44 protein-coding genes and 8 pseudogenes are annotated in these 56,240 nt (G+C 59.2%); 43 read left to right on the forward strand and 9 right to left on the reverse strand.

Features of this window, described 5'->3' with window-relative positions; translation table 11 throughout:
* The 20 genes and pseudogenes from NKI72_RS23025 to NKI72_RS23120 all read left to right on the forward strand — a co-directional run.
* Window positions 1–186 (forward strand): annotated as a pseudogene (locus NKI72_RS23025) (FAD-dependent oxidoreductase); the annotation flags it as partial.
* A 97-nt stretch (window positions 187–283) separates the two neighbouring features.
* A pseudogene (locus NKI72_RS23030) lies at window positions 284–694 on the forward strand (transposase); the annotation flags it as partial.
* A gap of 339 nt (window positions 695–1,033) precedes the next feature.
* Window positions 1,034–1,360 carry a helix-turn-helix domain-containing protein gene (locus NKI72_RS23035; protein ID WP_352753969.1) on the forward strand — a complete coding sequence of 109 codons (327 nt, stop codon included), beginning with the start codon at window positions 1,034–1,036 and terminating at the stop codon, window positions 1,358–1,360.
* Window positions 1,335–2,591 (forward strand): type II toxin-antitoxin system HipA family toxin, encoded by a 1,257-nt coding sequence (locus tag NKI72_RS23040; protein ID WP_352850960.1) that lies wholly within the window; start codon window positions 1,335–1,337, stop codon window positions 2,589–2,591. Before NKI72_RS23035 ends, NKI72_RS23040 begins: the two co-directional genes overlap by 26 nt.
* Window positions 2,592–3,075: 484 nt before the next feature.
* Window positions 3,076–3,969: a nitrogenase iron protein gene (gene nifH, locus NKI72_RS23045; protein WP_352850962.1), complete on the forward strand. Its 894-nt coding sequence runs from the start codon at window positions 3,076–3,078 to the stop codon at window positions 3,967–3,969.
* 98 nt (window positions 3,970–4,067) lie between these two features.
* Window positions 4,068–5,570, forward strand: a complete 1,503-nt coding sequence (gene nifD, locus NKI72_RS23050) for a nitrogenase molybdenum-iron protein alpha chain (RefSeq protein WP_352753973.1) — start codon at window positions 4,068–4,070, stop codon at window positions 5,568–5,570.
* 126 nt (window positions 5,571–5,696) lie between these two features.
* Window positions 5,697–7,238 carry a nitrogenase molybdenum-iron protein subunit beta gene (nifK, locus tag NKI72_RS23055; RefSeq protein WP_352850963.1) on the forward strand — a complete coding sequence of 514 codons (1,542 nt, stop codon included), beginning with the start codon at window positions 5,697–5,699 and terminating at the stop codon, window positions 7,236–7,238.
* Between the two features lie 63 nt (window positions 7,239–7,301).
* Complete coding sequence (nifE, locus tag NKI72_RS23060) at window positions 7,302–8,792, forward strand: nitrogenase iron-molybdenum cofactor biosynthesis protein NifE (RefSeq protein ID WP_352753977.1); 1,491 nt, start codon at window positions 7,302–7,304, stop codon at window positions 8,790–8,792.
* A gap of 8 nt (window positions 8,793–8,800) precedes the next feature.
* On the forward strand, window positions 8,801–10,183 hold the full coding sequence (nifN, locus tag NKI72_RS23065) for a nitrogenase iron-molybdenum cofactor biosynthesis protein NifN (protein WP_352850965.1): 1,383 nt from the start codon (window positions 8,801–8,803) through the stop codon (window positions 10,181–10,183).
* Window positions 10,149–10,646, forward strand: coding sequence for a nitrogen fixation protein NifX (nifX, locus tag NKI72_RS23070; RefSeq protein ID WP_352753981.1), 498 nt, complete (start codon window positions 10,149–10,151; stop codon window positions 10,644–10,646). The genes nifN and nifX overlap by 35 nt, the downstream gene beginning before the upstream one ends.
* Window positions 10,647–10,663: 17 nt before the next feature.
* Complete coding sequence (locus tag NKI72_RS23075) at window positions 10,664–11,143, forward strand: NifX-associated nitrogen fixation protein (protein ID WP_352495003.1); 480 nt, start codon at window positions 10,664–10,666, stop codon at window positions 11,141–11,143.
* Between the two features lie 109 nt (window positions 11,144–11,252).
* Window positions 11,253–11,957 carry a winged helix-turn-helix transcriptional regulator gene (locus NKI72_RS23080; protein WP_352753985.1) on the forward strand — a complete coding sequence of 235 codons (705 nt, stop codon included), beginning with the start codon at window positions 11,253–11,255 and terminating at the stop codon, window positions 11,955–11,957.
* A 107-nt stretch (window positions 11,958–12,064) separates the two neighbouring features.
* Window positions 12,065–12,952, forward strand: coding sequence for a universal stress protein (locus NKI72_RS23085; RefSeq protein ID WP_352850966.1), 888 nt, complete (start codon window positions 12,065–12,067; stop codon window positions 12,950–12,952).
* 546 nt (window positions 12,953–13,498) lie between these two features.
* Window positions 13,499–13,870, forward strand: coding sequence for a hypothetical protein (locus NKI72_RS23090; protein ID WP_352753989.1), 372 nt, complete (start codon window positions 13,499–13,501; stop codon window positions 13,868–13,870).
* Between the two features lie 208 nt (window positions 13,871–14,078).
* A complete protein-coding gene (locus NKI72_RS23095; RefSeq protein WP_352753991.1) occupies window positions 14,079–15,248 on the forward strand; it encodes a TlpA disulfide reductase family protein in 1,170 nt (389 codons plus the stop codon).
* 327 nt (window positions 15,249–15,575) lie between these two features.
* On the forward strand, window positions 15,576–16,025 hold the full coding sequence (locus NKI72_RS23100; protein WP_352754049.1) for a NifX-associated nitrogen fixation protein: 450 nt from the start codon (window positions 15,576–15,578) through the stop codon (window positions 16,023–16,025).
* A 25-nt stretch (window positions 16,026–16,050) separates the two neighbouring features.
* Window positions 16,051–16,254, forward strand: coding sequence for a CCE_0567 family metalloprotein (locus NKI72_RS23105; RefSeq protein ID WP_352753993.1), 204 nt, complete (start codon window positions 16,051–16,053; stop codon window positions 16,252–16,254).
* A complete protein-coding gene (gene fdxB / locus NKI72_RS23110) occupies window positions 16,251–16,568 on the forward strand; it encodes a ferredoxin III, nif-specific (RefSeq protein WP_023722647.1) in 318 nt (105 codons plus the stop codon). Before NKI72_RS23105 ends, fdxB begins: the two co-directional genes overlap by 4 nt.
* A gap of 28 nt (window positions 16,569–16,596) precedes the next feature.
* On the forward strand, window positions 16,597–16,920 hold the full coding sequence (locus tag NKI72_RS23115) for an exopolysaccharide production repressor protein (protein ID WP_352753998.1): 324 nt from the start codon (window positions 16,597–16,599) through the stop codon (window positions 16,918–16,920).
* Window positions 16,921–17,253: 333 nt separating this feature from the next.
* Window positions 17,254–18,273 (forward strand): annotated as a pseudogene (locus NKI72_RS23120) (1-aminocyclopropane-1-carboxylate deaminase).
* A 456-nt stretch (window positions 18,274–18,729) separates the two neighbouring features.
* On the opposite strand, the gene NKI72_RS23125 reads toward NKI72_RS23120, so the two are convergent.
* Window positions 18,730–19,044, reverse strand: a complete 315-nt coding sequence (locus NKI72_RS23125) for a hypothetical protein (RefSeq protein ID WP_352754000.1) — start codon at window positions 19,042–19,044, stop codon at window positions 18,730–18,732.
* Window positions 19,045–19,480: 436 nt separating this feature from the next.
* On the opposite strand from NKI72_RS23125, the gene ectB reads away from it, so the two are divergent.
* The 5 genes from ectB (at window position 19,481) to NKI72_RS23150 (ending at window position 25,022) form a co-directional block, all read left to right on the forward strand.
* The gene (gene ectB, locus NKI72_RS23130; RefSeq protein ID WP_352850967.1) at window positions 19,481–20,740 is read left to right on the forward strand and encodes a diaminobutyrate--2-oxoglutarate transaminase; all 1,260 of its coding nucleotides are present in this window, start codon (window positions 19,481–19,483) and stop codon (window positions 20,738–20,740) included.
* Window positions 20,730–21,572, forward strand: coding sequence for a 2OG-Fe(II)-dependent halogenase WelO5 family protein (locus tag NKI72_RS23135; protein WP_352754004.1), 843 nt, complete (start codon window positions 20,730–20,732; stop codon window positions 21,570–21,572). The genes ectB and NKI72_RS23135 overlap by 11 nt, the downstream gene beginning before the upstream one ends.
* A complete protein-coding gene (locus NKI72_RS23140) occupies window positions 21,563–21,826 on the forward strand; it encodes a hypothetical protein (RefSeq protein WP_352754006.1) in 264 nt (87 codons plus the stop codon). The genes NKI72_RS23135 and NKI72_RS23140 overlap by 10 nt, the downstream gene beginning before the upstream one ends.
* A gap of 625 nt (window positions 21,827–22,451) precedes the next feature.
* The gene (locus tag NKI72_RS23145) at window positions 22,452–22,823 is read left to right on the forward strand and encodes a hypothetical protein (RefSeq protein ID WP_352754008.1); all 372 of its coding nucleotides are present in this window, start codon (window positions 22,452–22,454) and stop codon (window positions 22,821–22,823) included.
* 558 nt (window positions 22,824–23,381) lie between these two features.
* Complete coding sequence (locus NKI72_RS23150) at window positions 23,382–25,022, forward strand: acetolactate synthase large subunit (protein ID WP_352754010.1); 1,641 nt, start codon at window positions 23,382–23,384, stop codon at window positions 25,020–25,022.
* A gap of 1,060 nt (window positions 25,023–26,082) precedes the next feature.
* Here the strand turns inward: NKI72_RS23150 and NKI72_RS23155 are convergent.
* Window positions 26,083–26,305: pseudogene (locus NKI72_RS23155) on the reverse strand (chloride channel protein); the annotation flags it as partial.
* Window positions 26,306–27,084: 779 nt separating this feature from the next.
* The gene (dctP, locus tag NKI72_RS23160; protein WP_352850968.1) at window positions 27,085–28,272 is read right to left on the reverse strand and encodes a TRAP transporter substrate-binding protein DctP; all 1,188 of its coding nucleotides are present in this window, start codon (window positions 28,270–28,272) and stop codon (window positions 27,085–27,087) included.
* A 370-nt stretch (window positions 28,273–28,642) separates the two neighbouring features.
* Between dctP and NKI72_RS23165 the strand changes: the two genes are divergently transcribed.
* Window positions 28,643–28,849, forward strand: coding sequence for a hypothetical protein (locus NKI72_RS23165; RefSeq protein ID WP_352754014.1), 207 nt, complete (start codon window positions 28,643–28,645; stop codon window positions 28,847–28,849).
* A 63-nt stretch (window positions 28,850–28,912) separates the two neighbouring features.
* Here the strand turns inward: NKI72_RS23165 and NKI72_RS35490 are convergent.
* Window positions 28,913–29,209, reverse strand: a pseudogene (locus tag NKI72_RS35490) (transposase); the annotation flags it as partial.
* A gap of 503 nt (window positions 29,210–29,712) precedes the next feature.
* Window positions 29,713–30,042 (reverse strand): serine hydrolase domain-containing protein, encoded by a 330-nt coding sequence (locus NKI72_RS23175; protein ID WP_352754018.1) that lies wholly within the window; start codon window positions 30,040–30,042, stop codon window positions 29,713–29,715.
* A gap of 598 nt (window positions 30,043–30,640) precedes the next feature.
* On the opposite strand from NKI72_RS23175, the gene NKI72_RS23180 reads away from it, so the two are divergent.
* The 10 genes and pseudogenes from NKI72_RS23180 to NKI72_RS23230 all read left to right on the forward strand — a co-directional run bounded on the left by NKI72_RS23180 (window position 30,641) and on the right by NKI72_RS23230 (window position 43,879).
* A complete protein-coding gene (locus tag NKI72_RS23180) occupies window positions 30,641–31,750 on the forward strand; it encodes an ABC transporter substrate-binding protein (RefSeq protein ID WP_352754020.1) in 1,110 nt (369 codons plus the stop codon).
* A gap of 90 nt (window positions 31,751–31,840) precedes the next feature.
* On the forward strand, window positions 31,841–32,926 hold the full coding sequence (locus tag NKI72_RS23185) for an ABC transporter ATP-binding protein (RefSeq protein WP_352754022.1): 1,086 nt from the start codon (window positions 31,841–31,843) through the stop codon (window positions 32,924–32,926).
* Window positions 32,923–33,816: an ABC transporter permease gene (locus NKI72_RS23190; protein WP_352754024.1), complete on the forward strand. Its 894-nt coding sequence runs from the start codon at window positions 32,923–32,925 to the stop codon at window positions 33,814–33,816. The genes NKI72_RS23185 and NKI72_RS23190 overlap by 4 nt, the downstream gene beginning before the upstream one ends.
* 74 nt (window positions 33,817–33,890) lie before the next feature.
* Window positions 33,891–34,658 (forward strand): ABC transporter permease, encoded by a 768-nt coding sequence (locus tag NKI72_RS23195; RefSeq protein WP_352754026.1) that lies wholly within the window; start codon window positions 33,891–33,893, stop codon window positions 34,656–34,658.
* Between the two features lie 344 nt (window positions 34,659–35,002).
* Window positions 35,003–36,040, forward strand: a complete 1,038-nt coding sequence (locus tag NKI72_RS23200; RefSeq protein ID WP_352754028.1) for an IS110 family RNA-guided transposase — start codon at window positions 35,003–35,005, stop codon at window positions 36,038–36,040.
* Window positions 36,041–36,277: 237 nt separating this feature from the next.
* Window positions 36,278–37,498 (forward strand): annotated as a pseudogene (locus NKI72_RS23205) (ISNCY family transposase).
* Between the two features lie 781 nt (window positions 37,499–38,279).
* A complete protein-coding gene (locus NKI72_RS23210; RefSeq protein ID WP_352757037.1) occupies window positions 38,280–39,464 on the forward strand; it encodes a M24 family metallopeptidase in 1,185 nt (394 codons plus the stop codon).
* A gap of 1,161 nt (window positions 39,465–40,625) precedes the next feature.
* Window positions 40,626–40,913, forward strand: a complete 288-nt coding sequence (locus tag NKI72_RS23220; RefSeq protein WP_352850972.1) for a 2Fe-2S iron-sulfur cluster-binding protein — start codon at window positions 40,626–40,628, stop codon at window positions 40,911–40,913.
* 296 nt (window positions 40,914–41,209) lie between these two features.
* Entirely contained in the window at window positions 41,210–42,337 is a 1,128-nt protein-coding gene (locus NKI72_RS23225; protein WP_352757015.1) for a C45 family autoproteolytic acyltransferase/hydrolase, read from the forward strand.
* 189 nt (window positions 42,338–42,526) lie between these two features.
* Window positions 42,527–43,879, forward strand: a pseudogene (locus NKI72_RS23230) (IS1380 family transposase).
* Window positions 43,880–44,300: 421 nt separating this feature from the next.
* Here the strand turns inward: NKI72_RS23230 and NKI72_RS23235 are convergent.
* The 3 genes from NKI72_RS23235 to NKI72_RS23245 all read right to left on the reverse strand — a co-directional run bounded on the left by NKI72_RS23235 (window position 44,301) and on the right by NKI72_RS23245 (window position 46,353).
* A complete protein-coding gene (locus NKI72_RS23235; RefSeq protein WP_352757017.1) occupies window positions 44,301–44,624 on the reverse strand; it encodes an Ldh family oxidoreductase in 324 nt (107 codons plus the stop codon).
* The gene (locus NKI72_RS23240; protein ID WP_352757019.1) at window positions 44,599–44,859 is read right to left on the reverse strand and encodes an Ldh family oxidoreductase; all 261 of its coding nucleotides are present in this window, start codon (window positions 44,857–44,859) and stop codon (window positions 44,599–44,601) included. The genes NKI72_RS23235 and NKI72_RS23240 overlap by 26 nt, the downstream gene beginning before the upstream one ends.
* Window positions 44,860–45,441: 582 nt before the next feature.
* A complete protein-coding gene (locus NKI72_RS23245; protein WP_352757021.1) occupies window positions 45,442–46,353 on the reverse strand; it encodes a LysR family transcriptional regulator in 912 nt (303 codons plus the stop codon).
* Between the two features lie 162 nt (window positions 46,354–46,515).
* Here NKI72_RS23245 and NKI72_RS23250 point away from each other — a divergent pair, with 162 nt between their 5' ends.
* From NKI72_RS23250 to NKI72_RS23285, 7 genes are all read left to right on the forward strand, one after another.
* Window positions 46,516–48,537 (forward strand): hydantoinase/oxoprolinase family protein, encoded by a 2,022-nt coding sequence (locus NKI72_RS23250; protein ID WP_352850969.1) that lies wholly within the window; start codon window positions 46,516–46,518, stop codon window positions 48,535–48,537.
* Between the two features lie 6 nt (window positions 48,538–48,543).
* Window positions 48,544–50,253 carry a hydantoinase B/oxoprolinase family protein gene (locus NKI72_RS23255; protein ID WP_352757025.1) on the forward strand — a complete coding sequence of 570 codons (1,710 nt, stop codon included), beginning with the start codon at window positions 48,544–48,546 and terminating at the stop codon, window positions 50,251–50,253.
* Between the two features lie 26 nt (window positions 50,254–50,279).
* A complete protein-coding gene (locus NKI72_RS23260; RefSeq protein ID WP_352757027.1) occupies window positions 50,280–51,536 on the forward strand; it encodes an NAD(P)/FAD-dependent oxidoreductase in 1,257 nt (418 codons plus the stop codon).
* Between the two features lie 469 nt (window positions 51,537–52,005).
* Window positions 52,006–52,380, forward strand: a complete 375-nt coding sequence (locus NKI72_RS23265; RefSeq protein ID WP_352757029.1) for a RidA family protein — start codon at window positions 52,006–52,008, stop codon at window positions 52,378–52,380.
* Between the two features lie 721 nt (window positions 52,381–53,101).
* A complete protein-coding gene (locus NKI72_RS23275) occupies window positions 53,102–54,184 on the forward strand; it encodes a M24 family metallopeptidase (protein WP_352757031.1) in 1,083 nt (360 codons plus the stop codon).
* A 148-nt stretch (window positions 54,185–54,332) separates the two neighbouring features.
* Window positions 54,333–55,040, forward strand: a complete 708-nt coding sequence (locus NKI72_RS23280) for an aspartate/glutamate racemase family protein (protein WP_352757033.1) — start codon at window positions 54,333–54,335, stop codon at window positions 55,038–55,040.
* A gap of 90 nt (window positions 55,041–55,130) precedes the next feature.
* Window positions 55,131–55,385: a hypothetical protein gene (locus NKI72_RS23285; protein WP_352757035.1), complete on the forward strand. Its 255-nt coding sequence runs from the start codon at window positions 55,131–55,133 to the stop codon at window positions 55,383–55,385.
* Between the two features lie 167 nt (window positions 55,386–55,552).
* On the opposite strand, the pseudogene NKI72_RS23290 reads toward NKI72_RS23285, so the two are convergent.
* A pseudogene (locus NKI72_RS23290) lies at window positions 55,553–56,072 on the reverse strand (ATP-binding protein); the annotation flags it as partial.
* Between the last annotated feature and the right edge of the window lie 168 nt (window positions 56,073–56,240).

Genomic DNA, 56,240 nt, shown 5'->3' on the forward strand with positions numbered 1-56,240 from the left:
CCGGAGGTCGGCAATTTCCTCTTCGCCAACGGGTTTTCCGGTCACGGCTTGCAGCAGGCTCCGGCGGTCGGCAAGGCGCTGGCCGAACTGATAGTGCATGGCGGCTATCGCACGGTGGATTGCTCGACGTTCGGGTACAGCCGGATCGCCGACGGGCGAGCGTTCAGGGAATTGAATGTGATTTGAGCAGGAAGGGCGGGTGCGCCGCGACGGTCCTTTTGATGCTGGAGGGACAGAGGGGGGCGAAGGAACGCAACAGGCGGTCGATGGCCAAAGCTGGCGAAAACAGCCGGCCAGGGCCTGCTGCGAACGGAATGATTTTGTGATGATCGTGGCGCTCGATCCGCCGCATTTCCGGACGATCAGCGACTTCCGCAAGCGGCATTTGAAGGCGCTCGAGGCGCTGTTCGTGCAGGTTCTGAAGCTGTGTGAGACGGCAGGATTGGTCAAACTCGGCCATGTCGCGCTGGATGGCACGAAGATCAAGGCGAACGCGTCGAAACACAAGGCGATGAGTTATGAGCGCATGAAGGAGCGCGAGCTGGAATTGAAAGCCGAGGTCGCTCGCATGCTGACGACGGCCGAGCCGCGGATGCCGAGGAGGACGTGACTTTCGGCAAGGACAAGCGCGGCGACGAGATGCCGGATTGGGCCCGCGACAAGCAGAACCGGCTGGCCACGATCCAGCAGGCCGATGGCGTCGCTGGAAGCCAAGGCCAAGCTGGCGGCGCAAGAAGAGCGCCGGATCGAGGCCGAAAAAGAAGAGCAACACCAGGCCGCAGGCCGCAAGAAGCCTGGCAAACCGGCGGCGGCGCCATCAGAGGAGCCCGGTGGCCATAGCAGCTGTTCTCGGAGGAACGCCGTTCGCTGTGCGGCGCTAAAGACTGAGAGATCCTCGAAGAAGGATTGATCCCTTTGCATATCATTATTTTTATATATGATACCCTAACAGATCTAAAAAGTTTTGACTTGCTCGCTGGATAGGTACCTTTGCGTATCATCGCGCATTGGAATAGATCGTATAGGTATCATGATGGACTCTGAATCGGAAATTCTGCGCGAAATCGGTGGGCTTTTCAGGCAGGCGAGGCTGGCCGCTGCCATGACGCAGGAGCAGGTCGCTGACTTGGCGGGTATATCCCGTCCCCGCTATCGCGACATCGAAAAGGGAGCCGCAGCGGCGCGTGCGACGACGCTCATGAATATCGCTCGCGCGCTCGGTCTGGAAATGATGCTGGTTCCGCAAGTCATGGTGCCGGCTGTCCAGGCTCTATTGCGTCCGCATGATGATGAGGATCGACCCGCCTTTGTTTCTCAACCTGACGATGACGATCATGGCTCCAGTCTTTCGCGCACCTAAGACGATCCCGTCGCTGGACGTGCTCTTGAACGCACTGAAGATCGGCACAATCGTTAGGACGCCGGGCGATTTCAATGCATTCAACTTCGATGAGCCCTACCGCGCGACGGGCGGCTTTCCGGTTTTCAGCCTGTCGTTCCGGGCAGCGACGGGAGGATTGCGGAAAGATCCGAAGCCTCTGGCGGGCGCCTTGCCCGCTTTCTTCGCGAACCTCCTGCCGGAGGAGAAATTGCGCGAGGCGATGGAAAAGCACCACGAAGGCAATGTGCGGCCAGGCAATGATTTCGATCTTTTAGCGGCGCTGGGCGCCGATCTGCCGGGAGCCGTACGGGCGTTGCCCAGTGACCGCGCGATAGCGGTTTCGCAGGATGCTTCAAAGGATAAGCCCAAGGCACGGTTCTCACTTGCCGGCGTGCAGATGAAGCTGTCGGTCATGAAGAACACTGGAAAAGGCGGCGGGCTGACCTTGCCGATGGACGACGAGCAAGGCCGATACATCGCCAAGTTCCCTTCGACGGCGTTTCCGGGCGTTTCCGAGAACGAATTCGCCAACCTCGCGCTGGCCGCAGCGATCGGCATGGAGGTGCCTGAACGCGAACTTATCGAGAAGTCCGATTTCGAGGATATTCCCGAGGAATTCAACACGCTGGCAGAGGGCAAGGGCCTTCTCGTCAAACGCTTCGATCGCGGCGCCGATGGCGAGAGGATTCACATCGAGGATTTCGCTCAGGTCTTCGGTGTCTATCCCTCGCGCAAATATGAGGGCGCCGCTTATCACGACATAGCCTGGGCCCTTGGCGTGGCCGTCTCACCTACGGCGGCTCTCGAATTCGTCCGCCGCCTGGCGCTGACGGTCATCACTGGCAATGGCGACATGCACCTGAAGAACTGGTCTTTGATTTATCCCGGCAACGGCGACAAGCCGGTGCTTGCACCAATCTACGACGTCCTGTCGACCGTGCCATATATTCCCGCCGACGCCATGGCGCTGTCGCTTGGAGGGGAGCGCTCGTTCAAGGCGCTAGCAGCACCGCGATGGAAAGCATTTGCGAACCGTGCAAGGCTTCCGGAGCCGGCAGTCCTGAAGGCAGTGGTCGAGACCGTCGAACTCGTCAACGAGCACTGGTGGCATCTGCCTGAGCGCGACGTTGTCGCGGCGCAAGTGCTCGAGCGGATCGACGAACATGTGAAGGCGATGACGCCGATACTGAACTCCTGCGCTGATAGGTGAGCCAGTCCCCTTGAGTTGGTGATATGGCGGAATTATCGCCCGCGGCCCCGTATGGATCGCCGTGGATCGAAGGTATGCCAGCATGGCGCAAGATTCCGCGCAGTCTCGACGAGGACACGCGAGACCAAGCACGTCAGCTCGCCGGAACAGAAGAGTTCGCAGCATCCCGCAATTAACGCAAGAGGGTCGAGATGCTGTTCGCCCACCTCAACACAACGATGCGGTTCGAACGAATGCGGTGACTGAGGATCGCGATCCGACGCTTTGTGTCGCCATTGTCGGGTCCGCTACACGGCTTGTTCCAACGATCCTTTTCTTTGGCCTCAAGCTAAATCCCTGAAAAGCAACCATGAAATTATTCTTCGGTTCGATCAGCCAAATTGGCACGAGTCTTGAGATCCTTGGGTGCGAGGCGGCGACAGCTGCCCGACCGGCATTCATGTCGCGGCAGCCGCGATGAATGGAACGAAGGAAGGAAAGCTACATGTCAGGTTTGCGTCAGATCGCCTTTTACGGCAAGGGCGGCATCGGCAAGTCCACCACCTCCCAAAATACGCTCGCCGCCCTTGTCGACCTCGGGCAGAGAATCCTCATCGTCGGCTGCGACCCCAAAGCCGACTCCACCCGCCTGATCCTGAACGCGAAGGCGCAGGATACGGTTCTGCACCTCGCGGCAGAGGAAGGTTCGGTGGAAGACCTGGAACTCGCGGACGTGCTCAAGGTCGGCTACAAAGGCATCAAATGCGTGGAGTCGGGCGGCCCTGAGCCGGGTGTCGGCTGCGCCGGACGCGGCGTGATCACCTCGATCAACTTCCTCGAGGAGAACGGTGCCTACGACGATGTCGACTATGTCTCCTACGACGTGCTCGGGGATGTGGTGTGCGGCGGTTTCGCGATGCCGATCCGCGAGAACAAGGCCCAGGAAATCTATATCGTCATGTCCGGAGAGATGATGGCGCTCTATGCCGCCAACAACATCGCCAAGGGCATCCTGAAATACGCCCATTCGGGCGGCGTGCGGCTCGGCGGCCTGATCTGCAACGAGCGCCAAACCGACCGCGAGCTCGACCTCGCCGAAGCGCTGGCTTCCAGGCTCAATTCCAAGCTCATCCACTTCGTGCCGCGCGATAACATCGTCCAGCACGCCGAACTCAGGAAGATGTCTGTCATTCAGTATGCGCCGGACTCCAAGCAGGCCGGGGAATACCGGGCGCTGGCCGAGAAGATCCATGCCAATTCGGGCCAGGGCACCATCCCGACCCCGATCACCATGGAGGAGCTCGAGGACATGTTGCTCGACTTCGGCATCATGAAGACCGACGAGCAGATGCTTGCCGAGCTTCAGGTCAAGGAAGCGGCCACGGCGGCCGCACAGTAACGACCGCTACTGACTGGGGGCGCCGCCTAACCTGGCGCGCCTTTCAAAGAACGGCGCCTCGTCGGTGAGGCGTCACCCAGAACCTTGAAAGGGGTCCCATGAGCCTGGAATACGAGAATGACGGCGCCCTCCATGCGAAGCTTATCGAGGAGGTGCTGTCGCAATATCCTGACAAGGCGGCGAAGCGCCGCAAAAAGCACCTCAGCGTCGCAAAGAGCGGCGACGAGGCTGGCGAGGAAAGCGAGCTTCTTTCCGAATGCGAGGTCAAATCGAACATCAAGTCCATCCCCGGCGTGATGACGATTCGCGGCTGCGCCTATGCCGGCTCGAAAGGCGTGGTGTGGGGGCCAGTCAAGGATATGGTCCATATCTCGCACGGCCCGGTCGGCTGCGGGCAATATTCCTGGTCTCAACGCCGCAACTACTACGTCGGCACGACGGGCATCGACACGTTCGTCACGATGCAGTTCACCTCCGATTTCCAGGAGAAGGACATTGTTTTTGGTGGCGACAAGAAGCTGGAACGGATCATCGACGAGATCGAGGAACTGTTTCCGCTGAACAAGGGCATGACTGTGCAATCCGAATGTCCGATCGGCCTGATTGGCGACGACACCGAAGCTGTGTCCCGCAACAAGGCCAAGGAGCACGAAAAAACGATCGTGCCGGTGCGCTGCGAGGGCTTCCGCGGCGTCTCGCAATCCCTCGGCCACCACATCGCCAACGATGCGATCCGCGACTGGGTCTTCGAAAAGAAGGACATCGAGTTCGAGGCCGGCCCGTACGATGTCAATGTGATCGGCGACTATAATATCGGCGGCGACGCCTGGGCTTCGCGCATCCTGCTCGAGGAGATGGGCCTGCGCGTGGTCGGCAACTGGTCGGGCGACGCTACACTGGCCGAAATAGAGCGCGCGCCGAAGGCCAAGCTGAATCTCATCCATTGCTACAGGTCGATGAATTACATCTGCCGGCATATGGAGGAAAAGTATGGCATTGATTGGATGGAGTATAATTTCTTCGGCCCCTCCCAGACCGAAGCCTCTCTGCGCAAGATAGCCAAGCATTTCGGGCCGGAAATCGAGGCCAAGGCCGAGGCGGTCATCGCCAAATACCGGCCGTTGGTCGATGCGGTCATTGCCAAGTACCGGCCGCGCCTCGAAGGCAGGACGGTGATGCTCTATGTCGGCGGGCTGCGCCCCCGTCACGTCGTCACGGCATATGAGGATCTAGGCATGGTGATCGTCGGCACTGGCTATGAATTTGGCCATAACGACGACTATCAGCGTACCGGTCATTACGTGAAGAAGGGCACGCTGATCTATGACGACGTGACTGGTTACGAGCTGGAGAAGTTCATCGAGGGGATCCGTCCTGATCTCGTTGGCTCCGGCATTAAAGAAAAGTACCCGGTCCAGAAGATGGGCATACCGTTTCGTCAAATGCATTCCTGGGATTATTCCGGCCCGTATCACGGCTACGACGGCTTCCCCATCTTCGCCCGCGACATGGATCTGGCCATCAACAACCCAGTCTGGAACCTCTACGACGCCCCCTGGAAGAAAAAAGCCGAGCCGTCGGCGGCGATCGCAGCCGAATGAAAACCTGGCCTCCCGGAAGCCGGGAGGCCGTTGAACGCCTGTGGCGCTTTGTCCGCGGGAGACCTGAAACGTTTCGACGTCCCTGTGCCGCCGTATGGCGGGCCAGATGGAAAGAGGTAACCACCCATGCCGCAGTCGGCTGAAAAAGTTCTCGACCACGCTCCCCTGTTCCGCGAGCCGGAATACAGGCAGATGCTCGCCGAGAAGAGGCTGAATTTCGAATGTCCGCACCCGGACCAGGTCGTTACCGACCAAGGCGAATTCACCAAGACGTGGGAATACCGCGAAAAGAACCTCGCTCGCGAAGCGCTTGTCGTGAACCCCGCCAAGGCCTGCCAGCCGCTTGGCGCGGTGTTCGCGGCCGCGGGCTTCGAGCGAACCATGTCCTTCGTCCACGGCAGCCAGGGCTGCGTAGCCTATTACCGCTCGCACCTGTCGCGCCATTTCAAGGAGCCTGCTTTGGCAGTTTCCTCCTCGATGACCGAGGACGCGGCAGTGTTCGGTGGTCTGAAGAACATGGTCGACGGGCTCGCCAACACGTACCAACTCTACGACCCGAAAATGATCGCCGTCTCGACCACTTGTATGGCGGAGGTCATTGGCGACGACCTGCACAGCTTCATCGAGAACGCCAAGGACGAAGGCTCGGTCCCGCGCGACTTCGACGTGCCCTTCGCCCACACGCCGGCCTTCGTCGGCAGCCATATCGACGGCTATGACGTTACGATCAAGGGCATTTTGGAGCATTTCTGGAAAGGCGAGGAGCGTACGGAAGCCGGGGGAACCATCAACATCATTCCGGGTTTCGATGGCTTTTGCGTTGGCAACAACCGGGAGCTCAAGCGCCTGCTCGATCTGATAGGCGTGTCCTATACCTTCATCCAAGACGCCTCTGACCAGTTCGACACGCCGTCGGACGGCGAATACCGCATGTACGACGGCGGCACGAAGATCGAAGACGTGAGGAAGGCACTCAACGCCGAGGCGACACTTTCGCTACAGCATTACAACACCCGAAAAACACTGGAGTATTGCGAGGAGGTCGGGCAGGCGACGGCATCGTTCCATTACCCTCTCGGCGTCCAGGCGACCGACGACTTCCTGATGGAGGTCTCCGCGATTTCCGGCAAGCAAATCCCCGAGGCAATCCGCCTGGAGCGCGGCCGACTTGTTGACGCCATGGCGGACAGCCAATCCTGGCTGCACGGTAAGAAATACGCCATCTATGGTGATCCGGACTTTGTCTACGCCATGGCCCGCTTCATCATGGAGACGGGCGGCGAGCCGACCCATTGCCTCGCCACCAACGGCACCTCGGCATGGCAAGCCGAGTTGAAGGAACTGCTTGCATCATCGCCCTTCGGCAAGGATGCTCAAGTCTGGGCGGGCAAGGACCTGTGGGCGATGCGCTCGCTGCTCTTCACCGAGCCGGTGGACCTGCTGATCGGCAACTCCTATGGCAAGTATCTGGAGCGCGACACCGGCACGCCGCTGATCCGGCTGACGTTTCCGATCTTCGACCGCCACCATCACCATCGCTTTGCGCTTATGGGCTACCAAGGCGGGTTGCGCGTCCTGACGACGATCCTCGACAAGATCTTCGACAAGCTCGATCGCGAGACAAGCGAGACGGGCGTGACGGACTATTCGTATGACCTCACCCGCTAAGAGTGGCAGCCGGCTCTTCGGTGAGGCCGGTCGTCTTCCCCATGGACTTTGGAGACCGACGCAATGTCCTCGCTCAGAGCCAAAATCCAGGATGTCTTCAACGAGCCCGCCTGCGAGCAGAACCGCGGCAAGGATGCCAAGGCGCGCAAAAAGGGCTGTTCGAAGCCACTGACCCCCGGGGCGGCGGCCGGCGGCTGTGCCTTCGATGGCGCCAAGATCGTGCTGCAGCCGATCACCGACGTTGCGCATTTGATCCATGCGCCGCTCGCCTGCGAGGGCAATTCCTGGGACAACCGCGGTGCGGCTTCGTCCGGGCCAACGCTGTGGCGCACGAGCTTCACGACCGACCTCACCGAACTCGACGTTGTGATGGGGCAGGGCGAGCGGAAGCTCTTCAAAGGGATCCGCGAGATCAAGGAAGCGTATGGGCCGCCGGCTATCTTCGTGTATCCGACCTGCGTGACGGCGCTGATCGGCGACGACATCGAGGCCGTCTGCAAGCGAGCGGCGGAAAAGTTCGGCCTAGCGGTGGTGCCGGTCAATGCGCCGGGCTTCGTCGGCTCCAAGAATCTCGGCAACAAGCTTGCCGGCGAGGCGTTGCTCGAGCATGTCATCGGCACGGTGGAGCCCGACGATGCCGGCCCTTACGACATCAACATTCTTGGCGAATTCAACCTCTCGGGAGAATTTTGGCTGGTGAAGCCGCTCCTTGATCGGCTGGGCATCCGGGTGCGCGCCTGCATTCCGGGCGACGCACGTTACCTCGACATTGCCTGCGCGCACCGCGCCCGGGCGGCTATGATGGTGTGCTCGACCGCGCTCATCAATCTCGCCCGCAAGATGGAGCAGCGCTGGGATATTCCGTTCTTCGAGGGTTCCTTCTACGGCATCACCGAAACCTCGGAAGCGCTCCGACAGATCTCTCAGCTGCTCGTGAAGAAGGGTGCCGATCCGGAGATCCTCGGCCGCACCGAGGCATTGATTGCAGATGAGGAGGCGATCGCTTGGAAGAAGCTCGCGGCCTACCGGCCGAGGCTCGAAGGCAAGCGCGTGCTGCTCAACACTGGCGGTGTGAAGTCCTGGTCGGTCGTCCATGCGCTGATGGAGATCGGCATCGAGATCGTCGGCACCTCTGTCAAGAAGTCGACCGTCGAAGACAAGGAGCGCATCAAGCAGATCCTCAAGGACAACAACCACATATTCGAGCAGATGGCAGCGCGCGAGCTTTACGCCATGCTCTCAGAACACAAGGCCGATATCATGCTGTCGGGCGGGCGCACGCAATTCATCGCGCTGAAGGCCAAGACACCCTGGCTCGATATCAACCAGGAGCGCCAACATCCTTACGCCGGCTATGACGGCATGGTGGAACTCGTACGCCAGATCGACCTCGCCATTCATAACCCGATCTGGCGCCAGGTGCGGGAACCGGCACCATGGGATTGCCAGCCTGCGGTGAGGGAGGAACTGCCGAGCACGAAAAGCGAGACCGCGACCTTACATGCTGTCCAGGAATTCGCCGGCACGACGGCCGACGATTTCGGCGAGTGTTGAGCAAGCCGATGGTCCGCATCCTTCCCCAGACCAAAGCGGCGGCGGTCAATCCGCTGAAGTCATCGCAGCCGCTGGGTGCCGCCTTGGCCTTTCTTGGCGTCGACGGCGCGATGCCGTTGTTCCACGGCAGCCAGGGGTGCACCAGCTTCGCGCTCGTGCTCTTCGTGCGGCATTTCAAGGAAGCCATTCCCTTGCAGACAACCGCGATGGACGAGGTGGCGACGATCCTCGGCGGGGCAGACCATCTGGAAGAGGCGATCCTCAACCTCAAGGCCCGGACAAAGCCAACGCTGATCGGCGTTTGCACGACGGCGCTGGTGGAAACCCGGGGCGAAGACTGTGCAGGAGATATCGCCAATATCAGGCTGAAGCGCGCGGAAGAACTCGCGGGTACGGAGGTGGTGCTAGCCAACACACCGGATTTCGACGGCGCGATCGAAGAGGGCTGGGCCAAGGCTGTCAGCGCGATGATCGAAAGGATTACGCGTCCCGGCGAGCAGGCGCGGCAGTCGAAGAAGATCGTGATCCTGCCTGGCTGGAACCTCACTGTGGCTGATATCGAGCATTTGCGTGAGATGGTTGAAAGCTTTGGACTCAAGCCGGTGGTTCTGCCGGACATCTCCGGCTCGCTCGACGGTACGTTGCCCGACCGCTGGGTTACGACCACCTATGGCGGCACCAGTGTCGAGGATATCCGTGAGCTTGGCACGGCCGAGCAATGCATCGTCATCGGTGAGCATATGCGCCGCCCGGCCGAGCTGCTGCAGAGGTTGACCAGCGTGCCTTACGTGCTGTTCCGGTCGCTGACTGGATTGAAGGACGCCGACCGGTTCGTCTCGCTGCTGTCCGTGGTTTCGGGCGCGACGGCGCCGGCTGGGGTGCGCCGTTGCCGGGCGCAGTTGCAGGACGCGTTGCTCGACGGACATTTTCACTTTGGAGGCAAGAAAATTGCGATCGCTGCTGAACCAGACCAACTCTACCAACTCGCGAGCTTCTTCATCGGCATGGGCTCCGAAATCGCGGCGGCGGTCACCACGACCGACATGTCGAAAATTTTGGAGGAAGTACCGGCGCAGTCGGTTCAGATCGGCGATCTCGGCGATTTGGAAGCTCTTGGCGCCGGCGCTGATCTTCTCGTCACCCATTCCCATGGCCGCCAGGCGGCGCAGCGCCTCGGCATTCCGCTCATGCGGGTCGGCTTCCCGATCTTCGACCGGCTCGGCAGCCAGCACAAGCTCACAATCCTCTATCAGGGGACCCGCGACCTGATTTTCGAGGTTGCCAACATCTTTGAAGCCAACCGGTACGCGCCGACGCCTGAGGCGCTTGATCCACTCCGTAAGCGAGAAATGCCAGATGAGCTCCGTTCGTCGCCTCTCGCTCGTCACTGACGAGGTTCACGCACCGACGCCGGAACGCCAAGCCGGCGCATTGCGCGTGGCGATCGCCACGCAGGACATGAAGAACCTCAACGCCCATTTCGGTTCGGCCAGGCGCTTTGCTGTCTACGACGTGACGCGCGAGGAGTGGAATCTCGTGGAAGCCGTGGCCTTCGATGACGTTTCGGACGAGAGCGGGAAGCACCCAACTGAGGGCGATGACCGCATCACCCCGAAGGTGGAGGCGCTGAAGGGATGTCATCTCCTGTTTTGTCTGGCGATCGGCGGACCTTCGGCAGCCAAGGTTGTTTCGGCAAAAATTCATCCGATCAAAGTGCCGCAGCCCCAAACCATCCAAGAGGTGCTGTTGCGCACGCAGATGATGCTCAGGACGTGTCCTCCCCCTTGGCTGCGCAAGGTGCTGGCGCAGGCAGGTGTCGCCGAACAGAAACCGTCCTTCGAGGACGAGGACTGAAATGAGGAGTAGGCGAAATGTCTGACGCCGTGGTTAGCCCTGCTGTCGCCGAAGACGAGGCGGCCCTTGCCACCCCGTTCGTCAAATGTCTTGTGCGGCTGGTCCGGGCTCATGATTCCCACGGGTCTTGGGAAGGCAAATCGGACGCCGAGCTGCTGGGCGACTTCATCATCACCAGGGAACAGCGCCGTGCGATCCCGATCATCAGCGATCCCGATCCGGACGTGCTGTGGAGGCTCGAGATGTTTTACACCGCCGTCGGGCTTGCGATCGAGGAGCGCTCCGGCCTGATGGCATCGCCGATGATGGAGATGAGTCATGAGGGTTTCGGGCGCGTGCTTCTCACGGCCGGGCGGTTGGTCGTTGTTTCGAAGACTCTGCGCGACGTCCACCGGTTCGGTTTCGAGACGTTCTGGAAACTCGCCGCGGCGGGCACGCAACTGGCCGGCGATGCGATCACAGCCATTGAAGCCTATCCCGAGGTGGCGCGGGCATGATGGAACCGGCTCTTCGAGCCCGAGGATCATGCCAAGCCCTGAGAACAGGCCATGCTCAACCCACTCAGCCAAGGCGGTCGATGCCGATTTGGTTCTTGGGATAGCTCTGATGAAGCCATTGGTCCTGATCTGTTCGCAAGATGCTGAGTTGTATCTGTTCCTCAGCCACATTCTGGGAGTGGACGGCTTCACGAGTGAGCCGGCAGACGGCGTGAAGGAAGCACTTGCATTGGCCGATGAACGGGAGCTCCAGGCGGTAGTACTGGACTGCGGGCCGGCAAGCGCGACAGGCTCTACAATCTGCGCCCGGTTCAAGGGGGAGCCCCGGACCGGCGGCCTGCCCGTAATTGCGCTGATCGCGCCCGGCGCCGAGAACCAGCACCTCGATCTCTTGAAGGCAGGCATTGACGAGAGCTTTGTGCGGCCCTTCGCGCCGGCAAAGCTGCTCGACTGTCTACGGACGAAGCTGGCGCTGCCGAAGCCGGGTTCAAACGGGATCGAAAACCGCAGCTGGCTCTGTTGCGGCAGCCTTGAGATGAAGCTCGATGCCCATCGGGTTCGCGGTAATGGCCACGACATCCATCTCGGACCTCTCGAGTTCAACCTGCTGCGACATTTTCTTGAGGCTCCCGGCAAGGTCTTCAGCCGAGACGAGCTGATCGACGCGGCCTGGCCGGACAATATCCATATCGGTGCACGCACTGTCGACGTCCATATCAGCCGCATAAGGAAGGCGCTGAAGGCGGCCTCGCCAGGTAGCGTCATTCGCACCGTCAGGTCGGCCGGCTACTCGCTCGAGAAGCCGGACGACTAAATAGCGAACGGGTGGAGTGCCATTTCCCATCTACGTCAGGCTGAGGGCAAGTCTTGCGGCTTCGAAACGCGCCTACAGGTACGACATACTTAGAAAGAAGCAGTCAGATGGCCTTCAAAAGCCTACTCAGCGTGACGGGAGCCGACCACGCCGATCCGGACGTCAGAACAGCTGCCGGCTTGTGTGCCGAGGTCGGCGCGAATCTTTCCGTACTGATTATGTCGCCTCCGCGGCTCGTTACGTCGCCTCCGCCGCTAGGCGATGGCATTCCCGAATGGCCTAAACAACGCGCACAGGCCATTGCCAGATTGGAAAAACGGTACAGGCAAATCGAGACATTTTCACAGGACACGGCCAGTCTGGAAAAAACATCCAGGGAAATTCACAAACTGCTGAGAGCCACGTGGCGGTGCTATGATGTCGATATTGCCAACTGCGATCAGGCCAGCGTCGGTGACGCGGTGCGACAGCGGGCGCTCTGCAATGACCTGACAATCGTCGGCCCCGCACTTCTCAACGACATTAACCTCGGACCCCTTGTTATCAACGGCAGCCTGTTCGATACCGGGAAGCCGTTGCTTGTCGTGCCGGAGGGCGCTGAGGCGACTCTGTCGCCACAGCGCGTGCTGGTCGGCTGGGATTCGCGGGCCGAGGCGTCCCGGGCGGTTCGGGAAGCGCTGGATCTGCTATCCGCCGCTGAGGAAGTTCGTGTCGCCCTCGTCGATCCTGTGCCGACCTGGACCGGAAGCGGCGCCGAGCCGGGAGCCAACGTCGCTGCCTATCTCACTCGGCACGGTGCTCGGGTGTCGGTTGACCTGCTGCCGAGTGCCGGCAAACCGGTGGCCACGGTGCTCGCGCAGCACGCAATCGACACGTCTGCCGACATGATAGTCATGGGTGCTTACGGCAGCCGCCGGCTGCGCGAGTGGCTCTTCGGTGGCGTGACGAGATGGATAGTTGGGAAGCCGCCATTGCCGCTGTTTTTGGCTCGCTGACGGGTTCCGAAGCAGCACCGACGCTGTTCGAAGCTCTACTCACTGGGTCACTATCCTGAGGCCAAGTCGGAGAAAGATCGTGGCAAACCTGCAAGCTTCGCGAAGCTTCTCGGAGCCAATCTGCACCCGCCGCCCGAGAACATCCGCGCGCGCCGCGAACGCGCGCGCGGGATGGTTCTGCTCGCCCGAGGTTGGTCCGTGATGCTGAGACCAACGGCCGGGCAGAGGTATGGGCAGTCCTCACTGCAGCCACGATCACGGCGCAGGTCGGCGTCAGGTCAAAAGAGGGTCGTTCAGCGCGACCGAGTTCGGACCCGTAGCGGCATCCTATGCGCGCTATCGTGGCGACCGAGTGGTCTTTGGCCGGTCAATTCCGACAACGCTCACATTCACACCAGGCGGTCACTGTAGGGCTTGTGCACAGGGACACAGAACGACAAAAGCAGGTTCACCGGGCCAGCGCATGCCGGCACTCATCCTGGCCCTCTTCGCCACGATCATCATCGTCAATCTGGTGATGACGGTACTCGCGACCCGCAGCCGGACATGACCGGCTTCGTCGTGAAGAACTCCGGTGTCGCGAGCCAGGAATTCAATCGCAAAGCGGAAGACAGGGCAGAGGCGATGCTCGGGTGGAGCGGCCCCTGCAATCGCAATGGCGTTCCGCTACCAGCTGAGCGACCGAAAAGGCAAGAAGCTCAAGCAAGGCTTGAGGCGGACGATGATCACGAGGCTGACGGTAGCCAACGCAGTCATAATGTCCATCACGTCCCTCAGCCGAATACCCTGTCGAGTCGTCCGTGGCCACGCTTCTCGGGCGACGCGAAGCGCGTGATGCGTGTTCAAGACCTGACAGTGGCAGAAAACATGTCGCGTCCAATACAACCGGCTATCTTGGGCACCCCGGAAGTTTTTTAAGGTGTAATCAAGCGTTTACTGAGCGCTGAGCGCGTTGGCACGGCCTTTGCGAATTGAGAGTCAGCAACACTGAGTGAAGGCTGACTGCACGCAGATGCCCAAGACGAGCGATGCTCTACCTTCCTTGAACCCTCGTTCCCCGTCTCAAAGGGGGAACAAGCCTGCGCATAAGGTCACGCAACCTTTGGCAACAGCTTTGGAGAGCAAAATGGTGTTGCGGATGGGGTCACCGGCTCCTTCGATCAAAGTGGAGGACTGGCTGCGTGGCGAGCCTCTTGCGAACTTCCAGCCCGGCAAAGTCTATATCGTCGAATTTTGGGCAACTTGGTGCCGACCAGGTGTGGGGGAGATGCTCCATTTGATGCGGCTCCAGGAAAAATACAAGGGCGGCGGACTTGAGGTTGTCGGCGTCGCGGCTGATGAAGACGCTCCAACGGCCGTTGAGGCTCGAACCAAGTTGGACGCGTGGTTGACCGAAAAGTGCTCGCATCTGAACTATCGGATCGCTTTCGACTACACAGGCGAAATGAACAAGCTTTGGATGAAACCCAGCTTTTCCGCCGGGATTCCGACTTCGTTCGTGGTCGACCGAGACGGCCACATCGCCTTTATTGGTCATCCGGGGCAACTCGATGAGATTTTGCCGAAAGTGCTCAACGGCAGCTGGCGCACCAGCGATAAAGCGAAAGCCGCCGATACGGAGCGGATCGCCAGAAGCGAATCCATGGCGCGTGAACAAGTGTTGAAGAAGCCTATCGATGACAGATTTTGGGCGGCGGTGAAGTTAGAAGATTGGAAGACGGCGCTCTGGGCGATCGAAGAGGGAATCGCCTTGATGCCGGACGACATCAATTTCCGCCTGGCTCATGCGCATCTGTTGCTTCACAAAATTCAAGACATGTGGACCGGCTTACCCGTGATGCGCCAATTGGTTCGCGACGCGATCGACAAAAACTCCGAGGACTGGATGGTTTCGGCGCTAGACCAACTTTTCCATCCGGCCAATGACCATTCGCGCCTTCCCCCTGCTGAGCGCTTCGCGATGGGCAAGGAGCTGTCCGAACACATCCTGGCGCTGAATCCCCCGCAAGGCGCCGGCCCTAAGTTCCGGTCCTATCCCGCGGTCGCCCGGTACTATCACGAGAACGGCAACAATGATCGCGCGACCGAGTTGGTCGAACTGGCAATGACGTCGCTGGACGGTCCGGAGCCTATCCCGGCCCGATTGAAAGAGCAGCATCTGCCGGATTTGCTGCAGGCCCTCGCCAAGTACAGGGGTGGGAAGGTTTGTTGCGGCGATCTCTTTGCGGCCCCGCAAAACAATTTCCAGAAGGTGCCAAAGCGCGGTCGGCCGAGGAGGAAAGATAAAAAAGGGTAATTGGTCGAAATGGCTTATTGGCCAATTCGTCCATTTCCCTGTCGTGACCGCAGCAAGGAGGGTCCATGCAGCACTTGGTCGATCGTTTGCAGCAGGATCGACGCTCGAATCTTCATGGCCTCCGGCCGCATTGCGGCGGAAGTGATGTACGACCCGAATTCGCGTGGAAGACTTCGCAGTCGAGGACGTGTTCAAGGTCGGCCAGAGGGACATCATTGCCTAGAATCAGCCGCGCCGAGCCGGGCGTCGCAAGTGTGCTCGAAGTAGGCGTCCCAGAAAACAGACATCGTGCTTCGAGGAAGAGGACTGAAATGAGGAGAAGGCGAAATATCTGATGCCGCGGTCAGCCCGGCTGTCAACGAGGACGAGGCGGCCCTTGCCATGCCTTTTGTCAGATGCCTCGTGCGGCTGATCCGTGCTCAGGAAGCCTCCGGGTCACGGGAAGGCAAATCGGACGCTGAACTGCTGGGCGACTTCATCATCACCAGAAAACAGCGCCGTGCGATCCCCATCATCGGCGATTCCGATCCGGACGTGCTGTGGAGGCTCGATCTGTTCTACACGGCCGTCGGGCTTAGGATCGAGGAGCGCTTCGGCCTTATGACATCGCCAACGATGAAGATGCGATTGCTTTTCACGGCGGGCGGTTGGTCGCTCTGTCGTGACATCCACCGGTTCGGCTTCGAGACGTTCAGGAAGCTCGCGGAGGCCGGTACGAAACTGGTCGACGATGCGACTGCAGCCATCGAGGCCTATCCCGACGTGGCACGGGCGTGAAGAAACCGATTTCGAGGAGGGACTTATGTCAAAGCTAGATGAGATGGGGAAGAAATTCCGAAAGCTTCAGCTGCGCGCGGCAGTTGCCAAGATGAAATTGCGCGACCTTGCAGAGAATCTCCCGGGAAAATGGACGGAGATAGAGGACGTTGCCGAGGAAACGTCGGCCGTTTTTGCCGAGTTGGATGATGCCAAGAGAGAGCTCGCTGCAATGAAGAAGTTACGATGACGAGCACATTCACCACCCGCGACGGCTCCGGATGGGTGCCGGAATATCTCACCGCTATAGACGGCACGACCTGCATCGGCTGCGGCCGCTGTTTCAAAGTCTGCTCGCGCGAGGTCATGCATCTTTACGGCGTCGATGACGCGGGTGAAATCCTCGGCGCCTGCGACGGCGAAGACGACGATTTCGACGGCGAGCTCAATCGCATGATCATGGTCGTCGACCATGCCGGCCGCTGCATTGGCTGCGGAGCCTGCGGCCGCGTCTGCCCGAAGAACTGCCAGACCCATGTTGCGGCCGACCAGGTCGCAGCATGATCTGAGGAGACAAACCAGGAGAACGGCGTTGCCCTTAAAAATCTTTTGTCGCGTCCTGGGGCTGGTCCTCTGCAGCAACGCTCTGATTGTCTACTTCGCTTCTCATTCCATCCGCACAGTAGTCGTCAAGATGCTGGCTTGTTCGTTGCTCCTTCAGTTGGCATATTTCGCAAGCGTGCTCTTTCTGATCTGGCGGTCTGGCTGCGTTAGCCGAGCTGGCCAAAGTGCTGAGCATTTCGGCAGTTGCAAGGAAGTTGGATCCGAGCCGCCAGACCTTGATGAGGCAACGAATGAATCCGCAGATTTGCTCCAGCGCGATCAAATGCTGGCCACATCGCTGCTGCTGCCTTGAGGTGCCATGACAAGATCAGTGCTCAAATTAGCGCCACTTTGCACCAACCATAAACATTGAGCAGATATTACAAGGAATACCGTGCTTGAGAAGTCGATGGTGACAGAAATCCGGTCCTAGTTAATCCAGGAGATGCAGTTTTGAATCCCATACGCATTGGTAGCCTCTCGCAGTACGCCGTGCGGCTGCAACGCTCAATGACGAACGAGGTGCTGGAAATGGTAATGGGACACTCTTCGACGCCGGATAACGCAGACGACGTCAAATCAAAGACGCCTCTAGAATGACTCGTGCATGGCTAATTCAGCTCCATCGCGTGTTGCCGGAGAGAAAATGCTGGAAAATTTCGAACGCTATCCGCTCACCTTTGGATCCACGCCCATCGAGAAGCTCGACCGCCTCTCCAAGCATCTGGGGGCCAAGGTGGAAATCTACGCCAAACGCGAGGACTGCAACTCCGGTCTCGCGTTCGGCGGAGACAAGCTCCGCAAGCTCGAATACATCATCCCCGACGCGATCGGGATCGCGTCAAATGCCGATACGCTTGTCTCCATCGGCGGCGTGCAGTCCAATCACACGCGGATGGTCGCCGCGGTCGCCGCCAAGATCGGCATGAAATGTCTCCTGGTTCAGGAGAGCTGGGTACCACATGAGGATGCCGTCTAGGACCGGATCGGCAACATTCTCTTGAGCCGCATAATGGGAGCAGAGGTGCATCTGGTCGACGAGGGCTTTGACATCGGCGTCCGCCGCAGTTGGGAACAAGCGCTCTATGAGGTCAAGGCAAGGCGCGGCAGACCCTATGCGATACCAGCCGGGGCGTCTGTTCACCCGAACGGCGGCCTCGGTTATGTGGGGTTCGCGGAGGAAGTGCGCGCCCAGGAAAAACAGCTTGGGTTTGCCTTCGTCTATATCGTCGTTTGCACGGTCACCGGGTCAACGCCTGCCGGCAAGGTCGTCGGATTGGCCAAGGACGGTCGGCAGCGCAACGTGATCGGTATCGATGCCTCCGCCACCCCCGCCCAGACCAAAGCGCAGGTGCTAAACATTGCCCGGGATACTGCGAAGCTCGTCAAGCTTGGCACGGAAATCGTCGAGGATGACGTGGTGTTGCTCGATGGGTACGCGTCTCCCTGTTACGGCCTTCCGTCAGAGGCAACGAAGCAGGCCATCCGCCTGTGTGCGCGGCTCGAGGGTATAATCACCGATCCCGTCTACGAGGGCAAATCCATGCAAGGGATGATCGACCTCGTCCAGAAAGGCTTCTTTCCAGAGGGATCGAGGGTGCTCTACGCGCATCTCGGCGGCGGGCCGGTCATCAACGGGTACAGCTACACCTTCCGTAATGGCTGACGCTCGACAGATTGCGATTTCGCCGTCCTGCCGTGCCGGCGAAGCGCCCAAAGTAGGTGCGAGGGCCGCCCAGCAAACCGATGGAGCCGGGGTTGATTGCCGCCCAACGCGAAGCTGACTGAGTTCATTGGAAAATTTTGATCGATGGATATTTGCTGAGGAAGTTGAAAATTCGCTGAGAGTATTATCGTGAAAAATGTTAGAATACTAATTGATGAACCCGGTAGCATAGGAGATATACTTCAACACTTTCTGGCGTGGAAACAACGTTCCACCATAATTAAACAATTTAATGTGTTGCCTGAAAATTCAGGGTTGTCCAAGAGCGCAAGAAAGTGGAGGCATATCCGATGATCTTACAGGAACTGGTCTCTGCCATCCCGGGCGGCAGGGCTTTGGAAATAACGACGACCACCGGCTGCATCGTCGGATGTTCTTATTGTCCGCAGGACAAGTTCAAAGAGCGGTTATGATGTGAAGCATCTTCGTCTTGAAGATTTCAAGCGATGTCTGGCGCGCGTACCAACTTCCGGCGACATTAGTTTCGCCGGGTACTCCGAGCCTTGGCTCAATCCGGATTGCACCGAAATGGTCGAGCACGCTTACGCGAGAGGCCATGCCATCCGGATTTTCACGACGCTTGTAGGAATGAAAGGGCGGTGTTGAGGCGCGCTCGCGAGCGGCTTCGCTCCGCCGAGCTACACCACGAGCCGGGGCGATGATTCGTGTTGCTGCCGAAGCGGCCTGCAACACCGTAGCATGCTGCTGCATGGCAGAAGCGCCTGTCACACATGGGCCGGTGTTAGCGCTGAGCTTGATAGGATTGGCAGGCGTTTCGCCGGGCACAAGCAGGTGCGTCAACTACCAAATGCCGTAGTATCGACGCCTCCCCGAAAACTCTAGAACTGAGTTCGTTCCAACGCATAGACGAGAGGTATCGCCGTGCAGAGCAACGTGGCTAGGGTAGAGGTTCCGAAGTGCGTCAGTGCACCAGTTGAGCTGCCGCGCGAGTCCGGTCTCCCTTTTGTCGCGAACCCTTTTGAGGAGCGTGTCGGCATTACGAACACATTCGTGGGAGCTCACGACCGTCCAAAGTTCCGTCCGGACTGTTCTGACCTTGTAAGTGAAACTGACGAACAACCGAGACCAACAAACGCATTTAATCACTCTCTCCTTGAACGCGACGCTACATGCAGAGGGACCTGAAATGAACACTGACGTTTTTACGGCTTACGAGTCTAACGTTCGCCGCTACGGGCGGTCGTTTCCCGCAGTCTTTACGAAGGCCCTTGGGGCGACAATCTGGGACGAGGCCGGTAACCCATATATCGATTTCCTTGTAGGGTCCGGCGCACTCAACTACGGGCACAACAACCCGAATATTATTGCACCGGCCATCGAATATATCGCTGGCGACAACATTCTTCTATCCCTTGACATGTATACAGTGGCAAAGCGTGACTTCATTGAAACGTTTGTGGATTCGATCCTGAAGCCCAGAGGCCTTTCTTACAAAATACAATTTCCTGGGCCGACCGGCACAAACGCTAATGAAGCGGCGCTGGCGCTGGCGCGAAAATATACGGGCCGCTCGAGCGTCATGGCCTTCACGAATGCGTTCCATGGCATGTCGCTCGGCGCTCTGGCGGTGTCGGGTTCGGCGTCAACCAGGGAACTGGGCGGCGTTGCTCGCCACGATGTGATCCGTGTCCCGTACGACGGCTACCCCACCCAAGCCTTCGATTCCGCGAGTTACATCGACTCCGTATTGAGCGACCCAGGGAGCGGCATTGAAATACCCGCCGCAATCATTCTGGAGACCATTCAGGCAGAAGGCGGCATGAACACTGCATCCGCACCTTGGCTCGCAGAAATTCATCGCATTTGCCGTAAACACGGCGTTGTTTTGATAGTCGACGACATTCAGGCAGGCGCAGGACGAACGGGCGATTTCTTCTCATTCGAGTTCGCGAAAATCGAACCCGACATCGTGTGCCTTTCGAAATCCCTAAGTGGTTCAGGTAATCCATTCTCCATTGTTCTGATCCGCCCCGACATAGACATATGGAATCCCGGAGAACACAGCGGGACCTTCAGAGGCAACAATCTCGCCTTCGTGACTGCAGGGGCCATGTGCAAAATGTGGTCCGACAGGCAGTTTACTGCAGGCGTCGAGCGGACAGCAGTCAACCTGCAACGACACCTTGATCGCCTCGTTGCGAAATTTCCCAAGTGCATCGAACAAAAGCGCGGCCGTGGTCTGATGACCGGCCTCAAGTGCCGTTCACAGGCCATTGTCGGCCGTGTGCACGATGTCGCGTTCGAAAACGGCCTGCTGATCGAATCTTCAGGGCCAAATCGCGACGTCATCAAAGTCCTCCCGCCGATTACCATCACCGATAACGAGCTCGATCATGGCATCGCCATCCTCAATCAGGCACTACAGGAGCAAGACAATGGAGAATAACCAAGTATCTAAAGCGCCAGCCATCTCGCCTCTTGCGATCAGAGAACGCACCGGCTCGATCAGCACTGCGGAGATCATCTCAGTCCTGCAGGGTGAGATCACCGCTCTGCACATCAGACAAGCTTTCAGCACCGAAGTAGCCGAGGAGATCACCGCGAACTTTATTGGCAGTCCCGGTCTCAAGGAGCGTAAAGATGGCGTCCCCGGACAGTATGTCGGCGCATCCCACTACAGGAAGGATGCAGCCGCCTATTTCCCAGAGTCAGAAAATGCGAGACCGTTCGTCAGCGCCCTTTTTGAGAATTTGGTTGATCCGGTCCGAGGATTATTCGACGCGTTGAAGCGCGAGCTTCACGACCAGGGCATTGAATTGCGGCTGGCCCGTTCAGAACACGGTCAGGCTAATATTTGTCGCGCTCTCAGTTGGTCTGGCAGGGGCACATTTTCCTTGGAGCCCCACGACGATGTCGCTCAAGTCGTATGTGCTGGGAAGGATTACGAGTTTTCTGCGGTGGCGGAGAACACCGTCGCGGCGCTCAACTTCTATCCCAGCATGGCCGAGGAAGGTGGCAATCTGCGGCTCTGGAGCCATAAGCCGACAGTCCCGGATCGAAAGTCGCAGGGTGTGGAGACCACGGGCTATCCCTATTCGGCAGCTTATCTCGAGGCCGTTCCTTGTCGCGAAATCCAGCTCAAGGCTGGGGATATCGCCCTGATTGATGGCGGTTTCATTCACGGGGTCACCGGTCAATCAGGCAAGGGAAAGCGTCGCCTGGTGCTGAACAGCTTTTTCGGGTTTGCGCGGCCGGATCTTGTTCTCTGGTGGACCTGAAGTTGCTTGACCCGCGCCGGCGGCATCGGATCGCTGTTGACAGCATCCAGCGGCAGCTCGCCGCGCTTCCAGGCAACTGCCTCGCGCAGTCCCTCGAGCGGCCCTCGCCGAAATCGTCGGCGGTGGTCTTCTTGATCGTCCTAGCGATCCTTCAACTCGCTGATCAGCACCTTTATCGCCGCCACGAACTGGTGCGAGCTGGGAACCGATATCTCCTGGCCGTGCCGACATTGATCGGCCCGGTTTCATCGTAGCGCTCCATCAGAAAGACGAGCGCGCCGGCTGGGTCGTCTACGTTCATGAATGCGCGCAAGGGCAAGCCGCTGGGGCTAGGCCGACCACGACCGAGTCGCGGACTCGACCAACCCAACAGGAGGAATCTCTTGCCCGGCGTTTTGCCTCGAATCCGGACCGGATTGCTCCACGGCGAAAGCGGAATTCATGCCTTGTTCAACCGTCCAATCTCCGACGATGTCGGACATGCGACATAGCAGTGTTAGAGCCATCACACTGTTTTGAAAGGAGTTTCTCCTTTGGCATCCGCAAATGCGTCATGGACTGGGAGAATTCGTCCCATGATCACGCTCACCGAAAATGCCGTCGCCGACGTCAAGACCGCGCGTGCATCGTGTTGGCCACTCCTAGTCTTGTGCGGACGGCCTGCAAATGCATGGTCGGCGGTATGGATGCTGATGTTCAGTCGTTCGGCGATCTCGTCGTTAATAAGCCCTTCGGAGGCTCAAGCCACGGCCTCACGTTGCCGACATGAGAGATGGGATGTGGCGCGGCCGATTTGTCCACTGGCCAACGCAGAGCCCAGCCAAGTCCGTGTGCAATTACGAATTGCGCGTGAATCGATCTGCGTCACTGACCTCGAGCTTGTCCGCAGCGTTCTCCAACGTCGGAAAGGAAAGCGTGACTCCTTCACGAAGACGGAATTCGCTGGCCTCATTCATGATGGGCTGGCCTATGGGGCAGCCTCAGCAGAGTTCAGCTATCTCGTTCCAGTGGAATGAAGAGACCCTCGCCGAACGAGACGAATTGCCGGATCCCGATAAATGTACCTATGCGAAAAATATCAGTTTGGCCACCCTCTTGGCCAGCCGTCGAGGAGAACGTGTGACAATTGCTCCCGCCTTGAAGAAGTGGGTGGCGGGACCATTCCTGCAAGAAGGTTTGTTGCGCCATAACGATGTCCTCCAGAAGCACCTGCGCAATCGAAGCGTAGCTGTCTTGCTCTTAGCTTCATGAAAGAGGCGGCAACGATCGCCTCGTACGTGACCCATCTACGGTAACGCGCAAATGTACGCGGCTGCGAATTATTTTTATTTTCAATCAAAGCCATGGCACGCGTTCAGCGAAACGTCAGTCTCGTATGATTCGCCGGAAGTGGTGGGCATGCTGCCGAACGCAAACGAGCTCGACGCTGCAGGCGAGGATTTCGTCATCTGCGTTCGATCGGCGGCAGATCGGTGTTGTGGCAAGCGGGCCGAACCTGTCCAACAGGCATCCCTGCAAATCTTGTCTTGGGGGCAGCTGTCCGCGTGTGGCTCGGCGCCAACGTGCTCGTCGGCGGAACCGATCAGGCATTCTCACGGCAGCCTCTCTGGTTGAGGAAGAGACGGGCATCAATATCGTGGCGGGCGTGCTTTCAGTCACCTTGCGAAATGCAGGGTTTAGCGATGGCCGCCAGTCGTGGCTACCACGAGAATTGTTGAGACGAGAGACGGTGCTGAGCCTGCTCAAGTCGCATACCGCTCGGATGATCAGCTCCGAGAGGCTGGTAAGCATCAGCTGAGGACGACACCAATGAACGGCGCCGAACTGTTTGTATCTGCACTGGAAAACGAGAAGGTTCAGCAGATCTTCGGCGTACCCGGAGAAGAGAATCTCGACCTTGTTGAAGCACTGCGGCATTCCTCGATCAAACTGGTGGTGACGCGCCACGAGCAGGCGGCATCGTTCATGGCGGCTACGCATGGGCGGCTTACCGGCAAGCCCGGAGTCTGCCTGTCCACACTCGGTCCCGGTGCGCTGAACTTCACGACGGGCGCAGCCTATGCCTTGCTCGGCGCGATGCCTATGATCATGGTCACCGGGCAGAAGTGCATCCTGAGCCGGAAGCAGGCACAGTTCCAGATGGTGGACATGGTCTCGACCATGACGCCGCTGACTAAGATGGCGCGCCAGATCGTCGGCGCCGCGACCATCCCGACTATCGTGCGCGAAGCGTTTCGGGTAGCGCAGCAGGAGCGGCCAGGGCCGGTCCATCTCGAGCTCCCGGAAGATGTCGCAGCCGAGAGAGTGGCCGTGGTTCCGCAGATGGTGCCCCCCCATCCGATCGACCCGCCCGTCGCGCCCACAACGGCATTGGATCGCGCGGCAGAGCTCATCCTCAAGGCCCAGCGGCCGCTGGTCATGTTTGGTGCAGCCGCAAGCCGGCCGCGCTTGGCCGAGGCGCTGACGGACTTCGTGAGGCGCCTCCATATCCCCTTCTTCAACACGCAAATGGGTAAGGGCGCGGTATCAGGCGGGTCCGGACTGTACATGGGCACCGCCGCTCTGTCGGAGCGGGATTACGTGCACCGGGCGATCGATAGCGCCGATCTCCTCATCTCGATCGGCAATGACACCGTGGAAAAACCGCCCTTCCTGATGGGGCCGAAGGGGCCGACCGTGCTCCATGTGGGCTATCTGCCGGCGACGGTCGAGGAGGTATTCTTCCCACATGCCGAGGTGGTGGGTGATCTCGGACCGAGCCTGAGATTGCTTGCTGACCGCCTCGAGGGTAAGCTGCCCAACGCCGGTGCGCTTCTCGGGCTGCGTGAGGGGATCCTGACCAGGATCGCCGACCGGGCGAAGGAAAGTCGCTACCCGCTGACCCCGCAGCGAATCGTGCACGACGTGCGCCAGGTCATGCCCGAGGACGGCATCGTCTGCCTCGACAACGGCATGTACAAGATTTGGTTCGCTCGCAACTACCGTACCCGCGTAGCCAATACGCTGCTCCTCGACAATGCGCTCGCCACCATGGGCGCAGGGCTGCCTTCAGCGATCATGGCCGCGATGCTCTATCCGGAACGCCGCGTCCTCGCGATATGCGGCGACGGCGGGTTCATGATGAACTCGCAGGAACTGGAGACGGCGATTCGCCTCGGACACCACCTGGTCGTGCTCATCCTACAGGACGACGCTTATGGTATGATCCGTTGGAAACAGGCCGTAAATGGCTACAGCGATTTCGGCATGACTTTCAGCAATCCCGACTTTGTCACTTATGCCAAGGCTTACGGCATCGAAGGCAGGCGGATAGAAGGCCCCGACGATCTCGTGCCGACCCTCGAAGCGGCATTTGCGGCGGGCGGTGTCCATCTCATCAGCACGCCGGTAGATTATTCGGAAAACATCCGGGTCTTGGTCGACGAATTGTCTAGTCAGAACGGTATCTAAGGCGACGCAACTACTTCTGGGCCGGACGATTCTCATACGGCCCCTTGGAAAAGCGGCTGCATGCCCTCAAGGGCCCAGGTTTGGGTATATGTCTCAAAGCACTCGAATTTTCCGCGGTTCGGCAAGGCGATCCGGACGGCGCCCGGGACCGCGGCCCTACGAGCATATTATTCCTCTCCAAGCAGATCGCGCCGGCTCAGGTCCAGCGCTTCCGCGTGACGACGCAGCGCATGCGCTATAGTGAGTGAGCCGACCACACGCCACGTTGCCCCTGCGTCGTTGACTGCGAGTGCTTCGGCCTTCCTTCGGTCGAAGCGCTTCAATCGCCTCCTTGACTGTCATGAACGGCAGCAGCACGTCGTCGATGTGGCATAAGATATCTCAATCGAGCCGGACTCCGAGAGTTCCTGCTCATGCGGATAGGCCAAGATCGCAATCCCGGCGTAACGACCCCCTCCTCGACAGCGACAACCTGGCTTGTCGGCCCGAGTGGGAACGCTTCGCGAAAGGCCGATATGACGGGCGCCCGCAGGTACTGCTGGGAGCGCATCATGGACGACGAGAACCGCCGCCGTTGGTCTCCAGCGCGATGAAGATCATGGTGACTGGACCCCCGGTGACGGAAGCGGAGACGCGCCCGGCCAATGATCGCATTAGCGTTCGTATGGCCGCTTGCGGCCAAATGGCAGCGAGGCTGGATATGAAGATCTTCCACGAGCCCCCAACAGCAAGGAGCGAAGAATCGTAGCCGAGCGAGATCATCGACGCGAGCGCCTGGAGCACAAGATGAGCGCGATGTGTTTGAGCGGCCGGTCGAACACGCCCGCGAGGCAGCGTGCCCATTGCCGGACGACGTGACCTACGGTGAGACGATCCCAAGCAGCCCCACCGTGAGGGCCTCCAAACGAAGGACGAAGCGCCGGCTTTAGATTCGCGTGGGACAGCGCAGCGGCGGTTTCGAACTAGCCTAGGCCACACCGCGACTCGTCGGTTGCCAGGATTCCGATCGGAAGCGGCGCGATTGTCTTCGCGATGAAGTACCCGACGAGGGTAGGTTTCCAACCGGCGCTAGGCTCGTCGCCGAATAGCTGCCCATCACGAGTTCGAAGGCGTAGAAGAACGCCCCAGTCAGCGGCGCACCGAAGCTCCGCGATCGCGCCCGCCGCGCCGCAGCCGACCACGATGCGCATGTCGCCGCGGCGAAGACGAAAAGCTCGGCCGACCCGCAAGGCAATGCCGCTCGCAAGCTGCGTGTAGTACGGTCCGCCACCGACATTCTTGCCGAGATAGACCCCCTCTGACTTTCGACCGCCTCCAATGGTCGCAGACAGGCAGCCACTGCCGCAGCGATTCGTTCAATTCAAAAGGTACATCTGGTAGGTCAGCGAGCTGCGTTTCGGCCTTCAGCCCAAAGCCTATCCCAACGGCGGCACAGGCGATCATCGCGGTCGCCCCGCCAGTCGTTCTGAGCCGGACACCTCGAACCTGCCCTTCGCTCGCCTTCTCGATCGCGGTCGGATCGACGCCTTGCCTGATCGGGATATCAGCAGCAGTGATTCGACCCAGATAATAGATGCCCTTCGTGAACGCCGTACTGCCTTGCCAGCATACTCCGTATGGGCTCGGATCTCCCACCAAAACCAGCAGTATCGGGCAAAGCCGCCATGGTCGCGCCGGCCCTCACGTATGGTATGCGACTAAGCAGAATAACGGGCCGGTGCCGAGGAACACTGATTGCGTACGCCTTGTCTTTCAGAGCACCGCCCAAGGTGAAGACGCCAAGCATGTCCCAGCCGCGGATGGGAATAATTCAATCCATCGCGCCCGTGGTCAGGATAAGACGATCCCACACCAAGTAGCTGCCGCCGCTGGGGCACTTGATCGGCGGCGGCCGCTACAACTATTCTCTTAATTTGGATATCAAACCTCTTCCTGCTGGTTACACCGACAACCAGTTCATCCGCAACCTGACGGGCACGGAAAGAAGTCACGATTTCGGCGTACGTACGGGTTTAATCACACCGACGCCGTTAGTGACTCTCCAGAACACTTCGGACAATGGTCAGTCGTCCACCAGGGCCCGAAATTCCCCAACCAGGCCCTTACGCCAACAACCCGCCCGCTCAAGATCATCAAAGATCGCTAACGATCTGGCGTGCCAGGGCTCTGCGGCGGCTTTCACTAGGACGGCGCGGTCCGCGTCGAGCAGTTTTGGCAGTTGGTCCGCAGTTTGATTCATCAGATTAACGCAATACTGACCCGCTTCAGCGGCAGCTTCATTCAGGCCTTCTTGTAGAGCGGGTGACAACAGCTGATAGCGTTGCCGGTTTATGGCAAAGGATAGATCGAGGGGTCGATAATCAAGTTGCGTCATGTACCGCGCGAAGCGCGTGAAACCCATACTTACAACATGGCTGAGATTCGTGATCATCGAGTCGATCTGGCCCGCCTCGAAGGCTTCTTTGACTTGCGTCCAAGGGACGACAACTGGTTCGCAGCCAAGGCGCTCTAGGTAAGCGAATGTCGTTTGATTCTCCGAGCATCGGATACGTGCTCCCCGCAACTCATCCGGTGATGTGATGAGCTTCTTCGAAATTAGCACCACGGAGGGCCCCCGACGCCACTTCAAAGTCGGATTCAGTACCTCAACGGAGTTTGCCCTCAGGGCGTTCCTCACCTCTTTTTTGAAGAGCGGGCTCGCCTGGAACCGGTCATAATGCGCTTCGCCGGTAAAGCAGAAGGGGCAAGATGCCAGTCGCAGTGGATCGGAGAACCCCTCAAAAAAACCTAAGCTTTCGGCAAATAAATCGATTGCGCCATTTGTTAGCGCCTGAACTTGGATAGCGGCCGACCCGAGCTGCGCGGCCGGAAAGACCACTATGGTCACCCGGCAGTCGGTTTTGATTCCGACCAGCTCGGCGAATTTCTCAATGGCACGGCCTTCAGGGTCCCAAGACGGCAGGAGGGTACCGAGGGAGCGGGGCATTTCCGAGTCGCTCTGCAAAAAGTAATTCGGCGGACGTTGCAACTCTACGGCGATCTTGGCCAACGAGCGAATCGTCGCTGTGCTCTTGCCGTTCTCCAACTTCGAGAGTTGCGGTACGGAAATGCCAACCCTCTGGGCCATCACCTCGAGGCTTAGCCCCGCAGCCTTCCGTGCCTCACGAATCCGCTGGCCCACCACTTGGCCGATGTTGTCTTCCGAGGTCGGGCCTATCCTCAAGTCGTCGCCTGCGGTCTCGCGTCTCAAAGTTTCTCCTTTCCCATCCCCACACGGCAGTCAATTTGGCATGGCCTATGTATTCATCAAGACCCCGGCTGCGGAATGAACCCCTCTTGCCGCATCAGCCAGGTGTCTGTGGCTCCATCCTAGGTGTTCTTCGCGCCGATTGCCAATTTTTCCGCCCGACTGCCAGATGGGCTTTCTTGAAAGGAAAATTCTTACTGGCTGAAATCCGAGGGCCGCTGGCTTGGTCGCGCTGCGGGGCTGCCTTATATGTCACGACCTTAACGAAACGAGCCTCGTCGTTGCAGCGGGCGCCATTTGGGGCGGATTTTGGCGGAGAGTTTGGGCGGCCCAGGTGGCGCGTACGCGCGGGGAGAGACGAGGTGGCAGATCTATGACTGGCGAAAATAGGGCTGCGACGAAGGGGCGCCAGGCGCTGCCAGAAAGTGCGGACTCGGCTCCTGCTTTGGCGGCAATGGAAGCCGATGGCTGCGGACTTGAGACAGCAGAAAGTGTAACAGCAATTCCGGTGAATGCGGAAGGGAAAGGAGAAATCATTTGTCCGCTTATCATCAAGAATTTTTATGACACGAAAGGATGACGTGTGCTCCAGCGTTGACCAAAGAGCTTGAAAGTCGCGGGGCGGCAAATCTCTTGTGGCCTGGGCCATCTTGAAGATCGGAACGGAACGCAGCCGGTTGGGTCGTTGCCATCCTCGTAGCCGACGGCAATCATCTTCATGGGAAAGCCGATCATATCGGCCACGCTATGGATGACCTGGTCCGGGCAGCGCGGATCATCGATGCAGCGCGCCAGACGGTCAGCCAGCCGCAGCCGCTTTCCACCTCGGCCAGAGCGAGACCCCACTGTTGGACGACAGCATGCCGCCGTCGAAACGCGCGACCACGGACTTGCCGCGAACAGATGACCAACCGGTCAGCGGCAGCGTAGGATCATTCATGGCGGGTGTGGTCTCCGGGAAATGATTCGGATCCGGCGTGAGCAACCAAATCCTATGTCATTTCAAAGGGTTGCACCACATCCTCCAATTTTTCAGGCCAGGAGCATTTTGCGATGCACCGCGACTGCTGCGGCTGGTCCGAGACGACGGCGCGTGCCGCCGAGAGATGACCATTCTCGGCGGAGGCCTGTTGTCGCCCTGGCTTTTGTTGCGATAATCGATACTCCTGTCCCGGTTCCGAAATTCGAAGCCGTAGGGCCGCCCCGGGATGGACGCCGGTTCAGCATCAATTGGGGAGAGTAACCGGATATACGGGATTGGCGAGAGGGGATCGTGCGACACCCAGCAACTGAGCGGCGCGCCAACGCATCCTGATGGGGTGGACCGCCGCCATTGCCTCGATCCAATATCTGCTCCCTCCGGAGCACGTATGCCACGAGCCGTTCCGTCGGCCCAGCCGGCCAGTTTAACCGCCGCAAAGTCGGTTCCCGGGTCCATATAGATTAGCTGGCCGCCATTCCCACGGCACGCATACAGTCTCGCCGCTCATGGTCCTCGATCCAGAACGTGTTGTGGTAAGCGCCTTCGGTCTCCCGAATAATGGTTTGCGTCTCCTCGATCCATTCCGATGGAATGATCTGTCGCCCGTTTAGCTTCCCGCCGCGCAGCAGCAGCAGCGCGAACCGGGCATAGTCACAAAGAGTCGCATTGAAGCCACCATCCGTGCAGGCAAAGCGGCCATGGTCGACCATGATATAGGCATCTTCCTTCGCTCCCTTCGGCGCCCACAGCTCGGTGCTGAAGAGCTCCGGCAGCGTTTTTTCCGCTTGCACGCTGCATGATGAAGCCCAGCACATTGTTCTCGGGCGACCGGTAACTGAATCTTTCGCCGTGCGGACTCTCCTGCTCGGTCAGCCTGAACAGGAACTGGCCGGTACCGGCAGGCCGAACACCCCCCTGCTGACGTCTAAGGTCATCTGTTTCCCTAGAAGGACGCCGCGTTGACCTCATCCGGTCCAAGCGCGACGCTTCTCCCGTTTACGTTGCGCCGATTGCTAGCGCCTGAATCTGGGTTGCGGCCGGCCCGAGCAAAGGAAAAAAAATGGCGCCTAACATCTGCAAAATTTTCTTGACATGAAATGTTGACCGGCTGACATATTTAATCTGTCGAGCAGATGTGGCGAATGGGTGCAGAGCGCGACCCGTGTGCGGCAGAAGGAAATGTGCTCCCACGTTTGCTCGGCGTTTGAAGGGAGCGAAGCAGCGATGCAGCGCGAGCGTGAGAGGAGTCAGGGTCAGCGATACCGTACAATCACTTCGAAGTGGCGCGGATCGGCCGACCCCCAACAATGCTCGAGAGCTCTTCGTCAAATAAGGCCGGCGAGCGAAAGGGCGTGCAAACAGGCAGCAACCCACCAAGGGGAGTGTGTTATGGACGTGGACAAGAAACTAAAGGGAACCTTGAGGCGCCGGACATTCTTGAAGGGCACTGGGTGCGTTGCGGCGGCAGGTGCCTTGTCGATGCCGTGGGTAAAAACCGCATTGGCGCAAGAATTCGCCGGCAAAGAACTGAGAGTGCTGACATGGTCCGATTCCACCGGACGGGCGGCGGTTCGCAATATCCTTCAACCGTTCGAAGTGGAGACTGGAGCGAGAATTATACCTGACCTGACGGGCACCACGTCGGATATGATTGCCAAGCTGAGGGCCTCTGCCACTCGTCCGCAGTACGATTTGGTTATTCTTTCCGGCTTCGGTGCCTCAACGTTAGCAGAGGCAGGACTCCTTGAGGAGCCCAATTGGGAACAGATTCCCAACTCGCAAAACCTGTTTCCGCAGTACCGGTCTGGCGCAAAGGGATATGGCGTGGGGTACTTTTTGTGGAGCGACGCACTTCTGTACAACACAGCTGTATTTGATCATGCGCCTAAGTCCTATCAGGTGCTTTGGAGTGAGGAGAGCAAGGGTGGGGTCCTAGTCTATCCGCCGCAAAGCCTAGGGGCGATGGAGTTGATCATCGCCGCTGCCAAAATGGCAGGAGGCGACGCCAACAATCCGGACGCGGGATTTAAGCTATTGGCAGAATTGAAAAATAACCTCCTGACGTTTGAGAATAACCCGGCGCAAGATGCTGAATTATTTCGTTCGAAATCAGCTATATCTGGGGCCGTATTCTCCCCACTGCTCTATGCAGAGTATATTAGAGACCCGCAATACAATCTGAGCGCAACCCTAGATCTAGCCGAAGGTTTCTTTGTGGACTTGCAGCTTATGGTGGTTCCCAAAGAGCACCCTGGTGATCGCGCGGCGATAGATGCGCTTATGAACAGAGCGTTAGACCCCGAAGTTCAGGGGAAGATGGCCGAAGAGGTCTGGTATGGCCCGACCAATGCGAAGGCGGTCCTTTCTGAGAAGGCAAAGGCGATCCCGTACATTCCATCGCCGGAGGTCATTGCGAGTCGCGCGATAACTGTTGACGCAGATCATCTCGCTTCCGTGCGCGATGACTGGGTGCGTCGCTATGCTCAGGCGCTCGGCTAACGACGAGGCACTGTTCTGACAATGAACACTCCTGCGAGGCGCTAGTTGGCGCGTCGCGCCTGTTTGTTTCTGGACTGAAAGATCTTGCCTATGAACGAGCAGAATCTCGCCCTAGAACTCGAGAATGTGAAACGCCACTTCGCCGAGGGTAAGGTGCGCGCTGTCGACGGAGTGTCGCTGAGTGTCCGGGGAGGCGAAATCGTTTCCATTCTCGGGCCTTCGGGGTGCGGAAAGACGACAATCATGCGGATGATCGCCGGTCTTGATACGCCGACCGAGGGTCGCATCCGGATCCACGGGCGTGATGTAGCCGGGCTTGCACCGCATCAGCGTCATGTCGGGCTCGTTTTCCAATCCCTTGCCATCTTCCCGCACATGACTGTCGAAAAGAATGTCGCCTTTGGTTTGAGGATGCGGAACGTGGCTTCCGGAATCATTCGAACCAAGATCAGAGAGGCGCTTGAACTGGTGCAACTGCCGCCCGACAATTTCGCGACGCGCTGGCCGAACGAATTGAGCGGCGGCCAGTTGCAGCGAGTAGCTCTGGCACGCACCCTTGTGACTGAACCTGCCCTCGTGCTCTTTGACGAACCAATGGCCTCACTCGATCGGCGCCTGCGTGACTATATGGCGGTGGAATTGCGGGCAATTCAGAAAAAGTTGGGCATCGCGGCTGTCTACGTGACCCACGATCAGGAAACCGCATCGACCATGTCTGACCGGATCGCGGTCATGAATGGGGGGCAGGTCGTTCAGGTCGGCCCGCCTGCGGAGATATACGATGCACCCGCCAGCTGTTTCGTCGGCGAATTTCTTGGGGACGCGAACATCCTGACAATCAGGCAGCTTTTTGACGGGAACGGGCCATTTTGTGAAATCGAGGTTGAAGCAGGTCGACGCCTAAGGGTGAAGGCGGCCCAGCATCTTGCGAAGGGCGGTAAAGTCTTCTTCCGGCCCGGCCGGACAAAAGTGCAGGTGTCCGATCCAGGAGGGGGTATGGAGGCAAAGCTCGTTTCGCGGAGCTTTACGGCCGGAATCTATCATTGGAAGATGGAATTTCCCGACGGCACTGCGCTTGTTGCCCACTCGACCAGAGATGATTTGGGAAGCGTGAGCGCGGGACAGTCGGTCTGGGTGACGGTCGACCCTGAACAAACGCGTTTGGTAGAAACATGATGGTGGCCGGCACGAACGAATTGACCGAAACGCCGTCTGCATTGGCGATAACGCCCCGCCGTCAGCGGCCGATTGTGTGGTTGTTGCTGCCGGCAGGTCTCTTGATCGGGCTGCTGCTGGTTTGCACCCTCGCCGTATTGCGCATCAGCTTTGGTACGCGTTATGCCGAGTGGGACGGATGGAACCCCGCTGCCTATTCTGAGGCGGCGGACCCGTATTTCTTTTCCATCATTTTCGATACCATTTGGCTTGCCGTCGTAAGCGCAGTGCTTGCGGTGATCATATCGTTTCCGATCGCACTCTTCATGGTGCGCACCTCTTCGGGACTGGCGCGCCGTTTGGTGTTGATCGGGATCATGCTGCCGATGGTGGTTAGCCTTCTGGTGCAGAGCTTCGGTTGGGTCGCAATCTTGGGCCCGGATGGGCTCATCAATCAGATAGCCTATTTGGCAAGCGGCCAGCCACGCCCCTTTACACTGCTGTTCAACACCACCGGCGTATTGCTCGGCCTCGTGCAAACAACAATTCCTCTCGCGGTGCTGCCGATCGTATCGTCGCTCAGCGGCATTCCGGTCGATTTGGAGGAGGCTGCCAGCGTGCTCGGCGCGCGACGACTAAAGACTTACCGCTATGTCATCTTGCCCTTGGCCATGCCAGGAATCCTGACCGGTGCAATTCTGGTGTTCGGCTTTAACACCGGCGCATTCGTGGTGCCGCTTCTGCTCGGCGGTTCGCGAGTCTCAACAATCGCTGTGATCATTAGCGATCAAATGGGTACGCTTTTTAATTGGCCGTTGGGGGCTGCGCTCTCCATGGTGCTGATCATCATTGTGCTCTTGGTACAGGCTGCCAATCGGTTCATCGGCTATAGATCACGATTTGAAAGGTAGCTGCAAACATGGCAGGTCACATAGGAAGACAAGGCAAAGAATCAGCGTTGATTGGCTTAATTACAGCGATCTTGATGACGCTGATTCTGTTGCCGAATTTCGTTGTGGTGGTGATGTCGTTCACTGACAGCACTACCCTGCAGTTTCCGCCGCCTGGCTTTTCTCTTCGGTGGTATGCGGAAGTCTGGCAGATGGCGACCCGAGACAACTCAAGCTTCACGCGCCTCACCGAGTCTTTTCGTATCAGTGTGACTATTGCGTTTATGGCCTCAGTGGTGTGCGTCCTTGCCGGCGTGCCAGCAAGCTATGCGCTGGTGCGCTATCGCTTTCCTGGCCGTTCGGCGGTGGAAGAACTCCTGGGCTTGCCGATCGTGTTCCCGGCCGTGGTGCTCGGCATCTCGCTGCTTATTCTGGTAAGCGCTAGTGGCGTTGAATTCGGCATCTGGCAGATCATAGCCGCGCACGCGATCATCTTCCTGCCTTTCATGATGCGCAATTGCATGACCGCGCTGAAGGAGGTAGATCCGGCACTCGAGGAAGCTGCCAAGACACTGGGCGCTTCGCCGCTGCGTACCTTCGTTGAGGTTATCCTGCCGCTGATGCGCGGTGGTATCGCATCGGGCGTCCTACTTGTCTTCATTCTGTCATTCAACGAGTTCACGTTGAGCTATTTCCTTTACACCGTGGACGTGTTCCCGCTGTCGATGTGGCTATTCCAACAGTCCAACACCTCGTTCAGCCCGACGATTTTTGCCATTTCCGCTCTAACGATCTTCTTCAATGCCGCGATCATTTTGGTCGTCGACGCGATTGTGGGAAGACGCGGGGGCGGCCTTCAATAAAAGCCGCGGTTGGGGCCGAGGTCACGCGGGATGAACCTGCGCTTAGAGGTCGACCTAGCTAGTTTGCGTCCACAAACGCCAAGATATTTATATTGTTGCGTTAATCGGAGTTTTGCGCAGGCAAGGCCCGGCGATTTCAGGTACACTTTGGTCTCATGCCGCTGATTCCAAAGCACAATCTGCAACCGCCGGAGCCGACAATGCGCCAAGAACGCACCGTCCAAGATGGGGTATTCGGCTTGCGCCCCATCTTGGCGGAGCGGCATGGAGGTGCTGCGCTTCGAGCTGATGGTAGAACGTGGTCTGTCCGAAACAGCCACAAGCATCAGGAAAGGAAGCGCAGCATGAAACATCATGCAGGATTGGACGTCTCGGTGAAAGAGACGGCGGTGTGTATCGTCGACGAAACAGGCACGGTTTGCCGCGAGATGAAAGTTCCCAGCCATCCGGAGGATCTTGCGCGGGTGCTCAAGGATCCTGCCTGGAACTTTGAGCGGATCGGTCTTGAAGCCGGGCCCTTATCGCAATGGCTGTTCGAGGGCCTTGCCAAAGCCGGCCTGCCGTTGATCTGCATTGAGACGCGTCACACCAAGGCATTCCTGAAGGCGCAGGTGAACAAGACCGACCGCAATGACGCGCGCGGCATCGCACAGATGATGCGGGTCAACCTGTTCCGCCCGGTGCATGTTAAGACCCTGACGAACCAGAAGCGTCGGGCGTTGCTGACGGCGCGCAAGCTGCTGCAGGAAAAGGCGATTGCCATCGAGAACGACATCCGCGGGCTGCTGCGCAACTTCGGGCTCAAGGTCGGCATCGTCGGTACGGTCAAATTCGAGCAACGCATCCACGAACTGGTTGAAGGCATGCCTGATCTGGCCGAAATCGTCGAACCGCTTCTCGACGCTCGCGGCAAGCTGCGCCAGCACTTTGCCACCCTTCACCGCAAGCTTCTGGCGATCGTCCGGGATGATGAAGTTTGCCGCCGACTGATGACGACACCAGGTGTAGGCCCGGTCGTGGCTCTGGCCTATACCACCACCATCGACATTCCTGCCCGCTTCCACAATTCGAAAGCGGTCGGACCGGTTTTGGGTCTGACACCTGTGCTCCATGAGTCGGGCGAAAGCCGCCGGGTCGGCCGGATCTCGTTATGCGGTGACGATATGATGCGAACGCTGCTCTACGAAGCCGCGCAGGTCCTACTGACGCGCGTGACGAAGTGGTCCTGGCTGAAGGCCTGGGCGATGAACGTCGCCAAGCGGCGTGGTCGGCAGCGGGCCATCGTTGCGCTCGCCCGTAGACTAGCGGTGATCATGCATCGCATGTGGAGCGATGGCACACGGTTCCGCTGGACAAAGGAAAGCACACCGGTCGCCGTCTGAACTGGGCCGTTAAGAAGGAGACAACAAAGTTCCACTTGCCGGTGGAAAAACGTCCTTCGCGGGACGATGGATGAGGTGAGTTCGCTATGCTGGCGGTGCCGATTGTACATCAGGACGCGTCCAAGATTGTTCCACCTCGTTCTGCGGATTCCCCATACTGGGAGGGCCAAGGCGCCGATCCCGAAGAGAAGCAAGACCCGCGAAAGACGTCATGCCGGCGAAGCGGAAAGCTCGAAAGTGCTTGACCTCAAGCCGCCGAATAGAGAAGCCAGCATATTCGATCTTTTTGCCACGCACGAGATCGGCCACGAACTGAAGGCGATGTCGCAGTGGCTGGACGAGCACCACAATCTGCTTGGCTTGGTAGCGCGAGACCTGGGTCGGAGCAGCGTCAGAGCCACCGGGCGGCAAGGCCTACCTGCCGAAGCGGTGTTGCGCTGTGCGCTTCTCAAGCAATACCGGCAACTGAGCTATCAGGAACTGGCATTCCACCTCGAGGACTCAGCCTGTTTCGCCGGGCGCTGCTGTCGAATGCCCGGCAGGTAAAACTGGAAGACGGTGCGGTCGTGCGGCTGGACAGCACTGTGACCTCGGCAGTCATGCACGAACCGAGCGACAGCAGTCTGCTGTGGGACGCTGTGCGGGTCATGGTGCGCCTGTTGAAGCAGGCTGATGCCTTGGCCGGTGGCGCCCGCTTGGAATGGCGGGATCATTGCCGCGCGGCCAAGAAATGCGCCCGCAAGATCCAGTTCACACGCGGCCCACCCAACCGCATCCAACTCTACCGTGAACTGGTCGCGATCGCCTGCGCGCCTGCGCGACCTTGGCCTATCTGAAGCAGGCGACGGAACGATTGGCTGTGGCGAGCACTCAGCTCATCATACTGTGGCAGGCCCAGGTTCGTCACCATGGGCCGCTGATCGAACGCATCATCAGACAGAGCGAGCGGCGGGTGTTGGCCGGGACTTGGTGCCAGCCAGCGACAAGCTGGTCAGCCTGTTCGAGTCCGATGCCGATATCATCGTCAAAGGCAGCCGCGACACCGAATACGGCCACAAACTCAACCTGACAACCGGCAGGAGCGGCATGATCCTCGATCTGGTGATCGAGGCGGGCAATCCGCGCGACAGCGATCGATTGCTGCCGATGCTGGAGCGCCACGTCGGTATCTGGGGCCGGGCGCCGCGGCAGGCGGCGGCCGACGGCGGCTTTGCCAGTCGCGACAATCTGGCTACAGCGAAGACCTTGGGCGTTCGCGACATGGCATTCCACAAGAAAGCCGGCCTCAGGATTGAGGACATGGTGAGAAGCAATTGGGTTTACCGCAAGCTGCGCAACTTCCGTGCCGGCATCGAGGCCGACATCTCGTGCCTCAAGCGCGCTTACGGCTTGGCGCGCTGCACCTGGCGCGGTCTTGATCACTTCAAGAGCTACGTCTGGTCCTCGGTCGTGGCCTAGAATCTCGTCCTCTTCACACGTCTCAAACCGACCTGACGTCGAGCTATTGCGCGGATCAGCAGCCCGCCGGCAGGCGCCGGCTCCATAGCCATGACTAACTTCCGTCCGGCGAGTTCTTTCTGGCGCGATCCATTGGACTTCGCGTCGGCCCGGTACCGCAAACGACGTCCTTCCTGCGGCAAACTTGTAAACGCTCACCAAAATGGGCGTTTGTGGACGGAAACTAGCTAGACGATAGATAGGCTTGCTGATCTCGACCGGGAGCTCGTGTGGCCGCGCGAGGACGAGGTGTCGCGGCGACTGATGACAATTCGTAAATTGGCGCGGCGCTGCATATTCCCAATGCGTCCTTTTGAACCGTTCACTCCTCCGCCGATCGAATACTCTCCAACGGCCTCCGCACCGTCGGAGCTACGCAGCCGCAGTCGGACTCAGTAGCTCTCCTCCTCCATGAGGTTCCGATCCGCTATTGGCTTCTGTCCGAATTCCTGCCCCGCTTACAGGCCGGGGGAACTCGCAGAAAAAAAGTAAGAGCGATTTTCCGTAGAAATATCTCATTACAGGAAATATCCCTTGCCAAGCCGCTAATAACTTTTTTCTTGACACGAAAGACGTTGTGTTCCAGTTTCACCAAGATCCTTTACATGCTCAGGGCGGCAAGTCCTTTTTCGCGTAGGACAGAGAGACCGGGTTGGCGATGAATTCCACAGCCCAGCCTTTAGCTAACGCGAGGCTAAGTATCAACGACACGGGGCTAAGAATGAATACGAAGTCTTCGACAATCTCGCGTTTCCCGAACGAGGGAGCAGGTGGAGGGGGGAACAACAAGCCATTCTCCACGGAGGAATTCCGCTCTCGACTCGGCCGGGTCCAAGCCTTGATCCAATGTAAGAATCTGGTCGGGCTCATGATCTATTCGCCCGCCAATATCTACTACCTGAGTGGCTACCACACATCCGCGTATTTCGCTTATCAAATCCTATTCGTGCCAGCGCGTGGCGAGCCGCTCCTGTTGGTACGAGAACTCGAACGCACTAACGCCGACGAGTACTCCTGGCTCGGACGTGAGCAGCAAGCGATCTACACCGATGTCGAAGATCCCGTCGAGGTTACGGTTCGATGGCTCGCTGAACTCGGTTGGCTCTCCGGACCTCTGGCAATCGGCGTCGAGAAGGCCGAGTTCGCCTTGACCGTTCAGCAATTCGAGCGGTTGCGAGAAACGGCGGGCAGGATCAACCTTGAGAACGGCTCGGGACTGGTCAACCAGGTAAGACTAATCAAATCCCCGCAGGAAATCGCCTATATCCGGCGAGCGGCCGAGATTACCGACGTCGGTCTCGCCGCGGGCCTTCAGTCACTGGCCGTCGGAAAGACCGAGAACGACGTGGCTGCAGCCATCCACGAGGCACAAGTGCGGGCGGGATGCGAATACACGAGCCTGCCCCACTATCTCTCCTCCGGGCGCCGGAGATACCTCGGCCACGCTACTCCCACAGAAAAAGTAGTCGAGAACGGTGATGTTGTCAGGTTTGAATTAACGGCCTGCGTCAAGCGCTACAGCGCAGCGATGATGCGCACTGCAGTAATGGGAACGCCAGGGGATGAATTGGCCCGGACAGCCGACCTTCTGCTGGAATGCCAAGAGAAGGCGTTCAGTCTGATGCGACCAGGCGCTGTGGCACGCGATGTCGATGCCGCAGTTCGCCGGCCGGTGCTAGATGCCGGCCTGAGGGAGACCTACAGCTCGCGTGTCGGATACTCCCTCGGCATTGGATTTCCGCCGGTATCCGGGGAGTGGGCAACCCGTGACTTCATGGCTGGCGATACTTGGATCCTGGAACCTAATATGGTGTTCCACATGATCGTCGTCGCCAAGGGAATCTCCTTCAGCGAAACGATCCTAATGACCGAGACCGGGTATGAACGTCTTGGTTCACTCGAACGGCGGCTGACGGTCGTCCACTGAACGACGGTGTCCTCGCCCTCTGGCGAAAGCGTCGAGCAAAGGCAATGACTGTTCTCCAACACCCCGTGCCCGATGAAACACAGCTCCCCTTCCTTGCGTTCCCCTTCTTGTAGAGCCGCGCATCGGGGTCTCGTTTGACCGCGTGAAGGCAGGCCCTTCGGCGTTGCGCTCTTCATAGACGCCCAGGCTTCGAATAGCCGCCGTCGACAGAAAAGCGATCAAACGACAGCAGCTCCTTCACCATAAGCGCTCACTTAATCCCCTCCTGGCCGGCTTGACCTAGTCGTGCATGGAACGAGACGGCAAAATGGGCATCCAATTGGACGTTTCAAGCGAAGGCTGTACCGGTCGGCTACCAGACCCGACGGGAGCGCGGGCAACGGTCGGAAGCGGAGAAGCCACCGATCGTGGCGGAGAGTCTGCCGCCGGGTGATCGTAGCTGAGCAGGACCGGCCTGACATAGTGTGAAGGCGGGCGCAATGGGATCACCTCAGGGCCGGAGCGACGCCTCCGGCCTGGTGTTCATCGAGAGAGAAGACTTGGCCCAAGACCAATATGGCTCCGCCACGGGGTGAGCGCCTCAAGCCTAAGGCGCTGGAAGACCATGACCTCGCTACTTGTATCTCCAGAACACATCGGACGATGCTCAGTCATCCACCAGCTGATCCGCGCTCTGGCTCATCAAGCGCGGGTGAGAGCATCTGGTAGCGTTGTGGGTTCATGGAAAGGATAGATCACGTGGCTGAGATTCGTGACCATCGAATCGATCTGGCCCGGCTCGAAGGCCCCGCGTCCCAGGGACGACGACTGGATTGCAGCCCAAGCGCTCTAGGTAGGCGAGCATCGTCTCGTTCTCGGGGCATCGGATGCGTGTGCCCCGCGGCCCACCGGCGATGTGATGAGCTTCGTCAGGACGAGCACCAAGAAAGCCCCGCGCCCGCCACAAAGCGGCGGCGGCGGGTTGTGGAGGAGGTGGTCCTCGGCGCTGTGTTCAGAAAAAGGTCTTGAGTCTGCCATCTATTATCTTGCCAAGAAAATGATCGAGCTGGTTACTCCATGAAAAATATCACCATGTGAAAACTTGCCCTTGTAAATACCACAATGCGGTGATACCCATAAGCCATTATTGGAAACTCGGCACAAGATAGGTGGTAGATCACGATTCGGGACCATTGTTGCGGGTGCGACGAAGAGCGCCGGCCAACCAATCGGTGCAGTGTCGATGGTCAACCCCACGCAGCACGAGCCGGCGATACGCTTCTGGCTGCGGCACTGACCCGGTCCGCAAGGGTACGCAAATTCGAACTTGGCGATGGCTTCGTGCGGCTTTTCTCTAATGCGGTGTGTCAGGACTGCTGGGTGAAAGCAAAAGATGTGCGGGTGCGTGCCTGTTCGATCCTGGTTGCTGGCAACATGTTTATGTTATTTGCGACTCACTGCGATACCTGAAGTCGTGGTCGTGGGCGCTGGACTGGCGAGCATACGGCCGGCCGAACGGCTTGTACGTGCGGGACTGCGCCGAACTGTGATCGATGAGAACGACTCGTCGGGCGATCAGATCTACCGCAGGCCCCGAATTCTTCCGCGGGGCCGAATGCATATACGGGTTCGACGCGCGCCGGGCTCAAAACGCATATCAGGCAGTCGATGCCCTTATTGGGAATATCGACGTCAGGCCTCGCACAACGGTCTGGCAAGCCTTCGGCACACGGCTGGACCAGATTGGTGTGCTCTGCGCGTCTTCCATGCGGATCGCCGAGCGTTTTGAGATGCAAAAAACGGAGATGCCAGTAGTGATCCTGGTCGGCACGCCTTATGAGCGAGGCGTTGCCCATGGGGTTCGGTTCCAGAATGAAATCGCTGGTGTTCTTGCGCGGGACGTCGGCGCGCTACCAGCAACCGAGCGGTCCGCGGCGGGCCGACGTGCCGTCGCGGCATTTGAGGCAGTTCGGGCGATATCGCCTGACACAGCCGAGGAAATCATAGGGATCGCCGAGGGTGCTGGTCAGCCGCTATCCGATCTCGTCCTGCGCAGTGGGTTCGAGCTCTTCAAGCGCGACAGCGACAGTGGATGCAGCGCGATCGCACTGAAGACCAAAACGGGGGCGATTGCTGCTCAGAACTGGGATGCGCCAGTTCAGAAGCACGCCGAACTTGGTCTCTTTCTGCACTTCTCCCGGAACGCTTTCGAGTTCGCGGTTGTCGCCTCATTCGGTGGTCTTGGCTGGGTTGGAATGAATCGGCATGGTCTTGCGCTGGTCAACAACGACCTCGTTCTCAATGGATACAGGGACGGCATCCCAAGCCAAATCGTGCGCCGGATCCTATTGGCGATGCCCGACGTCGAATCCGCCGCCGACGCGCTTGCGGCGCTCCCGCATATGGGTGGCCGTTCCTACCTGATCGGTGGCCGGACGGGGGAAATCGCCGCCGCGGAAGTGTCGGCGAAGAGCGGCGCAAATTTCCTGCCGCCGGCAGATACCTATCTCCACACCAACAATTCGTTGCTATCCACAACGCGTAACGAGGAAAATCAGGATGCGCTACGTGGCATCTACCCCTCGTCGGCTGCACGACTTGCGGCGCTCCAAGGCGCCCTCTCAGGCGAGGAGTTGAGCGTGGAAGGCGTGAAGCGAGTGCTCTGCGACGAAACGGGCGCGCCCAATGCTGTCTGCAAGACCGCGTCGGCGGACGAACCAACCGAGACAGCGTTTTCGATTATCATGGATTGCGGTCGCGGGGAAATGCACCTGGCTTCCGGTAAGCCTTCCATGAATGGCTATCGAAAAGTCGTCCTGCCGGCAATTTCTGAAATCATGTGGAGCACCGGGATTATGGGGAGCCTGCCGCAATCAAGCAACTTCATCGCTTGATTCCAATAGGTTAGAACGCTCAACCCAGTTTCTTCCTCGGCATAATTCTTGGGTGAACTTGGGCGAGGCGGCGCTGGCTGCCTGAAATCAGCGCTGTGGACTGGATTGCAAAAGGTCCCGTCTGCGGACGGGCAACACAGAGGGAGAACATGAATAAGCTTTCGGATCGATCGCAGACATTTCCTACAGATGACGTCGTCCGCCGTTGCGAGCGGCGCGCTGTCTTCCGTCGCTAGTCGCGCTACGGCGCAAGCAGCAGCTGTCGGCGGCAAGTCCGTGGTCGCCCGTTTCGACGGCGGCATGCTGTCGTCCAACAGTGGCGTTCTGGCTCTGGCCGAAGTGGAGAAACGACTGCGGATGGCCGACCGTCTGGCGCGCTGCATCGATGATCCGCGCTGCCGAGACCAGGTCGTCCACAGCTTTGCCGACATGATCGGCTTTCCCATGAAGATGATTGCCGCCGGCTATGAGGATGGCAACGATGCCAACCGGCTACGCTCCGACCCGGTCTTCAAGATGGCCCAGGACGCGCTGCCTTCGGGTCGGGATCTGACCTGCCAGTCGACGATGTGCCGGCTGGAGAACTTGCCCGGGGTGCGGGAACTGGTCGCTATGGGCCGGGCGATGGTCGACCTTTATTGTGCTTCCTTCCGCCAGGTTCCGAGCGGATCGTGCTCGACATTGACGACACCTTTGACGCCGTGCATGGCGGCCAGCAATTGCGCCTGTTCAATGCCCATGACGACGAATACGGCTCCAGCCGATCGTGGTGTTCGATGGCGCGGGACGGTTCGTCAGCGCGATCCTGCGACCGGCCAAGCGGCCGAGTGGGGCAGAAAATCCGCCCCCCCTGCGCCGCCTCGTGCGGGCGATCCGGAGCAATTGGCCGAACACCCGGCTCCTGATCCGGGCCGACAGCCATTATTGCAGTCCGCAGGTCATCGACTGGTGCCGCGCCAACGACATCGATTTCGTCCTCGGCCTGGCGCTCACCACGACCTTGCGCAAGCATGTCGCGGAGCTGGAAACCAGCACGCTGGCGCGCTTTGAAACGTCATCGAAGACGGGCAAGGTCCGCAGGTTCAAGGAATTCGTGGACGGCGCCGGCAGCTGGAGCCGCGTCGAGCGCATCATCGCGCGGGTCGAGGTCGGCGCCCAAAGCGCCGATACCCGCTTCATCGCCACCAACCTTGCAGGTGTCAAGGCCTTCTACTGCCGGCGCGGCGCTGCCGAGAACCACATCACGTTGTGGAAGACGCATCTCGCCGCCGACCGCACCTCCTGCACAAGAGCGACGGCCAACCAATTCCGGTTGTTCCTGCATGCCGGCGCCTATTGGCTCATGTGGGCCTGCGCGCCGCGATGCCGAAACGCTCGGGCTTCGCCGTCGCGCAGTCCGACACGCTGCGTTTGCGCCTCATCAAGATCGCCGCGCGCGTGGTCGACATGAAAACCCAGATCCGCCTGCACCTGCCGACATCCTGCCCGGACCAGCGCATCCTGCGCATTGTCCTCAGTCGCAACCCGCAACTCGCGACATAAACAATGGGGCCCAGACGGAGGTCGAACAGGGCGCGAGATACGCGGCCTGCTCCCCAAGCGTGGTCATGCAGCATTCGCTTCCGGAAACGCCAATCCAGCCTGATGGCCCAGGGGCGAATGTCTTCGACAATGGTATCAACAAGCTCCATGCCGTTTTCGAGCTGATCGCGCTTTCGTGCAAGGGCGCGATCACCTGGAACTCGAACCGAGGCTTGCCCGGGGAACAACTGCGCTCGATCGGCATTGCTCGGCCAGCCAGACCATCTCGCGTTCGAAGGTGCTGCGGCCAGCAAAGTGGTCCGGGTCTATGGCTTGAACCAAACACACCATTCGCTTCGCTTACGTCGCTTTGTTGCGATCGGCCGAAGCCACCCGGCACGCTCGACAGCGCTTCCGTGAGCAAGGCCAGCCCGAACCCCTTCTAGCCCTGCTCCACTCCGCCGAAGGGCAGGATGCCACCGTCCCTTTCGACGAATTCGGCTGGATCGTCGCTCACCTGTCGGACCGGTGAAACGATCATGGGAAGCGGAAGCTTCTGCCCAAGGCGGTAGCACCGATTGACCGGCCCCTGCGCGGACATCGCCGCCGTCGCGTGGATCAGGATGGGATGCCCATCAGTCGGCATTCCCGCAGCGATGGGGTTGCAGGAAAAGATACGGCTCAAACCACCATGAGGAACGACGACGGCTTCCGGGGTGTGCTTGCAGTCATGATGACCATCATCCCGCGCTGGTTGCGTGCTCAAGGTAACTCGCCAGACAGGCGACATGCTGTGCGCGGCGCACGACCACCGTGCCTGTTCCCGTTTCCACCGCCATGTCGCATGCCCTGTCAACGGCCTTGGCGGTGATCCGGGGGCCGGGAAGGATCTCGGCCTCCCAGGTCTCGCAGGTCCGGGCCGAGGCCACGACTCGGTGTTCGCCCTCCTTGTTGGTTTCGCCTTTGAGCAGCCATTCGACTTTGGTCGGCAGGCGTTGCATGCCACGCGGCAATTAGCCGAGCAGGTCAGCTTCGAGGAACAGCGAGCCGACGACCTAGGCCGTGTCCGAAGGCAGTTCGGCACACTCGAGCAAGCAGATCGAAAAGTCGAGTACATCGCCATATCGGTATTTTGGCACCTTGCTGCCTCCTGTTCGAACATTTCGCTTCCCCGCCGGCTTGACCGGCCTTGTGCGAATACCGCGTCAGCGATGGTCTTGTCGCATGTCACGATGTCGGCGCCCCGACAGCGTTTTCGATCAGCGTGGATTGCCACGCGCGGAATGCATCTAGCTTTCGGTAAACTTTCTGTTAATGACTATCGAAAATTTGTCCTCCCGGCAGCTTTAATTCGGTCAAGAACCTTACCATGGAGATCAGAGGGTCGACGAATAAACCGACTGGCGGCCGGCTTGGCCCGGGGATTGACCCGATTGTGACCGATAGACTATGTGGGCGCTGGCAAAAAGGTAGAGATTTCCCTCCGTCACAAATGCGCAATATTGCCAACGCTGCCCAAAACGACAGCGGTGGAACTGCTTAGCCCGAAAGGCAGAGAAGTTGCGGATCTTTGGTGATTATGATTAGTCGGCGTTCGTCTGAAGGTTGCTTGCGATACTTCGGATGCACTCGATGAGCGTCGGGACAGTCCCCTCGGGGGGCGTGGATTTGTAGGTCAATAGCTTAGGCACGTTCTCGATCTGAGGACGCAAGGGGCGGGCAATCAGCTCTGGGTAGCCGCGCGCGAAGGGACTGAACGCGTCGATCAGACCGACCCCTTGCCCGCGTCGGACCAAGTCCAAAATCATTGGCGTGTTGCCCAAAACAAAAGTCGTCCGAAGATCCAGTTGGGCCCGTTCGAACAGCTGGCGAATTGCAATGCCGGTTGGCGACGAATCCGAGTATGTCAGGATCGACTCCTCCAGCAGGTCGCTCGGACCCACCTCCTTCACTGGTTCCAATCGATGTGTTCGCGGAAATACACACACGCATGACCAGCGGCCGATGTCCTCGATCTCCAGTTGCGAGTTATGCAGTGGTCCATACGCGAGACCGATGTCGACTTGTCTTGTAATCACGCTTGCCACGACATCTTGCGGCGATAGGATCAAAAGGGACAACGCAACGTCGGGATGAATTTCGCGAAAGCGAATGGCTGCTTCTGCAGCTACCGCAGAAATCAGTGTGTAGTTTCCTGAAACGCTGACAGTCCCGGCCGTTCCCCGACCTATGACTTCGGCACTGCGTCGCAGACGGCCCATCTCGCTCAGCACACGCTCTATGTGCGGCATCAGCGCTACAGCTTCCGTCGTGGGTTCCAGCCGTCGGCCCGAGCGGCGGAACAGGCGATAACCGAGTTCGGCTTCGGTCGCAGCCACAAGCTTGCTTACCGCAGGTTGGCTTACGTGCAGGCTTTCGGCTGCGGCCGAGGCGCTTCCACCCCTGACAATCGCGTGCAAAACGGAAATTTGTCGGAAATTGAGGTGAACAGCCATGGAGCACCTTACTCAATGACCACGCGCCAGGCAAACAGCACTTAACCTGCGGTTATATCGGGTTGAGAATTCGCCATTTGATCGACGCCGGCTTCGCACTTACGCCTTTTAGAAAGTCCCCTTTGACGTTCGAGAAAGGCAAAGTGCTTCATGGGAATCCTGATGAGCGTCGATACCGGCGGCACGCACACCGATATCGTCATCATAGACAGTGACCGAAAGGCCCTCTTTACCCACAAGGTACCGACAACGCCGGGTCAGCTCTCGTCCGGAGTAATGGAAGGAGCCAAAGCAGCGCTAACGCGAGCATCGCGCCGTCTCGAAGACGTAGAGCGGTTCGTTTACGGCACCACGCTCGTGACCAACCTCATAATAGAGCGTGACGCGGTGCCTGTGGCTCTTATAACCACGGAGAATTTCCGCGATGTGCTCGCCATGGGACGTGCCTTCCGGAACGATAATATCTACGATCTGAGGTGGCGTCCGGCCACCCCACTTGTCCCACGGCGCCTGCGGTTGGGGGTCCGGGAGCGGATCGACAGCGCAGGTCGCGTCGTTGAACCGCTCGATGAGGAGAGCGTTCGCCGCAATCTCACGAAGGTCGTCGAGGCGGCAGTCGACACCGTCGCCATTTGTCTACTCAACTCCTACGTCAATCCCGTACACGAACAGCGTATCGCCGAGATCGCGCGGGAGGAATTCCCCGAACTGCGCCTCTCGGTGTCCTCCGAAATCCTTCGTGAATTTCGGGAGTACGAGCGCACGTCCACCACAGTCGCCAACGCATTCGTCATGAAACCCATCGGCGAGCATCTGGATCACCTGGAAAGCGCGCTACGTCAGGCGGGACTGCGTTCGGCACCGCATATCATGCGCGCCAATGGCGGGATCATGAGCTTTGAAGCGGCCAAGGAGAAGCCGGTGGCTCTCACTCACTCGGGTCCGATGGGCGGGATCATCGGCTCGGCGGTCATTGCCCGTAGGGCCGAGCTTGCCGACATCATCACGTTCGATATGGGAGGAACCAGCTCCGACGTTTCGCTGATCTCCAACGGAAAGCCAACCCTGACCACGAGAAGCACCGTCGCCGGCATGCCGGTGAAGCTGCCGACGCTCGATCTCGTGACGGTTGGTGCTGGCGGAGGTTCCGTCGCTTGGATCGATGCGGCGGGAGCACTCAAGGTCGGGCCGAGGAGCGCTGGCGCCGAGCCGGGGCCTGCTTGTTACGGCAAAGGCGGGACTGCTCCGACCGTGACGGATGCCAATCTCGTGCTCGGTCGTCTCAATCCGGACTGGTTTCTGGCCGGGGCGGGCAGGCTTGACGTGGGTCTCGCGCGCCAGGCCATCGGCAATCTAGCGGACCGCCTCGGCCTGGAACTGATGGACGCGGCGATGGGGATACTGTCGATCAGCGAGTCGCACATGGTCAATGCGATCAAGCTCTCGTCGGTCAAAAAAGGAGTGGATCCCCGCGGCATGACGCTTATTGGCTTTGGCGGCGCCGGACCGCTTCATGTGCTCGGCCTAGCGCGGGAACTCGGCATTCGACGGGCCGTCGTTCCCTGCGCGCCGGGCAACATGTCCGCATTGGGCATGCTGAGCGCCGACTTGTCCCACGACTTCGTTCTTAGCCTCGTCAAGGATCTGTCCGCGCTGTCTCCCGAGGAGCTCCGCGGTCGTTTATCGGAACTTCTGGAGACCGGGTCGAAGTGGCTTACGGATGAGGCGCGCGACGACATGGAGCCGCTTCTACTGCCGAGCATCGATGTCCGCTACACAGGGCAAAGCCACGAACTCAACCTGCCTCTTTTGGACTTTGACGAATTCGACGGATTGATCGAGGCATTCAACGCCGAGCATCACCATGTCTACGGCTATCGTATGCTCAACGAGCCGTTACAGGTGATCAATTTGCGCGTAAGCGCCGTCGGCAGGCTGCCGCGCCGGGATTGGTCCCGTCAGGCCGATCCGAAGCTCGTCGGGCCGCAAGGCAAGCGCGAAGTCTGGTTGGATGCCAGCGGACCACAGACGGCTACAATCTGGCGCGCCGAAGGCTTGCGCGAGACAGACCTTATCGAAGGGCCCGCAGTGGTCGAGTTCTCCGGTTCCACGTTTGTCGCGGCGGCCGGCTGGACGGTACGGTGCGATGCCTTCGGACACCTGCATGTCCAGTCCCAGGATTGAAACATCATGAATACAGTCGACCCTATCACCCTTGAAATATTGCAGAACAAATTGCTCACCAACGTGAGTCAGATCACGCATCGCCTGGTGCGTGCCGGACGCTCCTTTATGATCAAGGAAATGGAGGACTGCTCCGCCTCGCTGTTCGATGCCAAATGTCGGCTGTTGGCGGAATCGGCCAACATCCCGATCCACCTCAATTGTGTCGGCATCTGCCTGCGTGCCATTCTCGATCATCACCTTCCGAGCGAAGAGTGGCGACCCGGCGACGTGGTGCTGACCAATGATCCGTATCTGGGTGGAGGGTCGCTCGGCAGTGCCCATACCAACGATTTCGTTATGTATGCCCCGGTCTTCGTCGGCAATGTCCTAGTGGGGTTCGCGGGGGTGATGGCGCACCATCTCGACATCGGCGCCACGACCATGGCGACACGGGGCTGGAACGTGGATATCCAGCAGGAGGGGCTGCTCATTCCACCTGTCAAATTGGTGGACGGGGGTCGGATCAACAGCGCCGTTTTGCAGATGGTGCTCCGCAACACCCGTGTTCCTGAGGCGCTGGAGAACGATCTATTGGCTCAGCTATCCAGTCTTGTCGCTGGCGGTAACGAGCTCGCCGGGATTTTCACCGAATATGGCGTCGAGACCATGTCCGTTGCCGTAGAGAAGCTGATCCGCCACGCCGAGACGCGTTCGCGGCAAGAGATCGCGGCTATCCCCGATGGCATTTATCGCGGCGAGGTGCCGATTCTCGACGACGGCTACGCGGGCGGACCCCACTGGCTCCGGTTGGAAATTCGCAAGAGTGGAGAGGAAATCGAGTTCGATTTTACGGGCACCGATCCTCAGATCCGCGGACCGGTCAACGCACCATTGTCCACAACCATGTCCGCTGTCTATTACGTGATGCGCTGCCTGACCGACCCGTCTCTTCCCAACTCGGAGGGCTGCAAGCTCCCTATTCGGGTGATTGCCCCTGAAGGGACGCTGGTCAATGCTCGGCCGCCGGCAGCCGTCTACCAACGGATGGTTACGTGTCATTCGCTGGTCGATCTCGTAATGGGTGCTTTAGCGGAGGCGGTGCCGGAACGTGTCATCGCGGATTCGTGCGGCTGTCAGTATAACTACACGTCGGGCTTCGATGCGAAAGCGCGTCGGTGGTTCAGTTTCGGCGAGGTTACGCCCGGGGGCCTCGGGGCCACGAGCGATCTCGACGGCATCGACGTGATGGCCTGTCATGTCACCAATTGCGCGATTCCACCAATCGAGGCGACCGAAATTGAATCGCCGGTGCTTTTTCTGCGCCGAGAGTATCGGCAAGACTCGGGCGGTGCCGGTTATCGGCGCGGCGGGATGGGGCAGGCCGTCGCTTACAAGGTCTTGGCGCCCGAAGCCGAGTTCACGCACACCTCACAAAAGTCCCGTGTCGCTCCACGCGGCTTCGCCGGCGGGATGCCCGGAGCCTGCGGTCGGTGGGTGATCAACGAAGGCATGCCCGATGAGCGGACGCTCGAATACGCGATGGGTCACGTCGAGTGCCTGAAACGAGGTGACACGGTGACGTTCTACACCACCGCCGGCGGCGGTTTCGGAGATCCGCGCCAACGGGAGCGGGAAAAGGTGGAGACGGATCTTCTGGACGGGCTGATTTCGGGGTCGGTGGCGCGAGATGTCTATGGCTACGCCGAGCTCTGCCCCGAGCGAGAGGTGGGTTAGCACCGATGTCGCAAAGACTGACCGGAATGGCTGATACTTCCATCGCGGACGTGGTTGTCCTCGGGGCCGGTATTGTCGGAGTAACGACGGCCCTTGAGTTGCAGCGGCGCGGTTACAGTACCCTGCTGGTCGATCGCGAGGGGCCGGCAGCTGGTTGCTCCTTCGGCAATGGCGGTGCCATAGGGCCGAACACGTGCACGCCTTTCGCCTTGCCCGGCATCATGCGTAAGATTCCGAAATGGTATTTCGACCCCGATGGTCCCGTCACCGTCAGTCCCGGCTGGGCGCTACGGTCCTTGCCGTGGATTCTCCGCTGGATCCGCTCCAGCAGCAGGGAGGCAGCGCGCCGCTCCGCCCGGGGAATGCGATTTCTGCACGACGGTTGCCTGGACAGCTATCGCGACATGCTCGGCCCGGACCTCTATGCCGATCTCGTGCGCGAACAGGGCTATCTCTACGTATACGAGTCCGCGACACCGAGTCGTAGCGAGTTGGTTGCCGAGGACCTGCGACGTGAGTTGGGCATCCCTTACCGCATTTTCGGTGCTGATGAACTGCGCGAACTGGAGCCGTCGCTAAGTCGGAGATTCCATCGTGCCACGCTGCTGCCGGGCAACGGACACACTGTCAATCCCAAACGATTGGTCGATACACTGTTCGAAAAGTTCACCGCAGCCGGCGGCGCATTTCGACGGGCCGAGGCCACGGGTTTCGAAGCCGCTGACGGTCAGGTGCATGTGTTGCGGACGCGGGATCGGGCGCTCCCCCTCCATCGGCTGGTTCTCTGCGCCGGCGTCTGGTCGCGTGACTTCGCGCGGCAACTCGGTGTGCATCTGCCCTTGGTGGCGGAACGCGGCTACCACGTCACCTACACCGAAAGCCCCATCCGCCTGAACCATAAGATCATGAATGGAAGTCGCGGCTTCGGCGCGACCTCCATGGAGACGGGATTGCAGATCACCGGCACGGTGGAACTTGCCGATGCAGATGCGCCGCCAAACTGGCGCAGGGCCGAGGCGCTTTCTCGCGCGGCAGAGGCAACGTTCGACGAGCCGCTTGTTGGAAATCGCACCCGATGGATGGGTGCGCGCCCCTCGCTCCCTGACAGCCTTCCCGTGATCGACCGTGCGCCGCGCCTCGCCAACGCGTTCCTTAATTTCGGGCACGGCCATTGGGGACTGAGCGGTGCACCGCTTTCGGCAAGGCTCAGCGCGAATCTGATCGAGGGAAAAGTTATGCCGCCGGAAGCCGACGCCTATGCTTGCCGCCGTTTTGGGTGCTGACCAGGCTCAACACATATTTGGGGTGCATTGTGCGTGATATCGGTCGCAAGATCCACGGCAACAACTTTCTTGGTTCGAAGTTCGCAAGGCTGCTCTTGCTTGCCTTCCGCCTGCATAAGCAACCGCAGCAGCAACGGGGGGACCAGCCTTGTAGCCTCCGTGCGCCGGATGCCGAGTGTATCGGTAAAGGCAAGCCGCACCGGCCTAATGAGTTCGGCGTCAAGGCCTCGGTCGCCATCACGCTCGTCCACGCTAAGGGCGGCGAACTCGTCGCCACGTTAAGATGCCCCCGGGTCCTTATGATGGCCATACGCTGGTTACTAATCCCCGAAGAGGGAGGCCATGCTGGGCAACACGCTCGAGCGCATCCCTCGCGGACAAGGGCTATCGCGAACACAATGCGCCGCCCGAACACACATTCAGCCCTCGAAGCCGCAGAGCAGGACTTGAGATCCAACCAGAATTGAGGATGAAAATGAAACTTGAGCGGAATGATATCAATGCCCGCCGGAGCCGTTTGGTAAAATACAATGGGGCTTGTTACTTATCTGGACAGTTTTCAGACAAAGGCGGCAGTATTGAAGATCAAACTCGTGAGGCCCTAGCTAAGATCGACGACCTTTTAAAGCGGGCGGGGAGCGACAAATCACGGCTGCTTACAGCTGAAATATGGGTAACATCCATGGCGGATTTCGCGGGCATGGATCAGGTTTGGAAAGATTGGATTGCTCCGTTCGCTCCGCCCACGCGCTGCTGTTGTGCGGTAGAACTCGGCAATCCTTCAATGCGGGTCGAAATAATGGTCGCCGCAGCAACGGGAGATATTGAAGTCCTCGAGTTTTGACAGGCGCTGCAGATCCTTTTCCAGGTGGCAGCCATGTTCCCTAGAGCCCTCTCGTGCTGCCACACTCAATTGGATTGTGAGGCTACCCCCCTGTTTAGCCGATCGATGAAGGGCGACACTCGCGGCAGATTTGTTTGCGGTCTGCGCGAAAGTCTAGACCTTGAGCATTTGCAGTCGTAGAGGCTGTGCCGGATCCCCATTCACCAGAGCCGGCCGCGTCTCCGCCGACGTTGGCTGGCTGAAGCGAGTGCGTGGATTCTGGAGTAAGCGATAGCGATCCTCGTCACCATCTGTATAGTCGCTATCGCTTTCCTACCGAAGGGATTCGCCATCCCGTCCGGCTGTATTTTGGCTTCCCACTCAGCCTACGCATGGTTGAGGACATATTGGCTGCCGACGGCATCACCGTCACACATCAGCCCGTCGCGTGAAATCTGGATGACAAGCTCGCCGACAACCGAAACAATCCATCTCGCCGTTAGATGACGACAATATAAAAACTTCATTTGACGCAACCCGCCGGGTGATTGATCGTCTAGATGAACCAAGGGCGCGGAGCAGTGACACCGTCCGACTTCAGTCAGGGGCGTACTATTCGCGGGATCGAACCGTCACAATGGCATCGAACTAATTGAGGTAATATATGGCCACGACAAGCTCATCAGTTCCTACGACCGGTGTTCCATTCCCGAGATCAGAGTATGAGCGCCGGCAGCAAAAAGTGCTCGCGGCCGTGGCGCGCGCCGAGCTCGATGCCCTCGTGGTCACCGCGCACGGACATCTTAGGTATCTCACCGGATTTGATGGACGCGGCGCGTACTTCAGGCCCTTCCCGTTGATCCTCGTACCTGGGCGAGCAGCGATACTTGTCGTCCGAGCGTACGACGAGGCGTCGGTTCGCGCGAACTGCTGCATAGAAGAGATCGTTCCCTATACCCATGCGGCTGATTTCCCCAAGGTCTGCGCCGATGTCCTTAGTCGCTTTGGCGTAAAGCGCCAGAAGATTGGTTTTGAGCTCGGCTGCTGGAACCTCGCACCGGCTGATGTGAGTGCTCTGCAGGCACAGCTCCCCGACATGAAGATCGCCGATGCGACTCGGTTGGTCGGATCAGTGGCGGCCGTGAAAAACGAGCTAGAACTCGCGGTCATGCGCGACGCCATGGGCACTACCGAACTAGCTGTACGTACATTTCAGGCATCACTACGTGACGGCGTTTCAGAAACGGAAGTTTTCGATGCCATCAAGGCGGAGGTCGAAAAAGCTGGCGCCGAAATCCAAACACCCTTTGCCTTGCTGTTTGGCGAGCGGACTAAGCTGCCGCATGGTCTCCCGACGCGCGATCCTATCAAACAGAACGAGCCGGCCTTCATGGAATGTGGCGGCTCGAAGCATGGGTACGTCGCAGGGCTGGTTCGATGCGCCGTGCTTGGTCGGCATCCCGAGACCGAATCTTTGCATGCCTTGGCAGTGGACGCCCTCGAAGCCACAATCGCCACGATTAAGCCGGGGGTGACCGCAGGGGAGGTGGATGCCGCCTGCCGCAAGGTGCTCGAGCGATCTGGGCGCCCGCAAGTCATTCGCCAACGGATCGGATACCAGACCGGGATCCACTGGACAGAACGCGGTAATTTGAGCTTGGAACCAGGTGCAGAAGATATCCTTGAGACGGGCATGACCTTGCACATACCAAACATATTGTTCAGCGAAAGCGGCTACTTGTTCGGGACCAGCGGGCACGTCGTGGTTACGGAGCGCGGGGCGGAAAGACTCGACGGTATATCAAACGCCATCTATCGCGCATGATCTCGTGGTGCGCCATCAAGACGAAGAACGAGTCTATGATCAGCAGGCCGGGAGCATGGTCCCTGCCTCGATTTGCAATCTCGCCAGCAGAGCACCTAGCTGGGGCATCTCCAAGTCGATTCGAACAGGGTTTGAAGGAGCTTCACCCATGACGTTGCAAAGCAGCCGCGCCCTCGGAATCCTCGAGCTCGAAGAGGGGCTGCTGCCTGGGAGCACGCCGTCGACGCCGCGGCCCGGCTCGATGTCGAATCCGGCGACTTACGGCTATCCAATTATCCGAGAAACCGTTGAGGGAGCTTGGGCGGATATTGTAATTCGCGGCGACTCGGCGTTTGATCCAGCCTGCATAGCTGCTGCCCGACGCCTAGTTGAACGAGGCGCTGTCGCAATAACTTCAAACTGCGGCTTCTTTATCCGGCATCAGGCGGCGGTGGCCGCGTCGGTAAATACCCCTGTGGCGCTGTCAAGCCTGCTCCTCGTACCAATGTTGCTTCGCCAACTGCCGCGGGCTGCTAAGCTCGCCGTCATCACCGCAGACTCCACTCACTGCGGCGAAGATCTGCTCGGCGTCGATGATCCGGCCGATCGGGCGAGGGTGCTTATCGGCGGCATCGAAGGTGGCAAGTTGCTGCGAAACGCGTTGATGCGCCCACCAATCCCGACCGACGTCGCCGATATTGAGACAGAGGTGGCAGCCTGCGTTGCGCAACTCCGCGCCGCCCATCCAGAAATCGCGGCGCTCCTGTTTGAATGCACTGGCTTCCCATATGTAACGCCCGCGATACGCCTTAGCACAGGGCTGCCCATCTACGACATCACGGACCTCTGTCGGCTGACCCTCGCGTCCATCTCCTGAGAGGACTCATGATTTGGTTCTTTCGTTGGTTTGCTGCTCGAGAGTTTTTCGGATCGTTCTGAGTTGGAGTTTCCTAGCTATGATCTCGGCATGGAGAAGGAAGATCCCGCGAAGAGGCCAAAGTATCCGGAGCCGCAGATCGTCTTCATCTCTACCCTTCATCCCTGCGGCACCCGGAGGAAGAACGCCTATGCATTCGGCCCGACGTTCTACAGCTCGAAGAAGTGCTACGCTGAACTGACGCCGTCGGAGTCAAGCATGCGTCTGATCGCAAGTCAGGTTCAAAGTGCGCCGGCTAACAGTCTCCTCATCATCTCCTTGAGGCTCCGCAATCTGGTTGCTTAGAGCGCTGCCCCATCGCGGGATTGCGACGCTTGTAGATCGCTGCCGGTCGAGTAACGATCACCCCAGCAACAGCTGCGATCTTTGCCACCATCGCCACGTGACATTGTTCACATCTACTTTTGCAATTGCGGGCGCAAGTGCTTTGTCAGGTTGATTGTGGCGGTGCGTCAATCAGGGGCGATGTTGGCGGGTGTGGCGTATGACGTTGGCCGGCCCGGACGTTTCCGCCTGACTGCCTCGCGTCGCCGATAGGTTTCGAGATTCATCGCGAAGATGGTTGGCGTAATTGACGCGCCGGTCGATGGCGGCGAGCGTCATGGCGGGGTGCGGGAAGACCTTCCTCCGCTCGCCGAAGGGCTGGTTGGCGGTGATCAGCATCGCCGGTGGTGACAGGAGCAGATGGGCTGGAAGAGCACGCTGTTTTCGGCCTGGTCCTCGGTGACGTTTGCGAGATCATCAAGGATGAGCAGGTCGAACTTGTCGAACTTGGCGAGCGCGTTCTCGAAGGGGAGATCGTGGCGGGCCTGCTGCAGCTTATGGACGAGATCGGTGGTGCGGGTGAACACCACCCTATATGTGTTCTTGATGAGGGCGAGGCCGATCGCCGAGGCGAGATGGCTTTTGCCGGCACCGGGCGGGCCGGTTTGCGCCTTTATCCAGCCAGATATCGCCGGCGGCGAAGGCCAAAGGACCTATTCAGCCAAAAGCCCGCCCAGCGTGGCCGGTCACGCAAAAAGGCTCAAAACCGATCACATGCGCCGCTTAGCCTCCATCTCATTTCTAGATGATGACAATAGATAAACTGTGTTGGACGGAAGTCGCCGCGCGATTGATACTCGACTAAATTAACGCGCC

Source organism: Mesorhizobium sp. M0437 (genome assembly GCF_040321335.1).
In the GTDB taxonomy this organism is placed as follows: domain Bacteria; phylum Pseudomonadota; class Alphaproteobacteria; order Rhizobiales; family Rhizobiaceae; genus Mesorhizobium.

What these genes read in the sequence shown, in the direction of transcription:
- NKI72_RS23190 (WP_352754024.1), top strand. Translation starts at nt 32,923, where the DNA reads ATGATGGTGGCCGGCACGAACGAATTGACCGAAACGCCGTCTGCATTG.
- NKI72_RS23245 (WP_352757021.1), bottom strand. Translation starts at nt 46,353, where the DNA reads ATGGCTGTTCACCTCAATTTCCGACAAATTTCCGTTTTGCACGCGATT.
- NKI72_RS23125 (WP_352754000.1), bottom strand. Translation starts at nt 19,044, where the DNA reads ATGCAGCAGCATGCTACGGTGTTGCAGGCCGCTTCGGCAGCAACACGA.
- nifD (WP_352753973.1), top strand. Translation starts at nt 4,068, where the DNA reads ATGAGCCTGGAATACGAGAATGACGGCGCCCTCCATGCGAAGCTTATC.
- NKI72_RS23225 (WP_352757015.1), top strand. Translation starts at nt 41,210, where the DNA reads ATGCGGATCGCCGAGCGTTTTGAGATGCAAAAAACGGAGATGCCAGTA.
- NKI72_RS23260 (WP_352757027.1), top strand. Translation starts at nt 50,280, where the DNA reads ATGGCTGATACTTCCATCGCGGACGTGGTTGTCCTCGGGGCCGGTATT.
- NKI72_RS23240 (WP_352757019.1), bottom strand. Translation starts at nt 44,859, where the DNA reads ATGCAACGCCTGCCGACCAAAGTCGAATGGCTGCTCAAAGGCGAAACC.
- nifN (WP_352850965.1), top strand. Translation starts at nt 8,801, where the DNA reads ATGGTCCGCATCCTTCCCCAGACCAAAGCGGCGGCGGTCAATCCGCTG.
- NKI72_RS23180 (WP_352754020.1), top strand. Translation starts at nt 30,641, where the DNA reads ATGGACGTGGACAAGAAACTAAAGGGAACCTTGAGGCGCCGGACATTC.
- NKI72_RS23080 (WP_352753985.1), top strand. Translation starts at nt 11,253, where the DNA reads ATGAAGCCATTGGTCCTGATCTGTTCGCAAGATGCTGAGTTGTATCTG.
- NKI72_RS23195 (WP_352754026.1), top strand. Translation starts at nt 33,891, where the DNA reads ATGACGCTGATTCTGTTGCCGAATTTCGTTGTGGTGGTGATGTCGTTC.
- NKI72_RS23255 (WP_352757025.1), top strand. Translation starts at nt 48,544, where the DNA reads ATGAATACAGTCGACCCTATCACCCTTGAAATATTGCAGAACAAATTG.
- nifK (WP_352850963.1), top strand. Translation starts at nt 5,697, where the DNA reads ATGCCGCAGTCGGCTGAAAAAGTTCTCGACCACGCTCCCCTGTTCCGC.
- NKI72_RS23250 (WP_352850969.1), top strand. Translation starts at nt 46,516, where the DNA reads ATGAGCGTCGATACCGGCGGCACGCACACCGATATCGTCATCATAGAC.
- NKI72_RS23185 (WP_352754022.1), top strand. Translation starts at nt 31,841, where the DNA reads ATGAACGAGCAGAATCTCGCCCTAGAACTCGAGAATGTGAAACGCCAC.
- NKI72_RS23150 (WP_352754010.1), top strand. Translation starts at nt 23,382, where the DNA reads ATGAACGGCGCCGAACTGTTTGTATCTGCACTGGAAAACGAGAAGGTT.
- NKI72_RS23165 (WP_352754014.1), top strand. Translation starts at nt 28,643, where the DNA reads ATGACTGGCGAAAATAGGGCTGCGACGAAGGGGCGCCAGGCGCTGCCA.
- NKI72_RS23085 (WP_352850966.1), top strand. Translation starts at nt 12,065, where the DNA reads ATGGCCTTCAAAAGCCTACTCAGCGTGACGGGAGCCGACCACGCCGAT.
- NKI72_RS23075 (WP_352495003.1), top strand. Translation starts at nt 10,664, where the DNA reads ATGTCTGACGCCGTGGTTAGCCCTGCTGTCGCCGAAGACGAGGCGGCC.
- NKI72_RS23285 (WP_352757035.1), top strand. Translation starts at nt 55,131, where the DNA reads ATGGAGAAGGAAGATCCCGCGAAGAGGCCAAAGTATCCGGAGCCGCAG.
- fdxB (WP_023722647.1), top strand. Translation starts at nt 16,251, where the DNA reads ATGACGAGCACATTCACCACCCGCGACGGCTCCGGATGGGTGCCGGAA.
- NKI72_RS23095 (WP_352753991.1), top strand. Translation starts at nt 14,079, where the DNA reads ATGGTGTTGCGGATGGGGTCACCGGCTCCTTCGATCAAAGTGGAGGAC.
- NKI72_RS23105 (WP_352753993.1), top strand. Translation starts at nt 16,051, where the DNA reads ATGTCAAAGCTAGATGAGATGGGGAAGAAATTCCGAAAGCTTCAGCTG.
- NKI72_RS23280 (WP_352757033.1), top strand. Translation starts at nt 54,333, where the DNA reads ATGACGTTGCAAAGCAGCCGCGCCCTCGGAATCCTCGAGCTCGAAGAG.
- NKI72_RS23040 (WP_352850960.1), top strand. Translation starts at nt 1,335, where the DNA reads ATGGCTCCAGTCTTTCGCGCACCTAAGACGATCCCGTCGCTGGACGTG.
- NKI72_RS23200 (WP_352754028.1), top strand. Translation starts at nt 35,003, where the DNA reads ATGAAACATCATGCAGGATTGGACGTCTCGGTGAAAGAGACGGCGGTG.
- nifH (WP_352850962.1), top strand. Translation starts at nt 3,076, where the DNA reads ATGTCAGGTTTGCGTCAGATCGCCTTTTACGGCAAGGGCGGCATCGGC.
- nifX (WP_352753981.1), top strand. Translation starts at nt 10,149, where the DNA reads ATGAGCTCCGTTCGTCGCCTCTCGCTCGTCACTGACGAGGTTCACGCA.
- nifE (WP_352753977.1), top strand. Translation starts at nt 7,302, where the DNA reads ATGTCCTCGCTCAGAGCCAAAATCCAGGATGTCTTCAACGAGCCCGCC.
- NKI72_RS23090 (WP_352753989.1), top strand. Translation starts at nt 13,499, where the DNA reads ATGACCGGCTTCGTCGTGAAGAACTCCGGTGTCGCGAGCCAGGAATTC.
- NKI72_RS23135 (WP_352754004.1), top strand. Translation starts at nt 20,730, where the DNA reads ATGGAGAATAACCAAGTATCTAAAGCGCCAGCCATCTCGCCTCTTGCG.
- NKI72_RS23265 (WP_352757029.1), top strand. Translation starts at nt 52,006, where the DNA reads ATGAAAATGAAACTTGAGCGGAATGATATCAATGCCCGCCGGAGCCGT.
- NKI72_RS23035 (WP_352753969.1), top strand. Translation starts at nt 1,034, where the DNA reads ATGGACTCTGAATCGGAAATTCTGCGCGAAATCGGTGGGCTTTTCAGG.
- ectB (WP_352850967.1), top strand. Translation starts at nt 19,481, where the DNA reads ATGAACACTGACGTTTTTACGGCTTACGAGTCTAACGTTCGCCGCTAC.